General features: G+C 66.8%; 53 protein-coding genes, 4 tRNA genes and 1 other RNA gene (1 of these 58 only partly in view). 23 read left to right on the top strand and 35 right to left on the bottom strand.

Features of this window, described 5'->3' with window-relative positions; genetic code table 11:
- On the bottom strand, positions 1-967 hold the start of the coding sequence (locus R5O87_RS00575) for an Rne/Rng family ribonuclease (RefSeq protein WP_410556964.1). It extends 2375 nt beyond the left edge of the window; only the first 967 of its 3342 coding nucleotides appear in the window; it begins with the start codon at positions 965-967; the stop codon falls past the left edge of the window.
- A gap of 457 nt (positions 968-1424) precedes the next feature.
- On the opposite strand from R5O87_RS00575, the gene R5O87_RS00570 reads away from it, so the two are divergent.
- Entirely contained in the window at positions 1425-2108 is a 684-nt protein-coding gene (locus R5O87_RS00570) for a vitamin K epoxide reductase family protein (protein WP_410556963.1), read from the top strand.
- 91 nt (positions 2109-2199) lie between these two features.
- On the opposite strand, the gene ndk is transcribed toward R5O87_RS00570, so the two are convergent.
- The 4 genes from ndk to ileS are packed head-to-tail and all read right to left on the bottom strand — an operon-like array spanning position 2200 to position 7837.
- On the bottom strand, positions 2200-2619 hold the full coding sequence (ndk, locus tag R5O87_RS00565) for a nucleoside-diphosphate kinase (RefSeq protein WP_003803412.1): 420 nt from the start codon (positions 2617-2619) through the stop codon (positions 2200-2202).
- A 41-nt stretch (positions 2620-2660) separates the two neighbouring features.
- The gene (locus tag R5O87_RS00560) at positions 2661-3155 is read right to left on the bottom strand and encodes a DUF4233 domain-containing protein (RefSeq protein WP_410556961.1); all 495 of its coding nucleotides are present in this window, start codon (positions 3153-3155) and stop codon (positions 2661-2663) included.
- Entirely contained in the window at positions 3155-4516 is a 1362-nt protein-coding gene (locus R5O87_RS00555; protein WP_410556959.1) for a bifunctional folylpolyglutamate synthase/dihydrofolate synthase, read from the bottom strand. The genes R5O87_RS00560 and R5O87_RS00555 overlap by 1 nt, the downstream gene beginning before the upstream one ends.
- Before the next feature lie 3 nt (positions 4517-4519).
- Complete coding sequence (ileS, locus tag R5O87_RS00550; RefSeq protein ID WP_410556958.1) at positions 4520-7837, bottom strand: isoleucine--tRNA ligase; 3318 nt, start codon at positions 7835-7837, stop codon at positions 4520-4522.
- Between the two features lie 337 nt (positions 7838-8174).
- On the opposite strand from ileS, the gene R5O87_RS00545 reads away from it, so the two are divergent.
- Positions 8175-9275, top strand: coding sequence for an endonuclease/exonuclease/phosphatase family protein (locus R5O87_RS00545; RefSeq protein WP_410556957.1), 1101 nt, complete (start codon positions 8175-8177; stop codon positions 9273-9275).
- A gap of 31 nt (positions 9276-9306) precedes the next feature.
- Here the strand turns inward: R5O87_RS00545 and R5O87_RS00540 are convergent, their stop codons facing one another.
- Together R5O87_RS00540 and R5O87_RS00535 are read right to left on the bottom strand one after the other, a co-directional pair.
- Complete coding sequence (locus R5O87_RS00540; protein ID WP_410556956.1) at positions 9307-10086, bottom strand: SDR family oxidoreductase; 780 nt, start codon at positions 10084-10086, stop codon at positions 9307-9309.
- Positions 10087-10095: 9 nt separating this feature from the next.
- On the bottom strand, positions 10096-10458 hold the full coding sequence (locus R5O87_RS00535) for a DUF488 domain-containing protein (RefSeq protein WP_410556955.1): 363 nt from the start codon (positions 10456-10458) through the stop codon (positions 10096-10098).
- An 83-nt stretch (positions 10459-10541) separates the two neighbouring features.
- On the opposite strand from R5O87_RS00535, the gene valS reads away from it, so the two are divergent.
- Entirely contained in the window at positions 10542-13220 is a 2679-nt protein-coding gene (gene valS, locus R5O87_RS00530; RefSeq protein WP_410556954.1) for a valine--tRNA ligase, read from the top strand.
- 354 nt (positions 13221-13574) lie between these two features.
- Here valS and R5O87_RS00525 read toward each other — a convergent pair whose 3' ends face one another.
- The 6 genes from R5O87_RS00525 to R5O87_RS00500 all read right to left on the bottom strand — a co-directional run bounded on the left by R5O87_RS00525 (position 13575) and on the right by R5O87_RS00500 (position 18918).
- Entirely contained in the window at positions 13575-14189 is a 615-nt protein-coding gene (locus R5O87_RS00525; RefSeq protein WP_410556953.1) for a mycothiol-dependent nitroreductase Rv2466c family protein, read from the bottom strand.
- Between the two features lie 138 nt (positions 14190-14327).
- Complete coding sequence (gene clpX / locus R5O87_RS00520) at positions 14328-15614, bottom strand: ATP-dependent Clp protease ATP-binding subunit ClpX (protein WP_354259346.1); 1287 nt, start codon at positions 15612-15614, stop codon at positions 14328-14330.
- A 202-nt stretch (positions 15615-15816) separates the two neighbouring features.
- A complete protein-coding gene (locus tag R5O87_RS00515) occupies positions 15817-16476 on the bottom strand; it encodes an ATP-dependent Clp protease proteolytic subunit (protein ID WP_377952825.1) in 660 nt (219 codons plus the stop codon).
- 38 nt (positions 16477-16514) lie between these two features.
- Positions 16515-17129 (bottom strand): ATP-dependent Clp protease proteolytic subunit, encoded by a 615-nt coding sequence (locus R5O87_RS00510; protein WP_377996106.1) that lies wholly within the window; start codon positions 17127-17129, stop codon positions 16515-16517.
- A gap of 243 nt (positions 17130-17372) precedes the next feature.
- Positions 17373-18764 carry a trigger factor gene (gene tig, locus R5O87_RS00505; RefSeq protein ID WP_410556952.1) on the bottom strand — a complete coding sequence of 464 codons (1392 nt, stop codon included), beginning with the start codon at positions 18762-18764 and terminating at the stop codon, positions 17373-17375.
- Positions 18765-18843: 79 nt separating this feature from the next.
- A tRNA-Pro gene (locus tag R5O87_RS00500) sits at positions 18844-18918 on the bottom strand.
- Positions 18919-19057: 139 nt separating this feature from the next.
- Between R5O87_RS00500 and R5O87_RS00495 the strand changes: the two genes are divergently transcribed.
- Positions 19058-19131 (top strand) — tRNA-Gly (locus R5O87_RS00495).
- Positions 19132-19191: 60 nt separating this feature from the next.
- Here R5O87_RS00495 and R5O87_RS00490 read toward each other — a convergent pair.
- From R5O87_RS00490 to R5O87_RS00475, 4 genes are all read right to left on the bottom strand, one after another.
- Entirely contained in the window at positions 19192-20349 is a 1158-nt protein-coding gene (locus tag R5O87_RS00490) for a winged helix DNA-binding domain-containing protein (protein ID WP_410556951.1), read from the bottom strand.
- A 24-nt stretch (positions 20350-20373) separates the two neighbouring features.
- A complete protein-coding gene (locus tag R5O87_RS00485) occupies positions 20374-21303 on the bottom strand; it encodes an Fpg/Nei family DNA glycosylase (RefSeq protein WP_410556950.1) in 930 nt (309 codons plus the stop codon).
- Positions 21303-21797, bottom strand: coding sequence for a ribose-5-phosphate isomerase (locus R5O87_RS00480; RefSeq protein ID WP_003803384.1), 495 nt, complete (start codon positions 21795-21797; stop codon positions 21303-21305). The genes R5O87_RS00485 and R5O87_RS00480 overlap by 1 nt, the downstream gene beginning before the upstream one ends.
- A gap of 141 nt (positions 21798-21938) precedes the next feature.
- Positions 21939-22952, bottom strand: a complete 1014-nt coding sequence (locus R5O87_RS00475; RefSeq protein ID WP_410556949.1) for a hypothetical protein — start codon at positions 22950-22952, stop codon at positions 21939-21941.
- A 218-nt stretch (positions 22953-23170) separates the two neighbouring features.
- Between R5O87_RS00475 and pepN the strand changes: the two genes are divergently transcribed.
- From pepN to R5O87_RS00455, 4 genes are all read left to right on the top strand, one after another.
- Positions 23171-25723, top strand: coding sequence for an aminopeptidase N (gene pepN, locus R5O87_RS00470; RefSeq protein WP_410557004.1), 2553 nt, complete (start codon positions 23171-23173; stop codon positions 25721-25723).
- 3 nt (positions 25724-25726) lie between these two features.
- Entirely contained in the window at positions 25727-26206 is a 480-nt protein-coding gene (locus R5O87_RS00465; RefSeq protein ID WP_410556948.1) for an OsmC family protein, read from the top strand.
- A 107-nt stretch (positions 26207-26313) separates the two neighbouring features.
- Positions 26314-26976, top strand: coding sequence for a mechanosensitive ion channel family protein (locus tag R5O87_RS00460; RefSeq protein WP_410556947.1), 663 nt, complete (start codon positions 26314-26316; stop codon positions 26974-26976).
- Positions 26977-26978: 2 nt separating this feature from the next.
- Positions 26979-27452 (top strand): globin, encoded by a 474-nt coding sequence (locus R5O87_RS00455; protein ID WP_410556946.1) that lies wholly within the window; start codon positions 26979-26981, stop codon positions 27450-27452.
- Positions 27453-27470: 18 nt separating this feature from the next.
- Here R5O87_RS00455 and R5O87_RS00450 read toward each other — a convergent pair whose 3' ends face one another.
- Positions 27471-28148, bottom strand: a complete 678-nt coding sequence (locus tag R5O87_RS00450) for a hypothetical protein (protein WP_410556945.1) — start codon at positions 28146-28148, stop codon at positions 27471-27473.
- A 63-nt stretch (positions 28149-28211) separates the two neighbouring features.
- Here R5O87_RS00450 and R5O87_RS00445 point away from each other — a divergent pair, with 63 nt between their 5' ends.
- Positions 28212-29183 carry an acyl-CoA thioesterase gene (locus tag R5O87_RS00445; RefSeq protein WP_410556944.1) on the top strand — a complete coding sequence of 324 codons (972 nt, stop codon included), beginning with the start codon at positions 28212-28214 and terminating at the stop codon, positions 29181-29183.
- A 94-nt stretch (positions 29184-29277) separates the two neighbouring features.
- On the opposite strand, the gene ettA is transcribed toward R5O87_RS00445, so the two are convergent.
- The 3 genes from ettA to R5O87_RS00430 form a co-directional block, all read right to left on the bottom strand.
- Positions 29278-30960 (bottom strand): energy-dependent translational throttle protein EttA, encoded by a 1683-nt coding sequence (gene ettA, locus R5O87_RS00440; RefSeq protein ID WP_410556943.1) that lies wholly within the window; start codon positions 30958-30960, stop codon positions 29278-29280.
- Between the two features lie 61 nt (positions 30961-31021).
- The gene (locus R5O87_RS00435) at positions 31022-31609 is read right to left on the bottom strand and encodes a DUF6993 domain-containing protein (RefSeq protein WP_410556942.1); all 588 of its coding nucleotides are present in this window, start codon (positions 31607-31609) and stop codon (positions 31022-31024) included.
- A gap of 61 nt (positions 31610-31670) precedes the next feature.
- Entirely contained in the window at positions 31671-32249 is a 579-nt protein-coding gene (locus R5O87_RS00430) for a single-stranded DNA-binding protein (protein ID WP_410556941.1), read from the bottom strand.
- Between the two features lie 209 nt (positions 32250-32458).
- Here R5O87_RS00430 and R5O87_RS00425 point away from each other — a divergent pair.
- Both R5O87_RS00425 and R5O87_RS00420 read left to right on the top strand, forming a co-directional pair.
- Positions 32459-32531 (top strand) — tRNA-Arg (locus R5O87_RS00425).
- Between the two features lie 164 nt (positions 32532-32695).
- Complete coding sequence (locus R5O87_RS00420; RefSeq protein ID WP_410556940.1) at positions 32696-33178, top strand: LapA family protein; 483 nt, start codon at positions 32696-32698, stop codon at positions 33176-33178.
- An 18-nt stretch (positions 33179-33196) separates the two neighbouring features.
- On the opposite strand, the gene R5O87_RS00415 is transcribed toward R5O87_RS00420, so the two are convergent.
- The 4 genes from R5O87_RS00415 to R5O87_RS00400 form a co-directional block, all read right to left on the bottom strand.
- Positions 33197-33628 (bottom strand): SRPBCC family protein, encoded by a 432-nt coding sequence (locus tag R5O87_RS00415; RefSeq protein ID WP_410556939.1) that lies wholly within the window; start codon positions 33626-33628, stop codon positions 33197-33199.
- 129 nt (positions 33629-33757) lie between these two features.
- Complete coding sequence (locus tag R5O87_RS00410) at positions 33758-34615, bottom strand: sugar phosphate isomerase/epimerase family protein (protein ID WP_410556938.1); 858 nt, start codon at positions 34613-34615, stop codon at positions 33758-33760.
- On the bottom strand, positions 34612-35826 hold the full coding sequence (locus R5O87_RS00405) for a dihydrodipicolinate synthase family protein (RefSeq protein WP_410556937.1): 1215 nt from the start codon (positions 35824-35826) through the stop codon (positions 34612-34614). Before R5O87_RS00405 ends, R5O87_RS00410 begins: the two co-directional genes overlap by 4 nt.
- Positions 35826-36995, bottom strand: a complete 1170-nt coding sequence (locus R5O87_RS00400) for a Gfo/Idh/MocA family protein (RefSeq protein ID WP_410556936.1) — start codon at positions 36993-36995, stop codon at positions 35826-35828. Before R5O87_RS00400 ends, R5O87_RS00405 begins: the two co-directional genes overlap by 1 nt.
- A gap of 175 nt (positions 36996-37170) precedes the next feature.
- Between R5O87_RS00400 and R5O87_RS00395 the strand changes: the two genes are divergently transcribed.
- Genes R5O87_RS00395 through R5O87_RS00385 form a run of 3 tightly spaced genes read left to right on the top strand, consistent with a single transcriptional unit; the run spans position 37171 to position 39648 of the window.
- Positions 37171-38265 (top strand): LacI family DNA-binding transcriptional regulator, encoded by a 1095-nt coding sequence (locus R5O87_RS00395; RefSeq protein WP_410556934.1) that lies wholly within the window; start codon positions 37171-37173, stop codon positions 38263-38265.
- Positions 38266-38292: 27 nt separating this feature from the next.
- On the top strand, positions 38293-38904 hold the full coding sequence (locus R5O87_RS00390) for a GNAT family N-acetyltransferase (RefSeq protein ID WP_410556932.1): 612 nt from the start codon (positions 38293-38295) through the stop codon (positions 38902-38904).
- 42 nt (positions 38905-38946) lie between these two features.
- Complete coding sequence (locus tag R5O87_RS00385) at positions 38947-39648, top strand: DNA alkylation repair protein (RefSeq protein ID WP_410556931.1); 702 nt, start codon at positions 38947-38949, stop codon at positions 39646-39648.
- 9 nt (positions 39649-39657) lie between these two features.
- Here the strand turns inward: R5O87_RS00385 and mptB are convergent, their stop codons facing one another.
- The gene (gene mptB, locus R5O87_RS00380) at positions 39658-41214 is read right to left on the bottom strand and encodes a polyprenol phosphomannose-dependent alpha 1,6 mannosyltransferase MptB (RefSeq protein ID WP_410556930.1); all 1557 of its coding nucleotides are present in this window, start codon (positions 41212-41214) and stop codon (positions 39658-39660) included.
- Between the two features lie 286 nt (positions 41215-41500).
- Here mptB and orn point away from each other — a divergent pair, with 286 nt between their 5' ends.
- From orn to def, 3 genes are all read left to right on the top strand, one after another.
- Positions 41501-42148: an oligoribonuclease gene (orn, locus tag R5O87_RS00375; protein WP_462836426.1), complete on the top strand. Its 648-nt coding sequence runs from the start codon at positions 41501-41503 to the stop codon at positions 42146-42148.
- Between the two features lie 130 nt (positions 42149-42278).
- Positions 42279-42351 (top strand) — tRNA-His (locus tag R5O87_RS00370).
- A 125-nt stretch (positions 42352-42476) separates the two neighbouring features.
- Positions 42477-43049: a peptide deformylase gene (gene def, locus R5O87_RS00365; protein WP_410556928.1), complete on the top strand. Its 573-nt coding sequence runs from the start codon at positions 42477-42479 to the stop codon at positions 43047-43049.
- Between the two features lie 33 nt (positions 43050-43082).
- Here def and R5O87_RS00360 read toward each other — a convergent pair whose 3' ends face one another.
- The 5 genes from R5O87_RS00360 to rnpB all read right to left on the bottom strand — a co-directional run bounded on the left by R5O87_RS00360 (position 43083) and on the right by rnpB (position 46906).
- Complete coding sequence (locus R5O87_RS00360; RefSeq protein WP_410556926.1) at positions 43083-43880, bottom strand: HNH endonuclease family protein; 798 nt, start codon at positions 43878-43880, stop codon at positions 43083-43085.
- A gap of 130 nt (positions 43881-44010) precedes the next feature.
- Entirely contained in the window at positions 44011-44220 is a 210-nt protein-coding gene (locus tag R5O87_RS00355; RefSeq protein WP_410556924.1) for a hypothetical protein, read from the bottom strand.
- 117 nt (positions 44221-44337) lie between these two features.
- On the bottom strand, positions 44338-45795 hold the full coding sequence (locus R5O87_RS00350) for a glyceraldehyde-3-phosphate dehydrogenase (RefSeq protein ID WP_462836355.1): 1458 nt from the start codon (positions 45793-45795) through the stop codon (positions 44338-44340).
- Positions 45796-46104: 309 nt separating this feature from the next.
- The gene (locus tag R5O87_RS00345; protein ID WP_410556922.1) at positions 46105-46467 is read right to left on the bottom strand and encodes a hypothetical protein; all 363 of its coding nucleotides are present in this window, start codon (positions 46465-46467) and stop codon (positions 46105-46107) included.
- A 46-nt stretch (positions 46468-46513) separates the two neighbouring features.
- An RNA gene (gene rnpB, locus R5O87_RS00340) (RNase P RNA component class A) lies at positions 46514-46906 on the bottom strand.
- A gap of 70 nt (positions 46907-46976) precedes the next feature.
- Between rnpB and R5O87_RS00335 the strand changes: the two genes are divergently transcribed.
- Together R5O87_RS00335 and R5O87_RS00330 are read left to right on the top strand one after the other, a co-directional pair.
- Complete coding sequence (locus R5O87_RS00335; RefSeq protein ID WP_410556921.1) at positions 46977-47939, top strand: alpha/beta hydrolase; 963 nt, start codon at positions 46977-46979, stop codon at positions 47937-47939.
- A 61-nt stretch (positions 47940-48000) separates the two neighbouring features.
- Positions 48001-48765, top strand: coding sequence for a YaaA family protein (locus R5O87_RS00330; protein WP_410556920.1), 765 nt, complete (start codon positions 48001-48003; stop codon positions 48763-48765).
- A 39-nt stretch (positions 48766-48804) separates the two neighbouring features.
- On the opposite strand, the gene R5O87_RS00325 is transcribed toward R5O87_RS00330, so the two are convergent.
- The gene (locus R5O87_RS00325; RefSeq protein WP_410556919.1) at positions 48805-49542 is read right to left on the bottom strand and encodes a zinc ribbon domain-containing protein; all 738 of its coding nucleotides are present in this window, start codon (positions 49540-49542) and stop codon (positions 48805-48807) included.
- Positions 49543-49643: 101 nt separating this feature from the next.
- Positions 49644-50546: a Nif3-like dinuclear metal center hexameric protein gene (locus R5O87_RS00320; protein WP_410557003.1), complete on the bottom strand. Its 903-nt coding sequence runs from the start codon at positions 50544-50546 to the stop codon at positions 49644-49646.
- Positions 50547-50661: 115 nt separating this feature from the next.
- Here R5O87_RS00320 and msrA point away from each other — a divergent pair, with 115 nt between their 5' ends.
- The 3 genes from msrA (at position 50662) to epsC (ending at position 52815) form a co-directional block, all read left to right on the top strand.
- On the top strand, positions 50662-51186 hold the full coding sequence (gene msrA / locus R5O87_RS00315) for a peptide-methionine (S)-S-oxide reductase MsrA (protein WP_410556918.1): 525 nt from the start codon (positions 50662-50664) through the stop codon (positions 51184-51186).
- A 67-nt stretch (positions 51187-51253) separates the two neighbouring features.
- Complete coding sequence (gene cysK / locus R5O87_RS00310) at positions 51254-52189, top strand: cysteine synthase A (protein WP_410556917.1); 936 nt, start codon at positions 51254-51256, stop codon at positions 52187-52189.
- 41 nt (positions 52190-52230) lie between these two features.
- Complete coding sequence (epsC, locus tag R5O87_RS00305) at positions 52231-52815, top strand: serine O-acetyltransferase EpsC (protein ID WP_410556916.1); 585 nt, start codon at positions 52231-52233, stop codon at positions 52813-52815.
- Between the two features lie 6 nt (positions 52816-52821).
- On the opposite strand, the gene R5O87_RS00300 is transcribed toward epsC, so the two are convergent.
- Entirely contained in the window at positions 52822-53655 is an 834-nt protein-coding gene (locus R5O87_RS00300; RefSeq protein WP_410556915.1) for an oxidoreductase, read from the bottom strand.
- Positions 53656-53808: 153 nt separating this feature from the next.
- Positions 53809-55245, bottom strand: a complete 1437-nt coding sequence (gndA, locus tag R5O87_RS00295) for an NADP-dependent phosphogluconate dehydrogenase (protein ID WP_331573102.1) — start codon at positions 55243-55245, stop codon at positions 53809-53811.
- Positions 55246-55487: 242 nt separating this feature from the next.
- Here gndA and R5O87_RS00290 point away from each other — a divergent pair, with 242 nt between their 5' ends.
- The gene (locus R5O87_RS00290; protein WP_410556913.1) at positions 55488-56228 is read left to right on the top strand and encodes a FadR/GntR family transcriptional regulator; all 741 of its coding nucleotides are present in this window, start codon (positions 55488-55490) and stop codon (positions 56226-56228) included.
- Positions 56229-56234: the final 6 nt, after the last annotated feature.

Raw genomic sequence — 56234 nt, 5'->3', positions numbered from 1 at the left:
CTTCGTCGGAAACGTCCGTTCCCTCATCGCCCTCGGCGGTCTCACGGTCGGTCCGGCTGCGGCCGCGGCGGCCGCGGCTGCGCCGCCGGCGCCGGCCGCCCTCGTCCTCCAGCTCGTCCTCGCCCTCCTCGGCGGCTGCCTCCTCCTTGGCGGGAGCTGCAGGACGGATGACCGTGTTCAGGTCAGGGGCCTGGAAGATGATCGACGTTACTGATGCCGGCTCCAGGAAAAGCGAACCCACGGGCGACTGCCCGGCGGCCCCTTCTTCTTCGGCTTCTTCCTCGGCAACGGCTTCCTGTGCAACTGCCGGTTCGGCGGCTACCTCGGATACAGGTGCCGGGGCAGCTACAGGCACGGAGGCAGCGGCAGGTGCTGCAGCCGCCTCGGTGGCTACTTCGGCCTGACCCACGGACGGCACCGCGGAGGCCGTGACAGCGGCGGATACCTCTGCAGATTCCCCGGATTCGGCGGGGCTTTCGGCCGGCTCAGCGGCTTTGGCCTTTGTGGTCCGGCGGCGGCGCACGGGCTTGGACTCGGCGGCCGGTTCCTCTGTGGCCTGCACTGCAGCGGGCTGCTCCGTGATGGCCGTCTGCGCGCCGGCCTCCTGCACGTCGACTTCCGCTCCGGCACCTTCCGCAAAGGCGGGCAGCGGTTCCTCGGCGGCCTTCTTCCGGGCGCGGGTCCGGCGGACCGGGGCCTTGGCCGGTGCTTCTGCGGCCGCGTCAGCCGATTCCGGCGCTGAGATTTCAGATGCACCGGTTTCCGGCACGGCGGCCTCAGCTGCTGCGTCTCCGGTCGTCGTCACGGTTTCCGCGAGGGCCTCCGGCGCCACGGACTCCGCGTCTGCTGACTTGGCCTTGGGCGTGGCCTTGCGCCGGGTCCTGGTGGCTTTCTTGGGGGCCTCGGCGGCGGCTTCGCCGGCGGCAGCCGGTTCGACATTTTCGGCTATAACCTGGTCATTATCCATATGTGGCAACACTCCTGCCCCTGACATGCCGCCACATTCGGCACCCATTGGGGCACATATTGTCAAAACCCGCAGGCATTGACAGAAGTCAATTGGATACCAGCAGGCTCGCACCGGCAGTGGGGTGCGGCAGGCCTGACAGGCCGGCGGGCTTGTTACTGGAACCCGTTGTTTCTGACAACCACAACCAGGTGCCTTCCAATGGAAGGTGGGCGGCTGGATCTGCTTTCCGAAGCCTGCACCACTGCTCATTGGCGGTCTTGGGAACAAGCCACCGGACTGGAGTTCGAATGTGGTTCGCGCTCCAGCCACGACCATTCTCTCATATTGCCGTTCAAATACCCTGTAATTGTGTGACAAAGCCGGTCAATGGGGCCGTGGGCCGCGGGTACAGGCTGCCTCAAGCTGGCGGCGATACAATCTGGGCAGGAGCACCCCAGACAAAGGACGCCATCCCATGCCACGCACTTCGCCTTCCACGGGCACGGACTACGATCAGGATCACCAGGACGGTGCCGGGCCCGCCGCGGCTTCGGCCGGTGCCGCCGTACCGGCCATGACACGCGACCGCCCCTTCGGCTGGCTGCTGGTCATCACCGGCGTTGTGGGCTGGCTGGCATCCGGCATCCTGGTGCTGGAAAAGCTTGAGGTCCTCAAGGATCCCAACCACGCCACCGTCTGCGACGTAAACCCCTGGATTTCCTGCGGGCAGGTTATGCAGACGTGGCAGAGTTCAGTCTTCGGCTTCCCGAACATGTTCATCGGAATTGTCGCCTTCGCCATCACCACCACCGCGGGCATGGCGCTGCTTGCCGGCGCCCGGTTCGCCCGCTGGTACTGGCTTGGGCTACAGGCCGGCATCACCCTTGGATTCATCTTCGTGGTGTGGCTGTGGTCCCAGGCGCTGTATTCCATCCACATCCTGTGCCCGTTCTGCATGGTCGTCTGGGCAGCGATGATTCCGCTCTTCGTCTGGGTCACCGTGCGGAACGTCGTCCACGGCGTGATTCCGGCGCCGGCAGGCCTGGCCCGCATCCTGGGCGATTCCGGCTGGGTCATCTCGGCCCTGCTCTACGTGGCCGTGATCGCCACGATTTTCTTCGCGTTCATCCAGGTGTTCGCCGGCACCTCAGGCTTCTAAGCCAATAAAAAGCGCGAACTGGCAGCTAACGCCCTCAAAACCTACGTTTCGGGGCATTAGCTGCCAGTTCGCGCTTAACCTGCCGGGAGGTTTAGGCCTGGAACCAGATCTTGATTTCGCGCTCGGCCGAGTCCACCGAGTCCGAGCCGTGGACGAGGTTCTGCTGGACCTTCAGGCCCCAGTCGCGGCCGAAGTCGCCGCGGATGGTGCCGGGGGCCGCCGTCGTGGGATCGGTGGTGCCGGCCAGCGAGCGGAAGCCCTCGATGACTCGGTGGCCTTCGAAGATGGCGGCGACCACGGGGCCGCTGAGCATGAACTCGACGAGCGGCTCGTAGAACGGCTTGCCCACGTGCTCCTCGTAGTGCTGCTCGAGCAGTTCCCGGCTGGCGTTGGTCTTCTTGAGTTCGGCCAGGGTGTAGCCCTTGGCTTCGATCCGCTTGAGGATTTCGCCGGTCAGGTTGCGGGTGACGCCGTCCGGCTTGATCAGGACAAGGGTGCGCTCAATGCTCACGGTTGCTCCAATGAGGTTGGTTGTGGGTTTCGACGGTAAGTCTACGGGGTCTGGCCAGTGCCGTCAGAGCCGGCGCCTTCAGTGCCAGTGCCTTCAGTGCCGGCGGCCTCCGGGTGCGCGGCATCCCATTCGGCCTGCTCGCGTTCCCGCTGGGCCGACTCGCGGTCAATGCGGATTCCCGCCCGGATGCCGTACCACCACGCGAGGGCGAACAACGCGCCCACGAGGAACATCATGGGCTCGGCAAAGCCGGTCAGGATGAGCACCACCTGCAGGATCCAGCCCAGCGCCACACCCCACGGCCTGGACAGCACGGCGCAGGCCAGGATCAGCACCACGCTCAGGCCGATGCCCACGGAGAGAATCAATGCCGGTGAGATCTCGGCGCGGCGAAGGCCGAACACCGCCAGCGTTGCGAAGAAGACCACGAAGGCCTCCAGCAGCAGGACCGTCGAGGCGAACATGACCTTGGTGGACCGCCGCTTCCTGGGCATGCCCGGGCGCCATTCGCGCTGCGCCTTGGTGAGCCGCGCCATCAGGTTGCCGCCTTTCCAAGCAGGATGCGGGCGTCCGCCACCAGCGTGATGGAGCCGGTCACGAGCACGCCGCCGGCGAGGTCGTCATTCGCTTCGGCACGTTCCACGGCCCACTCCAGCGCGTCGTCCAGCTTCTCGGCGATGTGCACGTTTTCCTCGCCAAAGCCGAGGTCGACGGCGAGCTCCGCCAGTTCCGCTGCCGGCACCGCCCGCGGGGAATTCGACTGGGTGAAGCAGAATTCCTCCGCGAGGTCGCCCAGCGACTCCTTGAGCTGGCGCAGGATCTCCTCGGCGTCCTTCTCCTTGAGCACGCCCACCACGGTCACCAGCTTGCTGAAGCTGAAGGCCTCCTGGATGGCCTCGGCGGAGGCCCGGATGCCGTCCGGGTTGTGGGCGGCGTCCACGATGATGGTGGGGGCTGTCCGCACCACTTCCAGGCGTCCCGGGGATGAGACGGTGGCGAAGGCCTCCTGCAGGACCTCCAGGGACAGCTCTTTTTCGCCGCCGCCGAGGAATGCCTCCAGCGCGGCCACGGCCACGGCCGCGTTCTCGGCCTGGTGGGCACCGTGCAGCGGAACCATGAGGTCCGGGTAGCGGCCGGCGATCCCCTGGACGGTCACCACCTGGCCGCCGACGGCGACCTGCCGGGACTCGACGCCGAATTCCACCCCTTCGAAGCGGAACGGCACCTGCACCTCCTTGGCTTTCTCCAGCAGGACCTGGGCGGCGTCCAGTGGCTGGGCAGCGCTGACGAGGAACCCGCCGGGCTTGATAATGCCGGCCTTCTCGTAGGCGATGTCCTCGGTGGTGTCGCCCAGCAGGTCGGTGTGGTCCAGGGAGATGGGGGTTACCACGGACACCTGGCCGTCGCCCACGTTGGTGGCGTCGGTGATGCCGCCGAGCCCCACCTCCATGATGGCCACGTTGACCGGCTGGTCGGCAAACACGGCGAAGGCCAGGATGGTGAGGCACTCGAAGTACGTCAGCCGGGGCTGGCCCTCGGCGGTGAGTTCGTCGTCGACGATCTGCAGGTACGGCCGGATCTCGTCCCAGATGCGCACGAACGTCTCGTCGGACACGGGCGCGCCGTCCAGGCTGATCCGCTCCGTCACCTTGGACAGGTGCGGGCTGGTGTAGCGGCCGGTGCTGAGGCCGTGGGCGCGCAGGCCCGCCTCGATCATCCGGGCCGTGGACGTTTTGCCGTTGGTGCCGGTGATGTGGATGATCGGGTAGGCCTTGTTCGGCTCCCCCAGCACATCCATAGCACGGAACAGCGGCGCCAGCCGGGGTTCCATCTTGTTTTCCGGTGCCCGGCCCAGCAGCTCGGCGTAGACGCTCTCCACGGAGAATTCGTCGGTCATGTTTCAGGCCCCCACTTTTTCGACGGTGATGCGCGGCTCCGCGGCGTCGGCCGGCACGGCCTCCAGCTCGAGCGTCAGTGTTTCGGTCTTCACCAGCTCGGCGTTCGCCAGCAGGGCGTCGATGACGTTCTGCGCGGCGTTCACGGTGGTGCGGATCCGGTCGCTCACGTTCAGCGCGGCGTCCTTGCGGGCCTGCTGGATGGCACGGACCATGTCGCGGGCCAGGCCTTCGGCCTCGAGCTCGGGGGTGACCTCGGTGTTCAGTACCACGAAACCGCCGCCGGGCAGTACTGCGACCGAGGCCGAACCGCCCTCGGACTCTGCCACCACCGTCTCCAGCGTGTATTCCTGCGGTTCCAGCTCGAGGCCGCCCGCGGTGACCACACCGGCGTCGGAGACTGACCAGTCGCCGGACTTGGAACCCTTGATGGCCAGCTGCACGTTCTTGCCGAGGCGCGGACCGGCGGCCCGGGCGTTGACCACGAGCTTCTGCTCGATGCCGAACTCCTCCGGGGAGGCGCTGGCGGCATCCAGCAGGCGGACCGAGCGCAGATTCAGCTCGTCCGCGACGACGGCGGCAAAGCCTTCCAGCGCATCTGCACCGGGTGCCACCACAGTGAGTTCCTGCAGCGGCAGGCGGACGCGCAGGTTCGCGGCCTTACGCAGCGAGGAGCCGGTGGAGCAGATCTGCTGCACGCGGTCCATCGCCTCGACCAGGGCTGCGTTGGAGGGGAACAGCGCGGGCTCCGGCCAGTCGGCGAGGTGCACGGAGCGCCCGCCGGTGAGGCCGCGCCAGATCTCCTCGGAGACCAGCGGAAGCAGCGGCGCGGCCACGCGGCACACGGCTTCCAGCGCGGTGTACAGGGCGTCGAAGGCGTCGGCGTTCTCGTCGAAGAAGCGCTGGCGGCTGCGGCGGACATACCAGTTGGTGAGCATGTCCAGGTAGCTGCGGAGCTCGTCGCAGGCACCGGAGATGTCGTAGGTGTCCAGCTGGGCGGTCATGTTCCGGACCAGGTCGCCGGTGTTGGCCAGCAGGTACTGGTCCAGCGTGTCGGTGTAGCCGTCGTACCGCAGCTGCGCGTCGTAGCCCGCACCGCCCTTGGCGGCATTCGTGTACAGCGTGAAGAAGCTGTACACGTTCCACAGCGGCAGGATGACCTGGCGGACGCCGTCGCGGATGCCCTGTTCGGTGACCACGAGGTTGCCGCCGCGCAGGATGGGGCTGGACATGAGGAACCAGCGCATGGCGTCGGAGCCGTCGCGGTCCAGCACCTCGGAGACGTCCGGGTAGTTGCGCAGGCTCTTGGACATCTTCTGGCCGTCCGAGCCCAGCACGATGCCGTGGCTGATGACATTCCGGAAGGCCGGCCGGTCAAACAGCGCGGTGGACAGGATGTGCAGCATGTAGAACCAGCCGCGGGTCTGTCCGATGTACTCCACGATGAAGTCGGCCGGGTTGTGGGTGTCGAACCAGGCCTCGTTTTCGAACGGGTAGTGCACCTGGCCGTAGGGCATGGAGCCGGAGTCGAACCAGACGTCCAGCACGTCCTCCACGCGGCGCATGACCGACTGGCCCTCTTCGGGGGTGCGCGGGTCATCCGGGTTGGGCCGGGTCAGCTCGTCGATGAACGGCCGGTGCAGATCCACCTGGCCGTCCTTGTTCAGCGGCAGCCGGCCGAAGTCGGCCTCGATCTCCGCGAGGGACCCGTACACGTCGGTGCGCGGGTACTCGGGGTCGCTGGACTGCCACACCGGGATGGGGCTGCCCCAGTAGCGGTTGCGGCTGATGGACCAGTCGCGGGCGTTGGCGAGCCATTTGCCGAACTGGCCGTCCTTGACGTTGCCGGGGATCCAGTTGATCTCCTGGTTCAGCTCGGACATCCGGTCGCGGAACTTGGTGACCTCCACGTACCAGGAGGACACGGCGCGGTAGATCAGGGGGTTGCGGCAGCGCCAGCAGTGCGGGTAGCTGTGCTCGTAGCTGGCCTGGCGGACCAGGCGGCCCTGGGCGCGGAGCACCTGGGTGATGGGCTTGTTTGCGTCGAAGACCTGGAGGCCGACGATGTCGTGCAGGTCGCCGTGGGCGAACAGGTGGAGGAACTTGGCGCCCTCGTCGACGGAGAGGACTACGGGTATGCCGGCTTCCTCACAGACCTTCTGGTCGTCCTCACCGTAGGCGGGTGCCTGGTGGACGATGCCGGTGCCGTCGGTGGTGGTGACGTAGTCCGCCACGAGGAACTGCCACGCGTTCTGGGTGCCGTACTTTTCCGTGTCGGCGAAGTCGTGCCACAGCGGCTCGTAGCTGAGTCCCTCAAGTTCGGCGCCCGAGTGGGTGGAGGTGACAGCGGCGGCCGCGGCAGCGGCGTCACCGTACCCCAGATCCTTGGCATAGGTGCCCAGCAGATCTTCGGCGAGCAGGAAGCTTCCGGTGACCGGCGCTTCCGCCGAGGCGGCTTTGACGCCGTTCGGCCCGGCGGGCAGCACGGCGTAGCTGATGGCAGGCCCGACGGCGAGCGCCAGGTTGGTGGGCAGCGTCCAGGGCGTGGTGGTCCAGGCGAGCGCCTGCACGCCGGCCAGCTGCCTGGAGAGTTCCGACTCCCCTGCCTTGACGGGGAAGGTCACCGTGACGGTCTGGTCCTGGCGGTTCTTGTAGACGTCGTCGTCCATGCGCAGCTCATGGTTGGACAGCGGCGTCTCGTCCTTCCAGCAGTAGGGCAGCACGCGGTAGCCGTTATAGGTCAGGCCCTTCTCGTGCAGCTGCTTGAAGGCCCAGAGCACCGACTCCATGTACTCGACGTTGAGCGTCTTGTAGTCGTTGTCGAAGTCCACCCAGCGGGCCTGGCGGGTGACGTACGCCTGCCACTCGTTGGCGTACTTCATCACGGAAGCGCGGCAGGCGTCGTTGAACTTGTCGATGCCCATGGCTTCGATCTGGGTCTTGTCCGTCATGCCCAGCTGCTTCATGGCTTCCAGCTCGGCGGGCAGGCCGTGGGTGTCCCAGCCGAAGCGGCGTTCCACGCGCTTGCCGCGCTGGGTCTGGTAGCGGCCCACCAGGTCCTTGGCGTAGCCGGTCAGCAGGTGTCCGTAGTGCGGCAGGCCGTTGGCGAACGGCGGGCCGTCGTAGAAGACGAATTCGTTGCTGCCGGGGGCGCCGCCGGGAAGGTCGGCACTGCGCTGGTCGATGCTGGCCTGGAAGGTGCCGTCCTGGTCCCAGTACTTGAGGATCCGCTCCTCGATCTCCGGGAACTTCACGGAGGCGGACACTCCTGCGGAGGAGCCCTCGCCGGACGGGGCTGCTGAGGCCTTGGGGTAATACGTCATCTCGAACATCCTGGGTTGAGCTGGTGAACAAGTGGATCATTCAGGATGCGAGGACGGCGCGTGGGCAGTTCTACAACTGCACCGGCACCGCGGTACCACCTCACTTACCGCTGCCCAACCCCAAGGGAGTCCGACGGCGGCCGCTCATTGCTGCTGTGACGGGCTTACCCGTCCGGTTCTACTGGCCTGGTCCCCCGCGATCGGTTGTCCGCACCGCGGGCCGGGTGTTCTTCCGGAAGCTCACCGGTGATGGCCGGGTCGAAGCTGTTGGCTCCAGTCTAACTGCTGCGGCCGCGGCGGCCATAACCATGCGGCAGCCCCGGCCTAGACTCGGTCCATGACTGCTTCGGCCCACCGCGCGCAAACCGTCTGGCGGCTGCTGGCGCTCTGCATCCAGCTGCCGGTGGCGGCGATGTCGGTGTTCCGTGCCATCCCCGCCGAGTGGCCCGTACAGGTGGTGCAGCTGCTGTCCTTCACCCCGTGGCTGGTGTTTCCGGCCGCGGTGGCCCTGGTCCTGGCACTGCTGGGCAGGCGGCTCGGGGTCACGGCGGCCGCAGCACTGCTGCTCGGTGCGCAGCTTTTCTGGCTCTGGGCGCCGGATGCGGGGCAGGCCGACGCCGGACAAGCAGACGCCGGACAATCGCAGGCTGGGGCGGGGGCCGGAGAGGCGAAAGCCAGACCGTCCGGCACCGGCAGCACCGTTCCGCTGCCGGTGATGACCATCAATTCCCGCTTCGGCAGGGCGGACGCTGCCGAGATCGTCCGGCTGGTCCGGGACAACGGTGTGGAACTGCTCGCCATCCAGGAGTACACCCAGGCGCTGGAGGACCGGCTGGCCGCCGAGGGGCTGGGGAGCCTCCTGCCGCACAGGATCAGCAGCCCCGCCAGGAACGGCTCGGGCAGCGGAACCTACTCAAGACTCCCGCTGGAAGCCGTCGGGCTGATTCCCGACACCCCGTTCCAGATGCCGACCTTCCGGCTGCGAGTGCCCGTTACCGGTGCCGGCAGTGCAGCAGCCACCCTCGAGGTCACCAACGTGCACACCCTCCCGCCGGTGGATGTCCGCGTGGGACAGTGGCGCAGCGACCTGGAATCCCTGGGCCGGCTGGTAGCGCGCAACGTAGCGGGCCAAGGCAACAACCAGCACCTGAGCAACCTGCTGCTGCTGGGTGACTTCAACGCCACCTACGACCACTCGGAGTTCCGCAGGCTGCTCGACGGCGGCCCGGGCGGCCGGAAGCTGGTGGACGTCGGCACGGCGTCAGGGGTGCGGTTCACCCCCACCTGGCCGATGGACGGCCAGGCACTGCCCGGCATCACCATCGACCACGTGGTCACCGGTCCGCGCGTTCCGGCGTCGGGCTATGCCGTGCACCGCATTCCCGGGACGGACCACGCGGCGGTGGTTGCCACGCTGGCCGTCCCGGTGGACGGGTAGTACAGCAAGAACGGGCGACGGGTTAGCCGGCTCAGCCCTGCTTGCGGATCAGCTTGAAGGTCGAGGCCTGTGCCACCGGGCGGATGACGATCTGGTCGAGGTTCACATGGTGCGGGGCGCTCACGGCATAGCGCACCACATCGGCCACGTCCTCGGCGGTGAGCGGCTTCTCCACGCCCTGGTACACCTTGCCGGCCGCCTGCGCGTCACCAAACCGGTTGAGTGCGAATTCCTCGGTCTGAACCAGGCCGGGTGCGATCTCGATGACCCGGATGTTGTGGTCGGCCTCTTCCAGCCGCAGAGCCCCGGTCAGGGCATGCTGGGCGAACTTCGCGGCGTTGTAGCCGCCGCCGCCTTCATAGGCATCCAGCCCGGCGGTGGAGGTCAGGTTCAGGACGGTGCCCTCGCCGTGTTCGCGCAGCATCGGCAGGAAGGCGCGGGTGAGCTTCATGGTGCCGAGGACGTTCACGCGGTACATCCACTCCCAGTCCTCGGTCACGGCCTGGCCCACGCGGTCCGCGCCGCGGGCGCCGCCGGCGATGTTGACCAGCGTGTCGATCCCGCCGGCTGAGGTCACCTCGGCCAGGAGGCGTGCAACGTCCGCGTCCTCGGAAATATCGGCGGCCAGGGCGGCGGCGCCGGTCTCGGCTGCCAGCGCGGCCAGCCGTTCCTGGCGGCGGGCGACGGCATACACGGTCCAGCCGTCGGCTCGGAGCGCGCGCACGGTAGCCTCGCCAATGCCGGAGCTGGCGCCCGTCACGACGGCTGATTTGCTGGTGGACACGTTGGAGCTTGCGGAAACCTCAGTCATGGCACCACCCTAACGGTCCGCCAGGAATTCCAGCAGGACCCTGGCATGGTTCACGTCCGGATCCCTGGCCGCGTACAGGAGCGTCACCTTCCCGTGCTGCGCCGCCAACTCCCGAAGCCGGTCCACCGCCGGATTGCCGGCCAGCTCGTCCTCATACTGGGCACGGAAGTCCTCGAAGCGCTCCTGCATGTGGGCGAACTCCTGCCGCAGCGGCGGCGAGGGCGCGATCTCCTTGAGCCATAGCTCCAGCCGGGCCCGTTCCTTGCTGACCCCGCGCGGCCAGAGCCTGTCCACCAAAACCCGGCAGCCGTCGTCGTCCGCCGGTTCCTCGTAGATGCGTTTGATCGCAAAGGAAGCGCCTGCTTTCGCCATAGGCCGCATGCTACTCCCCCTGTCGCGCTGCGGCGCCCACCGCCGGGAAGGAAACAACTGCCCGGCATGAAACAATTGGGACCATGGCTGAATCAACGCAGGGTACAGACACGCCCGCCACCGCCCCCATCAACGTTCCCGATAAGCCGGCCCTGGAAGGCCTGGAGGCTGCCCTCACGCAGCGCTGGCTCGCGGAAGGAACCTACCGGTTCGACCCGGACACCACCCGGGAGCAGGTCTACTCGATCGACACTCCCCCGCCCACCGCTTCCGGTTCCCTCCACGTGGGCCACATGTTCTCCTTCACGCAGACCGACGTGCAGGCCCGCTACATGCGCATGACCGGCAAGAACGTCTTCTACCCCATGGGCTGGGACGACAACGGCCTGCCCACCGAACGCCGCGTCCAGAACTACTATGGCGTCCGCTGCGATCCCGCCATTCCGTACAACCCGGATTACCAGCCGCCGGCACAGCCGGCAAAGAACCAGCGGGACTTCGACGTCGTGTCCCGGCAGAACTTCATCGAACTGTGTGAAGAGCTGGCCGTCGAGGACGAAAAGGTCTTTGAGAACCTGTTCCAGACCCTCGGCCTGTCCGTCGACTGGAACCTGACCTACCGCACCATCGACGACACCTCCCGGGCCGTCTCCCAGCGCGCGTTCCTCGCGAACCTCGCCGCCGGCGACGCCTACATGGCCGAGGCCCCCACCCTCTGGGACGTCACGTTCCGCACCGCCGTGGCGCAGGCCGAGCTTGAGGACCGCGAGGTGCCGGGCGCGTACTACCGCTACCCGTTCTTCACCGCCGACGGCGAGAAGATCTTCATCGAGACCACCCGTCCCGAACTGCTCGCGGCCTGCGCCGCCCTGGTGGCTAACCCCGACGACGAGCGGTACCAGCCGCTGTTCGGCAAGACCGTCACGTCCCCCCTGTTCGACGTCGAACTGGAGGTCAAGGCGCACCCGCTGGCCAAGGCCGACAAGGGCTCGGGCATCGCGATGGTCTGCACTTTCGGCGACCTGACCGACGTCACCTGGTGGCGTGAACTCCAGCTCCCCACCCGCGCGATCGTGGGCCGCGACGGCCGCATCCTCGCCGAGACCCCGGAATGGATCACCACGGACGCCGGCCGCGAAGCCTACGCCGCCATCGCCGGCAAAACGGTCTTCTCCGCCAAGGAAGCCGTAGTGGAGCTGCTCACGGCAGCAGACCTGCTCGACGGCGAACCCAAGAAGATCACGCACCCCGTGAACTTCTTCGAAAAGGGTGACAAGCCCCTCGAGGTGGTCACGTCCCGGCAGTGGTACATCCGCAACGGCGGCCGCGACGAGGACCGCCGCGAACGCCTGATCGGCCGCGGGCAGGAGATCGACTTCCACCCGTCCTTCATGCGCTCCCGCTACGAGAACTGGATTGCCGGCCTCAACGGCGACTGGCTCGTCTCCCGCCAGCGCTTCTTCGGTGTGCCGATTCCGGTCTGGTACCCGCTGGACGCCCAGGGCAACCCGGACTACGACAACCCTGTCCTGCCGTCCGACGACCTGCTGCCGGTGGACCCGGCGGCCGACGCCGCACCGGGCTACGACGAATCCCAGCGCGACCAGCCCAACGGCTTCACCGGTGACGCTGACGTGCTGGACACCTGGGCCACGTCCTCCCTGACCCCGCAGATCGTGGGCGGCTGGAGCCGGGACGAGGACCTGTTCGCCAAGGTGTTCCCGTTCGACCTGCGCCCGCAGGGACACGACATCATCCGGACGTGGCTGTTCTCCTCCGCCGTCCGCGCCGACGCCCTGCAGGACGTGGCACCCTGGAAGCACGCTGCCATCTCCGGCTGGATCCTGGACCCGGACCGCAAGAAGATGTCCAAGTCCAAGGGCAACGTGGTGGTGCCGACGGATGTGCTGAACGAGTACGGCTCCGACGCCGTCCGCTACTGGGCCGCCTCCGCACGCCTGGGCGCCGACACGGCCTACGAGATCGCGCAGATGAAGATCGGCCGCCGCCTGGCCATCAAGCTGCTGAACGCCTCGAAGTTCGTCCTGAACCTTGGCGCCACGGAGAACTCGGTGGTCTCCACGGACCTTTCAGTGCTCACGAATCCCGGGGTTGGTCAGCCCCACGCGGAAAAAACGCCCGCATGGGGACCCCTGACCAACCCCTTAGACCGTGCATTATTGGCCCAGCTCTCGGACGTCGTGGCCCAGGCCACCAAGGCCTTCGACAACTACGACTACGCCCGGGCGCTGCAGATCAGCGAATCGTTCTTCTGGCAGTTCACCGACGACTACGTCGAGCTGATCAAGGACCGCGCCTACGGTGCCGCCGGGGAGACCGAGCAGGCCTCCGTGCTGGCCGCCCTGGCCACCACGCTGGATTCGCTGCTCCGTCTCTTCGCGCCGTTCCTGCCCTTCGCCACTGAAGAGGTCTGGGGCTGGTGGCGGACCGGTTCCGTGCACCGCGCCGCCTGGCCGGCACCGCTGGAAATCACCGACGGCGACACCGGCATGCTGGGCACCGTGGGCATTGCTCTCAGCGGGATCCGGAAGGCCAAGTCCGAGGCCAAGGTCAAGCAGCGCACAGAGGTGCTGTCGGCAACGATCACTGCCCCGGAGGCGCTCGTGGCCCAGCTTCAGGCAGGGCTCGGAGACCTCAAGGCCGCAGCCAACGCGCAGGACATCTCGCTCAACACGGGCGAGGGCGAGCTCACGGTCAGTGACGTGCAGCTTGCCCCGGCCGAGGAACCGGCGCAGGCCTAATCCGAGGCAGGCCCTTATTCAGGGCAAAGGGGAAGCCCCATCAGCGTTTTGCCGTTGGTGGGGCTTCGACTTTTCGGCTGTCTGGTGACATCTTTGACAGTCTGGCAAGATCCTTAGAAATTTCAGGTCTTCCTACCTTGTCACTGGTAGCCTGCTTCTAACTTTGCCGAAGGCTGCGTTGGAAGCATGTCACTGAATCTTTGGTTCTTGCGTCCCGCTTCTTTCGAAGTGGGTAAGTTCTATCTTTGTCCTCCGGTTCCGGATGCGCAAGGGCCCCGGCAGAACTACTCTGATGTAGTTCTGCCGGGGCCCCGACAGACCAGTCGAGAGGCGCAGATCAGTCAAACACGCAGATCAGTCGAAGGCGGGGCTTTCGGTCCGGCTGCGCTTGATCTCAAAGAAGTGCGGGTAGGACGCGAGGGTCACCGAGGCATCCCAGATCTTGCCGGCTTCCTCCCCCCGGGGAATGCGGGTGAGGACGGGTCCGAAGAACGCGGTGCCGTTAAAGGCCACCACCGGGGTTCCGACGTCCTGGCCCACCAGGGAGATGCCCTTCTCGTGGCTGGCCCGAAGCTGGGCGTCGAATTCGTCCGAGCCGGCGACAGCCGCCAGCTCGGCGGGGAGGCCGCAGTCGGCCAGTGCCTTGCTGATGACGATCGAGAAGTCCTTCTGGCCGCCGTCGTGGATCTGCGACCCCATGGCGTCATACAGCGGCTTGACCACGTGGTCGCCGTGCTGTTCCTGCGCGGCGATGATGACCCTGACCGGGCCCCAGGCCTTGTCCATGGCTTCGCGGTACTTGGGGTCGAGGTCGCGTCCTTCGTTCAGCACAGACAGGCTCATGACGTGCCACTCCGTCCTGATGTTGCGGACGCCTTCCACCTCACCGATCCAGCGGGAGGTGATCCAGGCGAACGGGCAAAGCGGGTCGAACCAGAAGTCGGCCTTGTTGGCGGCGTTCTCAGACACAGCAAATCTCCTCAGGGAAGTCTTCGGGGTGTGGCGCGCCGCAAACCAATTCGCAGGGCGCGCTTAAGCGACAGCGACGGACCGGGCGGATTTATTCCGATTGGGCAGATTTATTCCGGTCAGGCAGGCCTGGTGCGGCTAGGCGGACTTGTTCCGGCGCTTGGCCACGACGTCGTGCGTGATCATGGTGGGCTGGGCCTTCTTGGCCACCACGTCGGCGGTGATGACCACGCTGGCGATGTCGTCCCTGCTGGGCAGGTCGAACATGACCGGCAGGAGGACTTCCTCCATGATGGCGCGCAGTCCGCGGGCTCCGGTTCCCCGTTCCAGGGCCTGGTCGGCAATGAGGTCCAGGGCGGCGTCGTCGAACACCAGCTCCACGCCGTCCAGCTGGAACATCTTCTGGTACTGCTTCACCAGCGCGTTCTTGGGCGTGGACAGGATCTGGATCAGGGCGGGGCGGTCAAGGTTGGACACTGTGGTGATAACCGGCAGGCGGCCGATGAACTCCGGAATGAGACCGAACTTCAGCAGGTCTTCCGGCATGACCTCACCGTAGGAGTCGGTGTTCTTGACCTCGTTCAGCGGCGCACCGAAGCCGATGCCCTTGCGGCCGGAACGGGAACCGATGATGTCCTCCAGGCCGGCGAAGGCGCCGGCAACGATGAAGAGAACGTTGGTGGTGTCGATCTGGATGAATTCCTGATGCGGGTGCTTGCGCCCGCCCTGCGGCGGAACCGAGGCAACGGTTCCTTCCAGGATCTTCAGCAGGGCCTGCTGCACGCCCTCGCCCGAGACATCGCGGGTGATGGAGGGGTTTTCACTCTTGCGCGAGATCTTGTCGATCTCGTCGATGTAGATGATGCCCTGCTCGGCCTTCTTGACGTCGTAGTCGGCGGCCTGGATGAGCTTGAGGAGGATGTTCTCGACGTCCTCGCCGACATACCCGGCTTCGGTCAGGGCGGTGGCGTCGGCGACGGCGAAGGGGACGTTCAGCCGCCGTGCCAGGGTCTGGGCAAGGTAGGTCTTGCCGCAGCCTGTGGGGCCGATCAGGAGAATGTTGGATTTCGCGATTTCAACGTCGTCGTGGTGGACGCCGTCGGCCAGTGTGCCGCTCTTGGGCGCATGGCCGGCCTGGATCCGCTTGTAGTGGTTGTAGACCGCCACGGCAAGGGAACGCTTCGCCGGCTCCTGGCCGATGACGTATTCCTGCAGGAAGTCAAAGATCTCGCGGGGCTTGGGCAGTTCGAAACTGCCCAGATCGGCGACCTCTGCGAGTTCTTCCTCGATGATCTCGTTACAGAGCTCGATGCACTCGTCGCAGATGTAGACGCCAGGCCCGGCAATGAGCTTGCGCACCTGCTTCTGGCTCTTGCCACAGAAAGAGCACTTGAGCAGATCCGCGCTCTCGCCAATCCGAGCCATATGTGAACCCCTTAGTATCTTGCCGCAAGGGCAGCTTTGCACCGGTTGCTGGAATCACAGCCTCACCTCGCGGATCCGGCAATGATTACATCCACTCTAGGTCACATTCGGCCCGAGGGGTGGAAACCGGACGCGGGTGCGGTTCAAAAATCTAAACCGCACCGGCGTCCGTTACTGCTGTTTACCCGGCAAGTACCCGTAATTAGCGGGCGAGTGCCTGCGGCTTGATCTTGCGGGAATCGAGGACCTGGTCGATCAGGCCATAATCCTGGGCCTCGGCGGCCGTGAGGATCTTGTCCCGCTCGATGTCGTTGTTGACCTGTTCCGGCGTGCGGCCGGAGTGCTTGGCGAGGGTTTCCTCCAGCCAGGTCCGCATGCGCATGACTTCGGCGGCCTGGATCTCCAGGTCGGATGCCTGTCCACCCTGGCCGCCGGACAACGCCGGCTGGTGGATCAGGACGCGGGCGTTGGGCAGTGCGAGCCGCTTGCCCGGCGTTCCCGCGGCCAGCAGCACGGCTGCCGCACTTGCCGCCTGGCCCAGGCACACGGTCTGGATCTCGGGGCGGATGTACTGCATGGTGTCGTAGATCGCGGTCATGGCGGTGAAGGAGCCGCCCGGCGAGTTGATGTAGATGGTGATGTCGCGGTCCGGGTCCGTGGACTCCAGGACCAGCAGCTGCGCCATGATGTCGTCGGCGGAAGCGTCGTCCACCTGGACACCGAGGAAGATGATGCGGTCCTCGAAGAGCTTGGTGTACGGGTCCTGGCGCTTGAAGCCGTAGGGCGTGCGCTCCTCAAACTGCGGCAGCACGTAGCGGCTTGTCGGCAGGTTACCGGCAGACGATCCGAAATTGTAGTTCATGTTCATTGCTCCTGGATTCAGTTCTGTCTTGCTGCCGGTTAGCTCTGGCCGTTGGATGACGAGTTCTGGGTTCCGCCGCCGCCGGCGACGGATCCTGCGTGGGCCGAGATCTTGTCGAAGAAGCCGTATTCGAGCGCTTCGGTGGCGGTGAACCACTTGTCGCGGTCGTTGTCCTTGAGGATGGTTTCCACGGTCTGGCCGGTCTGGTCTGCCGTGAGCTCGGCCATGACCTTCTTCATGTGAAGGATCAGCTCGGCCTGGATCTTGATGTCCGACGCCGTGCCGCCGATGCCGCCCGAGGGCTGGTGCATCAGGATGCGGGCGTTCGGGGTGGCGTAGCGCTTGCCCTTGGTGCCGGAGGACAGCAGGAACTGTCCCATGGAGGCAGCCAGGCCGGTGGCGACGGTTACGACGTCATTGGGGATGAACTGCATGGTGTCGTAGATGGCCATGCCGGCCGTCACCGAACCGCCGGGCGAGTTGATGTAGAGGTAGATGTCTTTGTTGGGATCCTCGGCGGAAAGCAGCAGCAGCTGTGAGCAGATCGCGTTCGCGTTCTCGTCGCGGACCTCGGAGCCAAGCCAGATGATGCGCTCTTTCAGCAGGCGGTTGTAGATGTAGTTGTCCTGGGCTGCAGGATCGACGGTTGCCATGCGGGGGGCCGCTGCTTGCTGTGACATTTGTACTTACCTCTCGCTGGTGACGGTGACGTTACTGTTCGACATCACTGAACTTCACTACTTGGACACTAACCGCTTTCGGAGCGGATTTGTTCGTCGGAATCGCGCTGTTCGCTGACGGCGCACGATTGCCCGCGGGAGCTGTACACGGGCCGTTAACGCGCCAGCCCCCGGATCCGAGGACCCGGGGGCTGGCGTCACTGATGCGTGCAGCTGCTAGAACTTCACGGCCGCGGGATCGTCGTTAGCGACGGTCTCGCCGGCTGCCTCTTCAGCTTCGGTTTCTGCTTCGGCTTCGACGGCCGGAGCCTCTTCGCCTCCGGGGCGGACGAAGTCGCTCAGGTCGACCTTGTTGCCCTCGGAGTCGGTTACCTCGGCCTGGCCCAGGACGACTGCCAGGGCCTTGCGGCGGCGGACCTCGGAAACCATCATGGGAACCTGGCCGCTCTGATCGATGATCTGGGCGAACTGGTTCGGGTCCATGCCGTACTGGCTGGCGGTGGTGACGATGTAGTCGATCAGCTCGTTCTGGCTGACGCCCACTTCTTCCTTCTCGGCGATGGCGTCGAGGATGATCTCGTTCTGGAAGGCCCGCTCGGTGTTGGCCTTGACCTCGGCGCGGTGCTCTTCGGTGTCGTGCTCGCCTTCACCGTGGGAGTTCTCGGCCTTGAAGTGCTGCTCGAGCTGCTCTTCGACGACGGAGTCCGGAACCGGAACCTCAACCAGCTCAACGAGCTTGTCCAGGACCTTGTCGCGGGCTTCCACGCCCTGCTCGACGACCTTGGAGTCGGCGGCCTGCTTGGCGAGGTCCTCGCGCAGTTCGGCCAGGGTGTCGAACTCGGAGGCCAGCTGGGCGAAGTCGTCGTTCGCCTCGGGCAGCTCGCGCTCCTTGACGGACTTGACGACAACCTTGACCTGGGCCGACTCGCCGGCGTGCTCGCCGCCCACGAGGGTGGTGTCGAAGATGGCGTCCTCGTCAGCGCTCAGGCCGGTGACGGCCTCGTCCATGCCCTCGAGCATGGTGCCGGCGCCAACCTGGTAGGACAGGCCGGAGGCGGAGTCCACCTCGGCGCCGTCGATGCTGGCAGTGATGTCGATGCTCAGGAAGTCACCGTCGGCGGCCGGGCGCTCCACGGTCTTGAGCGTGCCGAAGCGGCCGCGCAGCTCGTCCAGGGCCTTGTCGACGTCGGCGTCGGAGGACTCGGCTGCGGCAACCTCGACCTTGATGCCGGCGTAGTCGGGCAGCTCGATCTCGGGGCGGACGTCAACCTCGGCCTGGAACTTCAGCTCGCCGTCGGTGGCGGAGGGGTCCGGAACCTCGGTGATCTCAACCTCGGGACGGCTCAGCGGGCGGATGCCGGATTCCTGGACAGCAGCCTGGTACCAGCCGTTGAGGCCCTCGTTGATGGCGGTCTCCAGGACGTAGCCGCGGCCGACGCGCTGGTCGATCAGCTTGGCGGGAACCTTGCCCTTACGGAAGCCAGGGACCTGGATCTGCGAAGCAACAGTCTTGTATGCCTCGTCGATGCTGGGCTTCAATTCCTCAAAGGGGACCTCAACATTGAGCTTGACCCGCGTGGGGGTGAGGTTCTCGACAGCGCTCTTCACGGTCTAAGTACTCCTGGTTTTGTTGGATGGTTTCTGCAAACGCGTTGTTGTGACCAGGCCTGGGGCCCGGGCCGCAGAGTCGGGGTGACAGGATTTGAACCTGCGACTTCCTGCTCCCAAAGCAGGTGCTCTAGCCAAGCTGAGCTACACCCCGTAATGCACAGGACAGTCTACGTTCATCCCTGCCGCGATTGCACATTTGACACTTGGGGCATGAATTAGGTTTAGTTATATCCGGCTTGAACAGCCGCCGAAGAAAAGCCCAATGGCCAGTGCGCCGCAACGCTTTCCTCGGGGACGTAGCTTAATGGTAAAGCCTCAGTCTTCCAAACTGATTACGCGGGTTCGATTCCCGTCGTCCCCTCCAACTGAAAGAGGCCCCTCGACGAGGGGCCTCTTTTGCATTAACGCGTTATCCGGTTGCTGCTTAGGCGTGGCCCCCGATATCCACCCTTCCGAGGGTGAGGCGGACCTCGGATTCCAGAAACCGGCCCACCCGCTCCGCCTGCTGCGCCAGCTCCTCCAGCTGCGGCGGGCTGGCCGGACCGAACAGTTCGGCGGTGATCTCCGTTTTCTTTCCGGAACGCCGGTGGTGCCACAGTCCGCGGACGACGCCGTCGATAAGTATGACGGGATAGTTACCTGCCTGCCCTCTGGCCAGGGCGCGGATGCTTGCCTCGCCCGGGAACAGCAGCTCCCGGGGCTGGCCGGCCACCACATAGGAATCGAAATAGGGAAGTAGCCTGACGCCCGTTGGTTCCGTGGTAATGGCCGCAGCGTCGTCCCGCGGCACCCAGGCCGGCGAGCCTTCCACGATGACCGGGGCCAGCTCCCCTCGATGGCCGTCAAAAAGGCCTGCGGCCCACCCGTGCGGAACGCCCAGCCAGCGGGCAAAGTGGGCAGGGGTCGCGGGCCCGTACGCCTGAAGATAGGTCCGGAGCAGCCAGCCGAGCGCCGTCCCGGCGTCGGCGGGCCGGAAGCCGGGAATCAGCTGCCGGGGGTTGCGGTAAGTGGCTGTCCTTCCCCTGCCGGCGCCGAAACACAGCGCTCCGCGGAAGCCCGCGGTTCCCATCGCGGCGCGCCAGCGCGGCCACATCGTCTGGAACGCGGGCATCACCGGCTCCGCCGCCCAGGCCCCCGTTCTGGCGGCTATGGCGGAAGTGAGCTCGTCCACGGTCAGTTCGGCGTCCAGCAGCACATCGGCAATGACTGCCACGACCTCGTCCGTCTGGCCGGGCGTCAGGAACTGACCCAGCGCCGGGTTGGGCGGAAGGGCAGCCAGGGCCCCGGTCCACAGGGACAGGTCGGCGGCGGGCAGCAGATGCACGGTGCCCCGCGGCCCGAAAGTCCTGGCCAGGCTTCCGCCCTCCAGGAGGGAGTTGCGCACGTCCGGGCGGGACAGCACGGTGCTCCGCATTCCCACCGACAGCTCGGCCGCCGTCATCACCTGGGCGTGCGCGCCGCACATGGCCCGCACAATGTCGGACGGGGCGCCGGCTTGCGACGGGCCGGCAAGCCACTGGCGCTCCAGGCGCCGGGCAGAGACCTGTGCCCAGGAGTACTCGCGTACAGGCCCGTCAGTCATTTCAGCTCACGCAGGATAGCCGGCTCAGGCGGGCTGCTGGCAGGACGGGCACCAGTACAGTTTGCGGGCCGCGTGTTCGGCCAGGGCAACCGCGGTGCCGCAGACCCGGCAGGGCTGGCCGTGGCGGCGGTAGACAAAATGGGCCTCCTCCCCTGGCGGAAGCTGATCGCTCCGGGTCCAGAAACCGGCGGTGGTGGTGATGATCCGCCCGTCGCGGACGCCGTCGGCCATCACCGCTGCGGTGTCGTCCCAGAGGAGGCCGGCGGCGTCCTCGCCGAGCGCACGGCCGGGAAGCAGGGGGTCGATCCTGCCGCGGAACAGCACTTCGGCCCGGTAGACGTTCCCGACGCCGGCAATCACCTTCTGGTCCATCAGCAGCGTGGCCAGCGGCGTCCGTTTCGCCAGGATGCGCCGGATGAAGTCGTCCCGGCTGCCGCCGGCGCTGTGGAGCGGATCGGGGCCCAGCCTGTCCAGCACGGCCGCCGCCTCGGCGTCGGTGATGGCTGCGCACGTGGTGGCGCCGCGGAGGTCAGCCCAGCCGTGGCCGCTCACCAGCCGCACCCGCACGGCGCCCACCGGCGCCGGCGGTCCGGTGTACCCGACGGGAGCGGCGTCGCCGGCGTGCCCAGGGACATTGGTGGGCCCGGCCTCGTCGGCCACTTCCCGCTCCCCCACCCTGCGGGGCGCACCGATGCTGGAGGCCCCGCGGAACTGGCTGTCGCCGCCGAAATCCCAGGCCCCGTACAGGCCGAGGTGGACGTGCAGCACCAGGCCGTGTTCGAAGTGCAGGAACAGGTGCTTGCCGTGCGCGGACGCATGCACCATGGCGTGCCCGTCCAGCAGGGCGGCACCGGCGGAAAAGCGGCCCTGGGGGCTGCTGACAGCCAGCCTCTCGCCGGCAAACACGTCACCGAACTGGCGGGCCAGCCGGTGTATGGAGTGGCCCTCCGGCACTATTCGACGATCTCGCCGGTGGTTTCGTAGGTGGCGATCTTGCCGATGCGGCGGACGTGCCGCTCGTCGTTGCTGAAGGGCTCCTGCAAGAAGGCCTCGATTAGCGAGGTGGCCTCCTCGACGCTGTGCTGGCGGCCGCCGACGGCCACGACGTTGGCATCGTTGTGCTCCCGGGCCAGCGTTGCGGTGGCGTGGTTCCAGGCCAGGGCGGCGCGGACGCCCTTGACCTTGTTGGCCGCGATCTGCTCGCCGTTTCCGGATCCGCCCAGCACGATGCCCAGGGCGTGGACGCCGGCTTCCTGGTCAGCCACCACTGCGAGCGCCGCGTTGATGCAGAACGACGGGTAGTCGTCCAGGGCGTCGTATTCCTTGGGGCCGTGATCCACCACGTCGTAGCCGTTCGCCGTCAGGTGCTTGACCAGATGGGCACTCAGTTCCATGCCGGCGTGGTCGGTGGCGATGTGGACCCGCGGAAAGGCAGGGTTTGTTGTCACGGTAGCTTCCGTTCAGTCATGAGCACCGGGGCGCGGCCGGGCTGGTACAGGTCAAATCAACAGATCCAAGAGTACTCGGTGCGCCGGCGCCGGCGGGGTGCCGCCCGGGCCGTTACGCGGCAGCCACGCTTCCGCGTTGCCCTACGCCGGCGGGCGGGTGTCCGGCGGGCGGGTGTCGCGGCGCGCCCTTGCCGCAACGCGGGTCAGGACCTCGGCGAGCAGGGCGGCGGAGTCAGGGTTTCCGCCGCTGACCGCGAGCCGGTGGCCGTCGGTCTTGCGGACCACGACGGCGGGGCCGCTGCTGACGAGCACGGCTGCGGTTCCGTCGTGGTTGCGGTAGCCCCACCCGCCGTAGTCGGCGGCGCGGACGTCAGCCGGCTGGGCGGCAGAGATAGCGGTGGCCGGGACGTCGATGACGCGGAGGATGCCGGCGAGGAAAACGCGGAGCCCGCTGCGGTCCGCGGTGACCCTGGCGAACAGGAACGCGGCCCCGACCAGGGCGGCCGCCACCAGCAGGGCTCCGAGCCACGGCACGACGATGGCAATCAGCGAAGCGGGAAACAGGCTGGCGATGGCGATCATGACAAAGACGGAGCTGCGGGCATGCACCCAGAACCGCACGGAATCCCCGGCGAGGTCGGGGTCGAGCTCCTGCTCGAGCGCCCGCTGCAGGGCACGGTCGTCCTCCGGCGTCCACTGGTGGTCCGCCTTGAAGACGAACCCGATGATGACCCCCAGGGACAGCGCGGCCCCGCTGCCGGAGGCAAGGACAATCACGTCCACACTGGACTCCCTGGCGTCTGCCACCCCGGCCTGGCCCACGAGGGCGGCCGCCAGCACGGTGGTGACGAACAGGCTCACCGTCAGCCCGGCGCCCATCATGATCCGGCGCATCACGGTCGGCCGCGATAGCGGCACGGACTGCAGCAGCACCAGCCAGCCGACGAGGACGATCAGGGCAGCCCCGCCGCCCACAAAGGCGGGGAACGGCGCGAAGGCGGTACCGCCGTCGTTATTCCACATGACGGCCAGCGGTTCCGGCAGATCCGGCCGCAACACCACGGCGCAGACGGCGAATCCCGCGGCGAGCAACACTGGGAAGCCGATCGCGAACCGCAGTGCCTTGGTGTCCACAGCATCGAGGATCTTTCCCATGCCTTAACGCTACCCCCGCGCCGGGCGGCTGGTGAGGGCTCCCACAGCGGACCGGGAGCTGGACCTCCGGAAAGTGAGCCACGCAACTTGCCAAGCGGCGCAGGAATGAAACAATGGCTTCACAGTGATGCAACCGCGCGCGTGAACACCGCGCGCCGCAGCCGGCGGGCCGGTCCGGTCCGGCCACCACAACCTCTGGAGGCACAACCTTGCCAGGCATGAACCTGATCCGCGACGAAGCACGCGAGCGCGCCGCCCTGATCACCGTCGACTCCTACGATGTCAGCCTGGACCTGACCCGGGGTGAGACCGTCTTCGGTTCCACCACCACTGTCAGGTTCACGGCGGAGCCGGGATCGTCGTCGTTCATCGACGCCGTAACGGACGCTGTCCACAGCGTGACGCTGAACGGCCGCGAACTGGACCCGGCCGAGGTGTCCGACGGCGTGCGGATCCAGCTGCCGGACCTGGCTGCGGACAACGAGCTGACAGTGGTGGCGGACGCCCCCTACATGAACACCGGCGAAGGCCTGCACCGCTTCGTGGACCCGGTGGACGGCGAGGTGTACCTGTACACACAGTTCGAGGTGCCGGACTCGCGCCGGATGTTCGCCGTGTTTGAGCAGCCCGACCTCAAGGCCACCTTCCGGTTCCGCGTCACGGCGCCTTCACACTGGGACGTCATCTCCAATTCCCCGACGCCGGAGCCGGCGGCGGCTGAACCGGGGAACGACGGCGGTGCCCGCTCGGTCTGGGACTTCGCACCCACGCCGCGCCTGTCCTCCTACGTCACTGCACTGATTGCCGGACCGTACCAGTCGGTGCGCAGCGACGTCACCAGTTCGGATGGCCGGGTGGTGCCGCTGGGCGTCTTCGCCCGCAAGTCCCTCATGCAGTATCTGGACGCGGACAACATCTTTGAGCTCACGCGGCAGGGATTCGAGTTCTTCGAGGCTGAATTCGGCTGCCCCTACCCGTTTGAGAAGTACGACCAGCTGTTTGTGCCGGAGTTCAACGCCGGCGCCATGGAGAACGCCGGTGCGGTCACCATCCTCGAGGGCTACGTCTTCCGCGGCAAGGTCCCGGAGGCGCAGGTGGAGCGCCGCGCCATCACCGTGCTGCACGAACTGGCCCACATGTGGTTCGGCGACCTCGTGACCATGCGCTGGTGGAACGACCTCTGGCTCAACGAGTCCTTCGCCGAATACATGTCGCATCTGGCCGCGGTGGAGAACACCAAGTTCCAGAGCGCCTGGACCACGTTCGCGTCGGTGGAAAAGTCGTGGGCCTACCGCCAGGACCAGCTCCCCACGACCCATCCCATCTTCGCCGAAATCAACAACCTGCACGACGTCGAGGTGAACTTCGACGGCATCACCTACGCCAAGGGCGCCTCGGTGCTCCGGCAGCTCGTGGCCTGGGTGGGGCCGGACAAGTTCATGGCCGGCGTGCGCGAATACTTTGCCAAGCATTCCTGGCGGAACACCGAGCTCGGTGACCTGATGGTCGAGCTGGAGAAGGCAAGCGGACGCAACCTGGACCAGTGGGGCCGCCTGTGGCTGGAAACGGCCGGCGTGAACTCGCTCAAGCCGGACCTGGCGGTGGACGCGGACGGCACCATCACGTCCTTCGCCATCCTGCAGTCCGCGGTTGCCGAGCAGCCCACCATCCGCCCGCACCGCCTGGCCGTGGGGTTCTACGACCTCACCGACGAGGGCACACTGGAGCGCGTGCACCGTGAGGAGCTGGATGTCGACGGCGAACGCACCGAGGTGCCAGAACTCGCCGGACTGAAGCGGCCGGACCTGATCCTGCTCAACGATGATGACCTCGCCTACGCCAAGGTGCGCCTGGACGAGCAGTCCCTCGCCACCGCCACGGCCCACCTGAAGGATTTCCGCGAGAGCCTGCCGCGGACCCTGGTGTGGGGCTCGGCATGGGACGCCGCACGGGACGGGGAAAGCCCCGCCCGCGGTTACGTCGAGCTGATCCTGGCCAACATCGCCTCCGAGTCCGACTCCTCGGTGATCCTCGTGCAGCTCCGGCAGCTCGCCACCACGCTCACGTTCTACGTGGCCGAGGAGCACCGCGAAGCCACCACCGTCGCCGCCGTCGACCGGCTGTGGGAACTGGCCTCGGACGTGCCGGGCGGTTCCGACGCCCAGCTGCAGTTCATCAAGTCCTTCGCCCTCCTCGCCCGCAGCGCGCAGCAGCTGGACCGGATCGCCGGGCTGCTGGACGGTTCCGTCACGCTGGCCGGGCTGGCGGTGGACCAGGACCTCCGCTGGGAGCTCGTTGCCGCCCTCGTGGCCGGCGGCAGGCTGGGCCAGGCGGACATCGACGCCGAACTGGAACGGGACAACACGTCCAGCGGCCAGAACGCGGCCGCCCTGGCCAAGGCTGCCATCCCCACCCCGGAGGCCAAGGCGGAGGCCTGGGAGTCAATCGTCGTCAAGGGCGAGCTTTCCAATGCCATCCAGGCCTCTGCCGTCGCCGGCTTCACCCGCGTGCTGGACACCGCGCTCCTGGAGCCGTACGCGGAGAAGTACTTCGAAGCCGTGCCCGGGATCGTCGCCGACCGCACATTTGCCCTGGCCCAGCAGATTGTCCTCGGACTTTACCCGGCGCAGCTGACCAGCCAGGCCACCGTGGACCGGACCGACGAATTCCTGGCCTCGCTGCCGGAGGAAAGCGCTGCGCTCCGCCGGATGATGCTGGAAAACCGCGACGGCGTGGCCCGGGCGCTGCGGGCCCGCGCGGCGGATGTCTAGGCCGTGGCGCTCGACGAACACCACTATGCCCTGACGGTCCGCTGGACCGGCAACCTTGGAAGCGGCACGTCGTCGTACCGGGGCTACTCCCGGGACCACGACATCGAGATTCCGGGGCTGCCGGTCCTGCAGGGCTCTGCCGACCCCACCTTCCACGGTGACCGCTCCAGGTACAACCCCGAGCAGCTGCTGCTGACGGCGCTGGCGCAGTGCCACATGCTCTCCTTCCTGCACGTGGCGGTGAAGCATGGCGTGGTGGTCCTGTCCTATGAGGACAACGCCACCGGCATGATGCGGCTCAACCGGGACGGCAGCGGCCAGTTCGAAACCGTCACGCTCCGCCCGCAGGTGACTGTTGCGGATCCGGAACACCTGGCGCTGGCGGAACAGATGCACCATGAGGCCAACCAGGTGTGTTTCATTGCCCGTAGCGTAAATTTCCCCGTCCTGCACGCTCCAGTTACCACAGCCGGAAGTCCATAGCCAGCGGCAGACCCCGCTAGGCTTAAAGGCGACCAAAGAGCGGCCGGTCTCCCCGGTAAGCGCGGAGACCGGCCGCCGCCGGACAGCAGCAAGGAGCCTTCCTGCAGATGTACAGCATGTTCACAACGCCCTCGGCCTCACTGGAGCCCACCGGACTTGACCTGGCCGGCGTGGCCATCAGCCTCGGCGCAGGCATCGTCCTGTGGCTGATCGCCAGTTTCCTGATCGCCAGGATCACCCGGCGCGTGGCGAACGGCACGTCACTGTTCAAGAAACCGCACTTCCGCTGGGTGGCCCCGGCATTGCGCGCCCTGGACCACGAGCGCCGCGTGCAGCGTGCCAACACGATCGGCTCGCTGCTGAAGAGCGGCATCGGCGTGGTCATCGCCGTCATCACCTGCATCTACATGCTGAAGAACCTCGACGTGGACGTGGCGCCGCTGCTCACCAGCGTGGGAATCCTCGGTATCGCCATCGGCTTTGGCGCCCAGCAGCTGATCCGGGACTTCCTTGCCGGCATCTTCATCACCATCGAGGACCAGTACGGCATCGGCGACATCATCGAAACCAGCGAAGTGGTGGGCGTTGTGGAGTCGATCGGGCTGAGGATCACGCGCGTCCGCGACGAGAACGGCGCCATCTGGTACCTTCGCAACGGCGAGATCCTCCGCGTGGGCAACCGCTCGCAGGGAAACTACGTCGCGCCCGCGGAGCCTGAAGAGACGGCCGCCGAAGCCGAGCACGCACCCCAGCAGAAGGCCGGAGAATAGCCATGACCATCCCCTCCCTCCCCACCCCGCCGGAGCCCGGCGTCCGCAAGCCGCTGATGCGCAACGATCCGTTCAGCCAGCCCGGCTACACGGACAACTTCTATGACGCCGTGGGCGGCCACGAGACGTTCGTGAAGCTCATTGACGTCTTTTACGACGGCGTTGCCACCGATCCGCTGCTGCGCCCCATGTATCCGGAAGAGGATCTGGGGCCGGCCAAGCGGCGGTTCCTGATGTTCCTGGAGCAGTACTGGGGCGGCCCCACCACCTACGGCGAGGAGCGCGGCCACCCCCGGCTGCGGATGCGCCACATGCCGTTCCGGGTGACGCCCGAGGCGAAGGACCGCTGGCTGCACCACATGCGGACTGCCGTCGATTCCCTGGACCTGGCGCCGCTGCATGAGGGGACGCTGTGGGATTACATGGAACGGGCTGCGCTCTCGATGGTAAATAGCCCGTCCGACGCCCTGGGCTAGGGCGGTTGCGTCCGCGGCCTACAGCAGGCCCGCGGCTGTGCGCGCCAGCACGTGTCCGCGGCTGCCGCTGAGGCGGAACCAGCGCCCGGAACGGTAAAGCTTCTGTTCGGCGCCGCCCAGTTCGTCCCCGCCCAGGAATCCCAGGGCGAGGGCGGCGAACGCCGCCCCGGCCGGCATTCCGTGCCGTTCCTCCAGCCCGCGTCCCCAGACGGCGGCCCGGGCATTGCTGACGATCAGGGCCCCGGGCTTGTCCGGAACGATCCCGGCCACCTCGGCGATGCCGGCTTCGGCAACCTGCCGCAGTTCGGCGTCGGGCACTGAGTCCACCAGTTCCCAGCCGCTGCGCGGCGCACCCACGCCGGCCCATGATTCGGTGACGGTCGACGGCGGGACCGGAAGATCGGCGTCGTTCTCCCCTGCCCGGGCCAGCCGGTCCAGAACGGCCGAGAGCGGAACGGTCACGTCGACTGCGGACGGCTCTGCCAGCCCCATGGTGCGCAGGCCGAGGATCGTGGGTGTGGACTCCCCCAGGATCCGGGGCCGGAGCACGCAGACGTAGGCGGCCAGTACCGTGCCGGCCGCCTGCAGGCGGATGGCACCGTCATCGATGGCCTTGGCGCGGGTGACAAAGGTCTTCAGGTCGGCGAGGTCGCGGGGGTCAGCGAAGCGGAAAGACTGGGTAAGAAGATCAGACACGTTAAGAACACTACCGGCTGGGGCTCGGTTGAGCGGTGCCGGGGCGCCGTCTAGAGTCAAACCATGACTGAAGCGGACGCCGGATTGCAGGCCTTGCCCACGAATGACCCCACGACTTCCCTCCTCGACCTGCTGGACCTCGGTGAGCTGGAAGGCGCCCGCACCGACGAGGACATTTTCATGGGTCCGTCGCAGCGCCAGCCGCACCAGCGCGTCTTCGGCGGCCAGGTCCTGGCCCAGTCACTGATTGCGGGCATGCGCACCGTGGACGAGGAGCGCACCGTCCATTCCATGCACGGCTACTTCCTCCGGCCCGGAGACGCGAACAAGCCCATCACCTTCGGGGTCCAGCGCCTGCGGGACGGCCGCTCGTTCTCCGCGCGGCGCGTGCACGCCTACCAGGACGGCACACCGATCCTGTCCATGATCGCCTCGTTCCAGGCTGGCGACGAGGGCATTGAGCACCAGTCCGAAATGCCTGCCGGCATCCCGGATCCGGAGACCCTGCCCAGCACCGCCGACCTGCTGGGCAAGTTCGACCACCCCGTCGCCAGGCACTGGGCGTACGAGCGGCCCTTCGACATCCGCCATGTGGATCCGGCCCTGTACGTGGCGGCCACCGGGAAGAAGGAAGCGCGCAACGCCGTGTGGATGAAGACCTTCAGCCCCATGCCGGACAACGCCAACACCCACCGCGCCGCCCTGGCCTACGCCAGCGACTACACGCTGCTCGAGTCGATCCTCCGCAAGCACGGGCTGAGTTGGATCACGCCGGGCATGAGCGTGGCCAGCCTGGACCACGCCATGTGGTGGCACCGTCCCGTCCGTGTGGACGAGTGGCTCCTGTACGTGCAGGAATCACCCAGCGCCCAGGGGGCGCGCGGCCTCGCGACCGGCAAGATCTTCAACCGGGAGGGCCTGCACGTGGCGTCCGTGGCGCAGGAGGGCATGGTGCGGGTGCCGACCGACATCAAGAGCAAGGTGGCCGGCGCCGTCCAGACCAAGATTCTGCAGCACCAGATACGCAAGGCCTGACTTCGCAGAAAAAAGGCCGGCCCCGGCTTGATCTGGTCAGATCAAGCCGGGGCCGGCCTTTTTCGTGCTCAGCGCATGCTTGGTCGCGGCTCGCTTAGTCGCGGGTCAGGCGGCGGTGCGTGACGCGGTGCGGCTTGGCGGCGTCGGGGCCGAGGCGCTGCACCTTGTTCTCCTCGTAGGATTCGAAGTTGCCCTCAAACCAGTACCACTTCGACGGGTTCTCCTCGTCACCCTCGTAGGCGAGGATGTGGGTGGCCACCCGGTCCAGGAACCAGCGGTCGTGGGAAACCACAACGGCACAGCCGGGGAACTCCAGCAGCGCGTTTTCCAGGCTGCTGAGGGTTTCGACGTCCAGGTCGTTGGTCGGTTCGTCAAGCAGGAGCAGGTTTCCGCCCTGCTTGAGGGTCAGCGCCAGGTTCAGGCGGTTGCGCTCACCACCGGAGAGCACACCTGCCTTCTTCTGCTGGTCCGGTCCCTTGAACCCGAACGCCGCGACGTAGGCGCGGGACGGCATTTCAACGTTGCCCACCTGGATGAAGTCCAGCCCGTCGGACACGACCTCCCACAGGGTCTTGTTGGGGTCGATGCCGCCGCGGCTCTGGTCGGCGTAGGAGATCTTGACCGAGTCGCCGATCTTCAGCTCGCCGCCGTCGAGGGGCTCGAGGCCCACGATGGTCTTGAACAGCGTGGACTTGCCCACACCGTTCGGGCCGATGACGCCGACGATGCCGTTGCGCGGCAGGGAGAAGGACAGGCCGTCGATCAGGGTGCGGTCGTCGAAGCCCTTCTGCAGGTTCTTGGCCTCCAGGACCAGTCCGCCCAGGCGCGGTCCCGGCGGGATCTGGATCTCTTCGAAGTCCAGCTTCCGGGTGCGGTCTGCCTCGGCTGCCATTTCCTCGTAGCGCGCAAGACGTGCCTTGGACTTGGTCTGCCGGCCCTTGGCGTTGGAGCGGACCCACTCGAGTTCCTCGGCGAGGCGCTTGGCCTGCTTGGCGTCCTTCTTGCCCTGGATTTCCAGGCGGGCGCGCTTCTTCTCCAGGTAGGTGGAGTAGTTGCCCTCGTAGGGGTACAGGTGGCCGCGGTCGACCTCGGCGATCCATTCCGCGACATGATCCAGGAAGTACCGGTCGTGGGTGACGGCGAGAACTGCGCCCTCGTACTTGGAGAGGTGCTGTTCCAGCCAGAGCACGCTCTCGGCGTCGAGGTGGTTGGTGGGTTCGTCGAGCAGCAGCAGGTCCGGCTTCTGCAGGAGCAGCTTGCAGAGGGCCACGCGGCGGCGCTCACCGCCGGAGAGCAGGGTGACATCCGCATCGGCCGGCGGGCAGCGGAGGGCGTCCATGGCCTGCTCGAGCTGGGAATCAAGGTCCCAGGCGTCTGCGGAGTCGATGGCCTCCTGCAGGTGGCCCATCTCCTCGAGGAGGGCGTCGTAGTCCGCGTCCGGGCTGGCCATCTCCTCGGAGATTTCGTTGAAGCGCTGGATCTTGCCGTAGATCTCGCCCACGCCTTCCTGGACGTTGCCCAGGACGGTCTTCTCCTCGTTCAGCGGCGGTTCCTGCAGCAGGATGCCAACGCTGTAGCCGGGGCTCAGCCGGGCCTCGCCGTTTGAGGGCGTGTCCAGGCCGGCCATGATTTTCAGGATGGTGGACTTACCGGCCCCGTTGGGGCCAACAACACCGATCTTGGCGCCCGGGAAGAAGGACATGCTTACGTCGTCGAGAATAAGTTTTTCGCCAACAGCCTTTCGGGCCTTGGTCATTGTGTAGATAAATTCCGCCATGGTTCCAAATCTAGTGGGTTGGCGGGCATATCTCACATTCGCGTCAGGTCTGACATTCCCTTTAGGCGGGCGCAGCGCCTACGAAGCACTTCCCGCTCGACAGCGCCGGCAGCACGGCTACCGTCACCTTCCCGTCGCGGATCTGGCCGATCACGCATTCCTTAGCCTGGACCGCCGCCGCTTCCATGGAATCCACCTCGAGTCCGGTGGGCGTGCGGCCCGCCGAGACCTCCAGGCTCCGCGCCGGAACCCCTGCCGCCGTGAGCGCCGCGGTGATGTCCGCCGTGGCGGGCTTGGGGTTGGCTGCCACAACGCGCCCCAGGACGTCGGTCATGGTCCGCTGCAGGGCGGCCGTGGCCCCGGCGGGCGCTTTGGGGGCTGCCGCAGATGGTGAAGGCTTGGCCGATTCTGAGGCTGATGCCGCACCGGCTGGCGCTGCGGTGGCCGGCTGCGTGGCCGCCTGCGCTCCGGCGGTCTGTCCCGCCGCCGGCTGGTTCACTGTGGCCTGGTCTCCTGATGCCGTGCAGGCGGCGAGCGACGACAGCAACACAACCGCCAATGCGAGCCGTCCGGCGACGCTCCTGGCATCCCGGGCACCCGTCGCATGGCCGCGGAATGCCTTGTTCCGCCGGTGTATCGTCGCTCGCATCACGCTGCCATTCTGCCATGCGGCACCGCCAGGGGGTTGCGGTGCCGCACGCCACCGGCGTTCAGGCAGCCGCTCCGGTCAGTTCTCCCGTTTCCGGATCGAGCTCCAGCTCGTCGCCGGCGTCATCGACGAAGATTCCTGCCGTGGCGGCATCCACATCGACGTCGTCATCATCCAGCCGGTCATCATCGCCCCCGTCATCCCCTGCATCGCCGGCGCCTGCGGGACCGGACGCGCTGCGGCCGCCGTTCGCGGGACCGAATCCGTCTGCGGCCTGCGGGTTGCCGGAATTGCGGAGGAAGTTGGCGGTGCCCCACTTGAGGTCGTGGCCCACAGCATCCGCGTCGATTTCGGCGTCGTGGTAGACGCGGCCCTCTTTCTCCCAGGTGCGCATCTTCAGCTTGCCCACGATGATGACGCGCTGGCCCTTCTTAATGCTGCAGCCCATGTTTCCGGCCAGCTGCCGGTATCCCTGCACGGTGAACCAGTTGATGTTGCCGTCCACCCACGCGTTGGCGGCCTTGTCGAACCGCCGTTCGGCGGAACCGAGACGGAATGAGGCGGTGGGAACCCCTCCCGGAGTGGTGGAACTGCGGATTTCCGTGGCAACGAAGCCACGGACGGTAATGATGTCGGTCATCTTGCTGTCCTGTCTCGAAGTGTCATGCCCTAGCAGGCATCTCCAGCATCAACCGGCAGGCGTGGGACAGCGAGAGCCGAAGTTCCGTATGTGGAAAACCGAAGGGACGGGGCTTCGAACGCGCGGGTGAAACAGCCGGGCGCCTGACGCTGGTGGCGCGCAAGTCAATGTAGACTTTTTAGGCGCCAGCAATGTGGCGGCCAGCCATTGCCCCAGTAGCTCAGGGGATAGAGCAGCGGCCTTCTAATCCGCCGGTCGGGGGTTCGATTCCCTCCTGGGGCGCACATTGACACCCCGGTCTTCGGACCGGGGTGTTTTTCTTTGCCCGCCGGCAATTGCAAAGCATGCTTACTATTTCGGGCGGACTGTGCCTATGATCGGACTGGGCGCCGGCCATCCACGCAGACCGGCCAACCCGGACCGACAGTCGAGGAAGGAACACCCGCATGCAGCACAGCCAGTCGGGCGAGAACCCCGCTACTCCGGAGACGCCCAGGTCCTCAAGCCCGGCGGCGGGCGGGCCGGGCCCGGCAGCGCCTCCTGACCGGGCACCGGCAGAAGCGGCTTCGGGTACCGGCGCGGCTGGCCGCCACCCCGGCACCGCCGCCATCCCGGGCTACGACGGAACCACGTCAACTCAGCCTGGCCGGGCAGAGCCCGAACGGCGCGTGACGCGCGCCGGGATGATCTGGGTCGCCGTGGCCTCGGCGCTGGTGGTACTGGTGCTGCTGATCATCTTCATCCTGCAGAACCAGGAACTCGTCCAGGTGAAGTTCTTCGGCCTGGAGGGGGCAGTCTCGCTCGGAATGTCCCTTTTCATCGCCGCGGTAGGCGGAGGTGTCCTGGTCGCGATGGCCGGCGCCGCCCGGATCATCCAACTGCGCGCTGCCGCCCACCGGCGCAGGGTGCAAACCGGCCGAAAACGGTAACGCCACCAGGCGACGCGGTCAGTCCGCCAGGTACTCCTTAAGGTTGCCAAGCACCATGCCCCAAAGTTTTTCCGACTCCGCGGCCTCGCCGTCACTCTTGTTGTTGCCCTGCGTGATGCTGACCCGGGTGCCCTCCGCCACAGGCTCCAGCCCGTATTCCACGGTGTGGTAGTTGCCCGGCTCGTCGGGCAGCCCCGACAGGGGGCTGTAATGGGTGATGCGCAGGAGTTCGTTGGGGCGGGCCTCCAGCACGGTCCCTTTGTCCTGGTAGGACTTGCCCTGCCACTCCCCCTCGAACGTCACAGGATCACCCTCCCGCCAGGTGGATGTGACGTGCGTGCCGAGAAAATATTCCTTGACGTCAGCCGGATCGGTCAGCGCCTTCCACACCCGCTCGGGCTGTGCGGCGACAACAATGGTCGCTTCGGCGTCCCTGAATTGCTTGTCCATGGCTTCCCCTCCTGGCGCCACCCTACCCGCCGGAAGGCGCCGAAGTAAGGGCACGGTTGCGGACGGGGCGGGACCCGGCCCCGCGCCGGGGGCCGGGCCTCTGCTTCGGCCGAGGTTCCTGCTGCGGGCTCAGGCGAAGGGCTGCACCAGTTCCGCGTAGCGGTCCTTCATGGTGGCCAGAACCGCGTCGCCGTCGGCGTCCCAGATCTCCTGGTTGAAAATTTCCACCTCAATGTCGCCGGTATACCCGGCATCCCGGACCCAGGTGCCGATCGTGGCGAAGTCGATCACGCCGTCGCCCATCATGCCGCGGGAAAGCAGCGCATCCGCCGCGATCGGCAGGTTGAAATCGCAGACCTGGTAGGAGGCGATCCGGTTCTCCCGGCCGGCGCGCTCAATCTGGGCTTTCAGCTCCGGGTCCCACCAGACATGGAAGGTGTCGACGGCGACGCCCACCGCACGGGCGTCGTACGGCGCCGCCAGGTCCAGGGCCTGCCCCAGCGTGGAGATGAGGGCGCGGTCGGCGGCATACATCGGGTGCAGGGGCTCCAGCACCAGCCGGACGCCATGCTCGACGGCGAACGGGACGAGGTCGTCCAGCCGGTCGGCCACGCGCTGGCGCGCAGCCACGACGTCCTTCTCCCCCGGCGCCAGGCCCCCGACCACGAGGAACAGTTCCTGGGTATCCAGCGCAACCGCCTCCAGGACCGCGGCCCGGTTGTCCGCCAGCGCCGCCGCCTGACCGTCGGCGTCCGGAGCCGTGAGGAATCCGCCGCGGCACAGCGACGAGACCCGGAGCCCGGCGTCCTTGATCAGCTTCGCGGACTTGTCGAGCCCCGCCTCGGCAATGATGTCCCGCCAGGGTCCGATGGCGGGAATGCCGGCGCGGACACAGCCGTCAACAGCCTCGGTGAGCGTCCACTTCTTGGTGGTGGCGCTATTGAGGGAAAGCCGGGAAAAAACGGACGGTTCTGAATTGAAGCTCATACTCCCACTCCGTTGATGCGAAGGAAATCGGACATCCGGAACGCAGCGAGGGCGGGGTCCTTCAGCAGCCCGGCCTCGTCGGCCAGTTCGAAGGTCTTGGCCAGGTGCACCACGGAACGGCCCGAGTGCAGCCCGCCCACCATCTGGAAGCCCGGCTGCTTGCCGTTGAGCCAGGACAGGAAGGCGATCCCGGTCTTGTAGTAGAACGTCGGGGCGCTGAAGATGTGCTTGCCCAGTTCCCGGGTGGAATCCAAGATGGCACGCGCTTTGGCGGCGTCTCCGGCGTCGTAGCTCTGCAGTGCAGCGGACGCGGCCGGATAGATGGCCGCAAAGATCCCCAGCAGGGCATCCGAGTGGAGGGTGCCGTCGCCGTCGATCAGTTCCGGGTAGTTGAAGTCGTCGCCGGTGTAGAGGCGGACGCCCTCGGGAAGCGCCGCGCGCAGCGCGATTTCATGCGAAGCGTCCAGCAGGGAGACCTTGACGCCGTCCACCTTGTCCGCGTGCTCGCGGATGAGCGAGAGGAACGTCTCGGTAGCGGCGGAGACGCTGTCGGAGCCCCAGTAGCCGGCCAGTGCGGGATCGAACATGGTGCCGAGCCAGTGCAGAATGACCGGTTCGTCGGCCTCCTGGAGCAGCGTCGAGTAGACCTTCAGGTAGTCCTCGGGACCGGATGCCACCCGGGCCAGCGCCCTGGAGGCCATGAGGATCGCCTTGGGTCCGGCCTCACTGACGACGGCGACCTGCTCACGGTAGGCGGCCAGGACAGCCTGCAGGCCGGCTTCGCCGGAGGGCAGCGAGTCGAGGTCCAGCTGGTCGGTGCCCGCACCGCAGGACACGAGGTCCCGGACCGTCATTCCGGCCGTGGCCGTCCCGCCGGCGGAGACCACGGAGGCCGCCTCCGCGCCGGTACGCTTGATCAGCTGCTGGGTTGCGGCCCAGTCCAGGCCCATGCCCCGCTGGGCGGTGTCCATCGCGTCGGCGACGCCCAGCCCGTAGGACCACAGCTCGTGCCGGTAGCCCAGAGTGGCCTCCCAGTCCAGGCGCGCCGGGGCGCCCGGGGTGTTGTCGGCAGTGACCTCGGGGATGACGTGGGCCGCCGCGTAGGCCCGGCGCGATGTCAGCGGCAACGCCGGCTTGGCCCAGGCGGTTGCGGAACGGAGCCGGTACTCCCGGGTGCCGCCGTCCGTTGTGGGAAGGATCAGGGACGTCATCAGAGCGTGATCTCCGGGATGTCGATGGTGCGGCGTTCGTCGCTGGACTGCAGGCCGAGTTCGGCGAGCTGCACGCCGCGGGCGGCAGAGAGCAGGCCGAAACGGTGTTCGCGGCCGGCGACGACGTCGCGCAGGAACTCCTCCCACTGCAGCTTGAAGCCGTTGTCCAGTTCGGCGTTGGCCGGAACGTCCTGCCACTGGCTGCGGAAGGACTCGGTGACTGGAAGGTCGGGGTTCCAGACCGGCTTGGGGGTGTGGGCCCGCTGCTGCGCGACGCACTTGTTCAGGCCGGCGACGGCGGAACCGTGCGTGCCGTCCACCTGGAACTCGACCAGCTCGTCACGGTAGACCCGGACAGCCCACGAGGAGTTGATCTGGCCGATGACGTCATCCCCGCCGGGGGTCTCCAGCTCGAAGATGCCGTAGGAGGCGTCGTCAGCAGTTGCCTTGTACTCGTTGCCGGCTTCGTCCCACCGGGCGGGGATGTGGGTGGCGGTCTTGGCGTTGACGCTCTTGACCTTCCCGATGATGCCTTCCAGGACGTAGTTCCAGTGGCAGAACATGTCCGTGGTCATTCCGCCGCCGTCTTCCTTGCGGTAATTCCAGGACGGGCGCTGGGCCGCCTGGACGTCGCCCTCGAAAACCCAGTAGCCAAATTCCCCGCGGATGGACAGGACCCGGCCGAAGAACCCTTCGTCCACGAGGCGGCGCAGCTTGACCAGGCCCGGCAGGTACAGCTTGTCGTGCACGACGCCGGCGGTGACTCCGGCTTCCTTGCCGATGCGGGCCAGCTCGATGGCCTCCTCCAGGGTTTCCGCCGTCGGCTTCTCGGTGAAGATGTGTTTGCCGGCGCGCATGGCCTTCTTCAGGGTCGCCGCCCGCAGGCTGGTCATGGAGGCGTCGAAGACGACGTCGACGGTGGGGTCGTTGATCACGCCGTCGAGGTCGGTGGTCCATTCCGAAATCTTGTGCAGCTCGGCCAGTTCGCGGATTTTCGCCTCGTTGCGGCCGACAAGGATCGGCTCGACCTGGACCTTGGTGCCGTCCTCCAAGGTGAAGCCGCCGGCGTCGCGGATCGGAAGGATGGAGCGCAGCAGGTGCTGGCGGTAGCCCATCCGGCCGGTTATGCCGTTCATGGCGATACGGATCGTCTTTGTTTCGAAGCCCATGAGTCCTCATTCAGTCGTGGTGGCTGGCACATCGGGAAAGCGCATTCCCGCTGCTTCCATAGTGCAGAACCGAAGTCGATCTGGCAAGCGCTTTCCTGACTTTTTTTGAACTGCGATAATGTGAGCATCAGCCGAGTTTCCCGAGGCTGGGGCCTGTTGAAGAGGAGTTGCGCCTGTGGCTGCAAGCACGCTGACCGAAGTAGCCCGTCTGGCCGGAGTCTCCCCTGCCACCGCCAGCCGCGTCCTGAACGGTTCGGCCAGGACCCCCGGACCGGACATCGCGGAGCGCGTCCGGAAGGCGGCGGACTCCCTCGGCTACATCCCCAACGCCCAGGCCCAGGGCCTCGCCAAGTCCAGCTCAGGCCTCATCGGCCTCATCGTGCACGACATTGCCGACCCCTATTTCTCGGCCATCGCCCGCGGCGTCCAGGCCGCTGCACGGCACCAGAACAAGATGGTTTTGCTCGCCACCACCGCGGGCAGCCCCGCCGACGAGCGGGCGGCGGTGGCGGCCTTTGCGGCGCGCCGCGCGGACTCGATAGTGATCGCGGGATCGCGGTCTGCGCGGACCGCCGACAGGCAGGGCAACGCGGAACTGGCCGCCGAACTTGACCGCTACTGCCGCAACGGCGGCCAGGTCGGAGTCGTGGGCCACGCCGTGGTGGGCGCCGAATCCGACGAGGGCTATCACGTGGTTGAGGTACCCAACGAGGAGCTCGCAGCCGCACTCGCCCGGGAACTGGCCGCCTCACATGCCGGGGAGTTCGTCATCATCGCCGGTCCGGAGGGCCTCCTCACCTCCGATGACCGGGTGCGCGGCTTCCAGCGCGGCCTGGCGGACGCCGGGCTGCCGCCAGCGGACGTTCTGCACACCGGGTTCGACCGCTCAGGCGGCTATGAGGCGGGCCTCGGACTCGCGGCACGCATCGGCGCGCGAGGCGAAAGCGGGGACGGGGGCGAGGCGGGCCCTGAAACCGCCGGACGGCCCCGGCTCTGCATCTTCGCCGTAAATGACGTCATGGCCATCGGGGCCACTGCCGCGCTGCGTTCCAAAGGACTTCGGATCCCCCGGGACGCTGCCATCGCAGGCTTTGACGATATCGAAACCCTCCGCGACTTCCGGCCGGCACTCTCCACCGTCCGCCTGCCGCTGGAGGAAATCGGCAGGCTGGCAGTTCCCGGAGCCGGTTCCGGCCAGGCGGCCGCCGGCACTGTGGGGGTCACTGGCGAAGTGACGCTCCGCCGGAGCACCGAGCCGGCCGGGGACTGAAAGTCCCGGCGGCAAGGGAAGGCGGCCATGACAGACCACCTACAGGAAGCAGACGGCGGCATCACCACGGCGGCCGCCGAGTGGCCCGCCGTCGAGCAGCTGCTCGGCGTCCGCGGTGAGCCCTCACGCTGCTGGTGCCGGTTCTTTGCCCTGCCGGGTGCCAGCTTCGCTGCCACGCCGGCGGCCGACCGCAAGGCACAGCTAAAGGACAAGTTCGACGGCGGCGGGCCTGCACCGGGGGTCCTGGCGTACCGCGGCGGTTCCGCCGTCGGCTGGTGCGCGGTGGAGCCGCGGCAGTGCTATCCGCGGATCCTCCGTTCCCAGGTGTTCAAGGCGGCCGCCGCCGTGGACGACGACGTCAGCGGCATTGGAAGCGTATGGTCGGTGAGCTGCTTCGTCGTCGCGCCGGGCCACCGGCGCAGCGGCGTGGCAGCAGCGCTGCTGGCTGCCGCCGTCGGCCACGCACGCGCCAACGGTGCCGCCGTCGTGGAGGCGTATCCGGTGGATCCCGCCCAGCGGCCGAAGGCCGGGCCGGCGGACCTCTACCAGGGCACACTCGGCCTGTTCCTGGCGGCCGACTTTAGGGCGGTCAGTGACGCCATTCCCGGGCGCGCCGTGGTGCGGCTGCGGTTGGGATGACGCGCGCAGCCCCGGGCTCCGTTAAGCGGCTATCTTGGCAGCATGGCAAATGAAGCGGTGCTGGCGCTGATTCGCTCCCAACTGCGGGAGGCGGCAGACCCCGTCCGCGGCGCCGCGGCGCAGGCCTACATGAAGTCCGCGACACCGTCGCTCGGCGTCCGCGTGCCGGAGGTGCGCAGGACAGCCAAGGCCGTGGCTGCAGCCCATCCCTTTGAAACCGCCGACGACCTGCGGTCAACGGTGCTTGTCCTCTGGCGTGAAGCCCGCTACCGCGAGGAACGCTATGCGGCCATTGACCTGACGGGGCTGCGGAGCGTAGCCGGCGACCTGCACATGCTTCCGGTGTATGAGGAAATCATCAGGACGGGCTCGTCCTGGGACTACGTGGACGGGGTGGCCCACCGGATCGGCGCGCTGCTCAAGGCCCACCGGGACGAACTTACCCGCGTACTGCTCCAGTGGAGTGCCGACCGGGACTTCTGGATCCGGCGGGCATCGATTACGGCCCAGCTGGGGGCCAAAGTCCAGACGGACACCGGTCTGCTCACTGCCGTCATCGAGGCAAACATGGCCGACAAGGAATTCTTTATCCGCAAGGCCATCGGCTGGGCGCTGCGTGAGTATTCAAAAACCGCCCCGGAATGGGTCCTGGAGTTCGTGACACGGAACGGCCCGTCCCTCAGCCCGCTCTCGCGGAGGGAAGCTCTCAAAAACCTTGGACCGCTGAACCTTCAGGTCAACTGAACCCTGAGGTCAGATGACCGGGCGGGTGGTGACGGGCTGGTCCGCCTTGCTGAACAGCCGCTTGGTGCTGCGGTCGAGAAAGATCAGGTACAGCGCGAACAGCAGGGCGATGATGGCGGCCGCATTGCGGGCAAGTGCCAAAGCCAGGCCCAGGTCGTCGGTCTGCAGGTACGGGAAGACTTCCAGCTGGTCGGAGATGGCATAGACCATGAAGAAGGAGACGATGAAGTAGAGGGCCTTGACTTGCCAGTCGTCACGGATGCCCGTGACGGCGAACAGCGGGATCAGCCACACCACGTACCAGGACTGGATCATGGGTGACAGCACCACAACGGCGGCGAAGGCAAGGGTCAGGCGCCGCATGAGGCGGTCGTGTTCGCCGCGGAGGATCTGCCAGGCCACGATGCCCACGGCGAGGAGCTTGCCGGCGTCGTAAACCCATTTGGCCAGACCCCAGCCGTCCAGGCTGAACGCGTTGGCGATGGATGCCACCACCAGGCCAAGCAGCCCGACGGGGGCGTACCAGATCCACACGCTGCCGGGCGCAGAGAGGCCGTTGATCCAGCCGAACCCGAAGCCGTTCACCAGGCTCATGGCGTAGAGCAGGGCAAGGCTGAGGCCGGCGGTCAGTCCCCAGAACACGAACTTCCGCGGCCAGCTGGCCCCCTTGCCCGCCCAGAGCAGGCCGATGAACGGAAGGAACACCACGGTGATCGGCTTCACCGCGATGGACGCCGTCACGAGGACGATGCCGAGGATGACGCGCCGCGTGGCACAGTAATACAGGCCGGCGAGGGCCAGCCCGATCATGAGCGAATCGTTGTGGACGCTGGCGATGAAGTTGGTCAGGAAGAGCGGATTCGCCGCCGTCAGCCACAGGGCACGGTGCGGATTGACCCCGTGTAGCTCGGCGAGTTTGGGGACATAGATGATGCACAGCACCACGCCCGCCAGCGCGGCCACGCGGAACAGCATGATGCTGGCTTCCGGTTGGACGTTGGTGGACCAGACCACGAACTGCTCGATCCACAAAAACACCTGGCCGTAGGGAACCGGGGCCTCGGTCCACATCTTGTCGGCACCCAGCTGGAAGTAGTTGGACAGCGCCGAAATGCCGTTCTCGTACGGGTTGAAGCCTTCGACCATCAGGCGGCCCTGGCCGATGTACGCATAGACGTCCCGGCTGAACAGCGGGACGGTAAACATCATGGGCAGACCCCACGCCACGATGGCCTGGAGCGTGGCCTTGCGGGCCTGCCTTCCCCAGACGTGGACGTGCTGGCCAAGCCTGAGCCAGGCCCGGACAAGCAGCATGCCGCCCACCGCGAGCAGCACGATGGACAGCCCGACGCCGAACGCCTCGGTGCGCATCCAGATGAACAGAGGCATCCGCCTAAGCTCCGAGACCGGCGCCAGCCAGCCGACTCCGAGCGAGCCGACGAGCAGGAACATGGAACCGATGAAACCGGACAGAATCGGTGAGCGCGGATTGTCCACTTCCGGCCCGGCCGGGTCCGTGGAAGTGCCGGTGGCCGTTTCCCCTATCGCAGGCACAGGCGCCGTCATCTCAGGATCGTCCAATCTCTTCTGCGCCTATCTCGTTAGGCAAATCTCTTTTGGGCGTGCTGCCCCCGTCTGCAGCCAAGCTGAGCGGCCGGCCCGAACTGGGCAACCAGCCGAATTGGGCGGCACCCCAATTTGGGCGACGCCGAGGACGCGGCCGCCGCAATGAGCGTTGCCACGTACCCGAAATATTAGCACCGGAGCGCCTCTCCAAGGCTTGCACGCGGCTAAACGGTAGGCTGAACAGGTGCCTATTACTAACGAACGCATCGTCTGGATCGACTGCGAAATGACCGGCCTCGACAGCGTCAACGACGCCCTGATCGAGGTTGCGGCCCTGGTGACCGACTCCGAACTCAACATCCTTGGCGACGGGGTGGACGTCGTGATCAAGCCGGACGACGCCGCCCTCGCGCAGATGAACGACTTCGTCCGGGACATGCACACCCGGTCGGGCCTGCTGAACGAGCTTCCGGCCGGCAAAACGATGGCCGAAGCCGAGGCCCTGGTGCTGGACTACATCCGCAAGTGGGTTCCGGACCCCCGCAAGGCGCCCCTCGCCGGCAACTCCGTCGGAACGGACCGGGTCTTCCTCGCCAGGGACATGCCCTCGGTGGTGGAGCACCTGCACTACCGCATCATCGACGTCAGCACCATCAAGGAACTGGCCCGTCGCTGGTATGCGCGCGCCTACTTCCAGGCTCCGGCCAAGCACGGCGGCCACCGCGCCCTTGGGGACATCAAGGATTCCATCGACGAACTCCGGTACTACCGGGAAGCCGTCTTCGTGCCCGCCCCCGGACCGGACAGCACTTCGGCCCAAAAGATCTCCCAGCGCATCTCGGCCTCACCCTCTGCTGTCGACCAGCCCTCCGCCGTCGACCAGCAGGCTCCGGAAAGCGTCCCGCCGCCCGCAGCACAGCAGTCCGGAAAGTAATCTGCGCCACGTTTGAGGAAAATTTTGCCGAAACAGCCAAAAGTGGCAAAAGCATCCCCAAACAGCAGGTAAACTATTTGTCGTTGCCTTTTCGGAAGGCCGGGAAACCGGTCAGCCCGCAGGGCACATGGTGGGCGTAGCTCAGTTGGCAGAGCGCCTGGTTGTGGTCCAGGAGGTCGCGGGTTCAACCCCCGTCGCTCACCCGCACCGAGGTCGGCATCACATTGCCGGCCAGCAACAAAGGCCGTACCGGTTACCCGGTGCGGCCTTTGTTGGTTTCCACCCCCGCCGGCTCCCGGCCGGCAAGGCGCCGAAGGAATCCCCTGACATGACCGTTCTGCCCATCACCATCTGGGGTGAGCCGGTGCTGCACCGCCGGGCTGCTGAAGTGGAGGAGTTCGACGACGGACTCCGCCAGCTGATTGCCGACATGTTCGAAACCAACGACAAGGCAAACGGCGTCGGACTGGCCGCACCGCAGATCGGCGTGGGCAAGCGGATCTTCGTCTACAAGTACGCGAACGAGGACGGCGCTCCCCCGGCCGGCGCCGTGGTCAACCCCGTGCTGACCCTCTCCAAGGTGTCCGGGGCACTGCCGGATCCGGACGAGGAGGTGGAGGGCTGCCTCTCCTTCCCCGGGGAGCAGTATCCGCTCAAGCGCGCCGAATGGGTACGGGTGCAGGGCTTTGACGGGCACGGAAAACCGGTGGATTTCGAGGCGACCGGCTGGTTCGCCCGCATCATCCAGCACGAGTACGACCACCTGGACGGCAAGCTGTACGTCAACCGCCTGATCGACAGGTATTCCCGCAAGGCGATGAAGCAGGCCAAGAAGAGCGGCTGGGGCGTCCCGGGCCTGACCTGGATGCCGGGCGTGGACCCGGACCCGTTCGGACACTGACACCCGCGCGGTTTCTCCCGCTGCCAGCTGCCGCTACCGGGACACCACCGTCTGCTGCTGCGGACACGAATCCAGCACGCGGGCCATGGCGTCCTTCTCCGGCTGGGTGACCCAAAGGCCGTAGGCTGCCTTCACCGAAATCTGCCGCGCCACGTAGTGGCACCGGAGCGCTTTGTTCTTCGGCAGCCACGTGGCGGCGTCCGATGCGCTTTTCTCCTGGTTGGCGTCACCGTCCGCGGCAATGAGGTTGAGCGGATCGTTGGCAAGGTTCTGCCGTTGCTGCAGCGTCAGCTGCTGGGCCCCCTTCTGCCAGGCATCGCCCAGCGCGACGACGTGGTCGATCTGCACGGCCTTGCTCGAATCTGCGCCACGGACGAACGTGACCACGAGGCCCACGTATGGTTCCTGCATGGTGCCGGCGGCCACCTTGCACTTTGATCCCTTGGTGAACGCAACGTCGTGAAGGTCCCGGCGGAGGATGTCGTTGCGCGTGTCGCAGCCGTTGTGGTCGGCGTCCTGCCAGGCCTGGCCGAACGCGGACCGGTCATAGTCGGCGCCGGATGCCCGGCCCTTCACGGCCAGTGTTTCCAGCACGGCGGCCACGCCGCCCCGCGGCACCGGGTAGGGAGGCGTGACCGGCTTCATCCAGGCGGCATCGAACACGGGCGCCTCGCTGGGTCCGGAAACGGCGGGCTCGGCAGCGATGAACTGGCCTGCCGTAAAAAACCACACGGCGGCGGCGGCCAGCGATACCGCGGCCGCACCGAGCACCGCCCAGGCCTGCCGGGAACGCCGGCGGGCGCGCCGGTAGCCGGCCCAGCTGACGCTCATCGGAGCGGTCCGGTGCGCCCGGCATCCCGGGCATGACGTGGGTACACATCCAGGAGCCTAGGCGAAACCACCGGCCGCCGTGCGGGTATCCACAGTGTGGAGGACAGGTGCCCTGTGGAGGGCCGGTCACCTACTGCTCGCGCATGACCCGATGTAGATCGGTGTTGGCGAGATCAAGCAGCCGCTCCAGCTGGGCCACCCTCTCATCGCCGATTTCCCCTGCCGCATGTGAAGTGCGTGCCTGGTCCAAAAGCCGCTGGGCTTCTTTCTGGTTGGCTTTTGCAATATCGAGTGCATGTTCCAGGGTTGTCTCATGCTGGAGTGTCGGGTTCTGTTCCATGACACAAGTTTGTGCCCGTTTTCCGGCTGATTCCAGAGAATTACCCGGGAAGTTCCCGGGAACGGGTCAGCCCCGCCGGCACGATTGCGCGGGCGGGGCTGACGAAAAGGGTTCCGGTTAGACCGAAGCCGGCACGGCCAGGACCGGGGCGGCATCCTTTTCGGAGTCCTTGGCCGGGAAGGTCGGCGGGTTGACCCCGGCCATTTCCTCCATTACGCGGACCACCTGGCAGCTGTAGCCGAACTCGTTGTCGTACCAAACGTAAACCACCAGGTTCTTGTCGTTGGCGATGGTGGCGAGGCCGTCGACGATGCCTGCGCGGCGGGAGCCGACGAAGTCGGTGGAGACCACCTCGGGGGAGTCGATGTAGTCGATCTGCTTGCGCAGGTCCGAGTGCAGCGACATCTCGCGCAGGTAGTTGTTGACCTCGTCCTTGGTGGTGCCGCGTTCCAGGTTGAGGTTCAGCACAGCCAGGGACACGTCCGGGGTGGGGACCCGGATGGAGCTGCCCGTGAGCTTGCCCTGCAGTTCCGGCAGTGCCTTGGCCACGGCCTTGGCAGCACCGGTCTCGGTGATCACCATGTTCAGCGCGGCGGAACGGCCGCGGCGGTCGCCCTTGTGGAAGTTGTCGATCAGGTTCTGGTCGTTGGTGAACGAGTGCACGGTTTCAACGTGCCCGTGGATGACGCCGTACTTGTCGTTGAGCGCCTTCAGGACCGGGGTGATGGCGTTGGTGGTGCAGGAGGCCGCCGTCACGATCTGGTCGGATTCGGCGATGTCGCCATGGTTGATGCCGTGGACGATGTTCTTCAGGTCGCCCTTGCCCGGTGCGGTCAGCAGGACCTTGGCCACGCCCTTGCTCAGCAGGTGCTGGCCGAGGCCCTCGGCGTCGCGCCAGCGGCCGGTGTTGTCCACCACGAGGGCGTTGTTGATCCCGTAGGCGGTGTAGTCGATGGTGGCGGGGTTGTCCGAGTAGATGACCTGGATCCGGACGCCGTTGGCCGTGATGGTGTTGGCCTCGGTGTCGACCCGGATGGTTCCCTCGAAGGAGCCGTGCACGGAGTCGCGGCGCAGCAGGCTGGCGCGCTTGGTGAGGTCGTTGTCGGAGCCGCGCCGGACCACGATGGCACGCAGCCGCAGGCCGTGGCCGCCGCCGGCCTTTTCGATGAGGAGGCGCGCCAGGAGGCGGCCGATGCGGCCGAAGCCGTAGAGCACGACGTCGGTGCTGGTGCGCTCGTCGGCGCCCCGCTTGCCCACGATCTCGGCCAGCTCGGCACGGAGGAATTCCTCCAGCGTCAGGTCGCCGCCGTCGGACTTGAACTTCTGGTTCAGGCGGGCGATGTCGATGGCAGCGGCACCCAGGTCCAGCTGTGCCAGCGTGTTCAGCAGCGGCGCCGTCTCCTCCAGGAGCAGCTCGTCCTTGCTCATCCGGCGCGCAAAGCGGTGCGCCTTGAGGATGTTCATGGTGGACTTGTTGATCAGGCTGCGGCCGTGGATGGAGGTAACCACGTTGTTTTCACGGTACAGCCGGCCGATAACCGGGATCATGGCCTCGGCAAGCGCCTCCCGGCCCATCCACGTATCAAGACAAGAATCTGACGTCTGGCTCACAGAACTACCTTCCTTGGTTCAACCGGCTACGTCCTCGTAAACCGGATGGCGGCCACTGGAAGTTATCCAGGGCAAGCTGGCACCGGCAGGGTTTCGGTCCACCCCGGATGCCGTTGACCGTGCAAAGAAAAACCACCGGCTGCGAACGCAGATCCGGCGGCAGAACTTCTACGTTCACCATCCATTCTAGGGCGGTCCGGGAACCGGAACCGGCCGGTAGCCCGTGAAATCACTCACACAGGGTGTGATGCCTGTCGCCCGGCCTGGGGCGCACTACTGTTCGCCGTAGTTGAGGCGGCCAATGCTCCAGGCGGATACGTGGCGGAGGTCCACCCTCGTGGCGTTCAGGCGGATGGGGTTTCCGCCCGAGACCACCACGGGTTCAAGGAAGTGGATGAACCGGACCTGGTCCTCCTCCGTAACGTGCGGCAATTCTGCCGGGAACCCGTCTGAGGTGCTGATCTGGGCTTTCTGGCGCCTGGACCACGCTTCTTCACTCACTGCCGAGCCGGAGACTATTGTCCCGTCGACAATGAGGGTGAGCTCCATCGTCCCGTCCGGATCCTGCCGGCCGGGGCCAAAGATGGTCGCGAGCAGCCCGTCAAGTCGTGGGTCGATGTCAAAGGAGGACTGCACGTGCATCTGCCTTCCGGCGCGGGCTGGGGCGGGTGGCTTACTTGAGTGGATGGGTTGACCGATACGCCGGGTTCTGTGCTCCAGTGCCGTTGCCGGCACGGGAGTAGCGGCCATCCATCTACGAGCGCCGTTGCCGACGCCCTCCAGCGGCCTACCCGGACACTCGGGCGGGCAGCCCTCAAACGTGTCCTGTCTGGCCTTGCTCCGGGTGGGGTTTACCTAGCCTTCCCGGTCACCCGGGAAGCTGGTGGTCTCTTACACCGCCGTTTCACCCTTACCTGCTTCGTGCCGCTTTCAAATTCGGCGCGACGCAGGCGGTCTGTTTTCTGTGGCACTGGCCTGCGGGTTACCCCGAGTGGGCGTTACCCACCACCCTGCCCTGTGGAGCCCGGACGTTCCTCGAGCCACTTGCGTGGCGCGCGGCCGCCTGGTCAACCCATCCGCAGTCCAGTTTACGGGCTTTCCCGCGGGCCCGGACACGCGCCCGTTCGGGGGGCTAGGATCGGGGAATGGACCAGTCGTCCCTTCCGCGGCCGTCCGTTCCACGGCGGCGCGTGCTGCAGTTGGCAGCCGCTGCCGGGCTGACCGCCGCGACGTCGGCCTGCACAGCCCCGCCCCGACCGGTTCCCGGCCCGACGACGGCGACCACCACGGCAGGGACAATGACGGCGGCCCTCCCGCCGGCTCCCCCACCGTCCGTGCAGCCCTCCACAGTGCCTTCGTCGGTGCCGGCTTCCGCAGCGCCGGTTTCTGCTGTATCGACCCGGACGGGCGGATTTGTTTCCCGCTTCCGCCCGGCGGTCATCACGAACTGGTCCCTGGCCGTGCCGCTTCCGGAGCAGGCCAACCAACTGCTGCCGGTGGCGGTCTTCCTGCACGGGCGCGGCGCCAGCAGTGAAGTCCTGCTGCGCGACCTCGCCGCGGACCGGGCCCTGCAGCGCTACCTTGACGACGGCGGGGCGCCCTTCGCGGTGGCCGCCGTGGACGGCGGAGACTCCTGGTGGCATGCCCGCTCCGACGGCACTGACACGCAGTCGATGCTGGTGCAGGAATTCCTGCCGTTCCTGGGTGAGCAGGGGCTGGACCTCGGAAGGGTCGGCATCTTCGGCACGTCGATGGGCGGCTTCGGCGCCCTGCTCCTGGCGTCGCGGGGCCGGGTGTCCGGGCTCCGCGCGGTGGCGGCCATGAGCCCTGCGGTCTGGTCCAGCTATAAGGAGGGGATGCAGGGCGCCTTCGACGGCCCGGCTGATTTCGCGGCGAATGACGTTTTTGCGCTCCGGCCGAGGCTTGCAGCGATACCGAAGCGGATCGACTGCGGCAGCGAGGATGACCTGGCCGCCACGGTGCGCCGGTACCGTTCCGGGCTTCCCGGCCGCGTGGAGGGCGGCTTCCAGCCCGGCGGCCACGACGCCGTGTACTGGCGGTCCGTCCTGCCGGACGTGCTCGACTTCCTGGGCCGTTCCCTGGGCTGACGTTACCCGCCGGACAGATCCGCGCCCCGGCTGGTCCCGCACCGGCCGGTAAGATCGTACGGTGCTGATTCTGCTCCCCCCATCCGAAGGCAAGACACCGGCCGTCCGCGGCGACGCCATGGACTGGGCTTCGTTGAGTTTCCCCGTCCTGAATACCTACCGGGCCAAGGTGCTCGACGCGCTGGGGACAGTCAGTGCGCACGAGGACGCCCTCGCCCTGCTGGGCGTCGGAGCCTCCCTCAAGGACGACGTCGAACGCAACACCCGGCTCCACGCCGAACCTGCCGCTCCGGCACACCAGGTGTATTCCGGCGTGCTGTACGACGCCCTCGGCTACAAGTCGATGACGCCGGCGCAGCGGCGCCGGGCGGATGAATCGGTGCTGGTCATCTCCGCCCTGTGGGGCGCCATCCGGTTCGCCGACTCCGTGCCCGCCTACCGGCTGTCCATGTCAACGGCACTGCCCGACGTCGGACGCCTTGCCTCATTCTGGAAACCGCAGCTGACCGACGCCCTCGGCGAAATCGCCGCCGGCCGGCTCCTGGTCGATTGCCGGTCCAGCACCTACGCAGCCGCCTGGACTCCCCCGCCCGCGGACACCGTGGCGGTCAACGTGTTCACGGAGGTGAACGGCACGCGCAAGGTGGTCAGCCATTTTGCCAAGCACACCCGGGGCGAACTGGCACGCCACCTGCTGACGCGGCGGGGCAAGGCCCCGGCCACGCCGGAGCAGCTGTTGAGGGCCGCGGCCGAGAAGTGGCAGGCCGAACTCGTTCCGGGCACGGCACGCAAGGCCCACGCCCTCAACATCATTCTGCCGGGGTAGGCCTGCCGGGCCGGGTCATCCTGCCGGAGCAGGCCCGCCTCACACCCACTCTGCGGAGCGCACCAGGATGCAGCCGGAGTCCGGGCAGAACACGATGTCGTCCTCGGCGGCGGCTTTGATCTCGGCCAGGTCTCCGGGGCTTAGCTGCATGCCAGAGCCTTCCGAGGTGCCGTGGAAAAGCCGCGCTGCACCCACTCCGCGGCGGGCCAGGGTCTTCTCGTAGACCGCGAGCATTCCGGTGTCCAGCCCTGCGGCGAAGCGCGTCCGCCTGCCGGCCACCTCGTTCTCCTCGGCGGCCACCTCGGCCAGCGCCGCGTCGAGCTCGGCCCTGATCCCGCCGAATGAGCCCTGGATGTCGTCCACGATGCTCTGCTGCGCCGCCTGCCGTTCGCGCAGGCCGTCCAGCCGCTCCAGGACCTCCAGTTCGACGTCCTCCAGGTCGGAACGGCGCTTGTTGAGCGAGGCAATATCCTTCTGCAGGGCCACGAGGTCCTTGGAGAGGCCGGTGCCGCTGTTGAGCCTGGCCTCGTCCCGTTCAATCCGGGTAGCCACCTGCTCCACGTCCGCTTCGGCCCGCTTCAGTTCCGCTTCGGCGTCGTGGACGGCGAGTTTCGCGGCGCCCAGTTCCCCGTTGGCAACGCTGAGGGCGGCCTCAAGATCGGTGATCCGGGGATCGTTTTCCAGGCTGCGGCGGCGGTTGGACAGTGACTTCAGTCGGGCGTCCAGGCCCTGGAGCTCGAGCAACTTCAATTGTTCCGCCGGTGCTGCCTTGGCCACGTTTTACCTCCGCTTGATCCCATCCGGCCCCGGGGCCGGCACCCCTGTGGGGTTTTCTAGACTCTAGCGCCTAACGCGCTCCCCAGCCTCGCGCGCCAGGCTTAGCCGGGAGTGAGTATGAAGTCCCACGGGTCGCTGTTGGTGGTGCTGACCCGGATTTCGACGTCGAGGCCCTGGTCCGTGAGCACGTTGCCCAGCGCCTCGGCGGCGGCCGGCAGCCACAGCCACTCGCTCGCGAAGTGCGAGACATCGATGAGGTACGGCCGGCCGTTCACGGCGGCCTCCCTGGCTTCCGAGGCCGGATGGTGGCGCAGGTCCGCGGTGACGTACAGGTCCGCGTTGCTGGCCCGGACCTCATCGAAGAGGGAATCCCCGGCACCGCCGCACACGGCAACCCGCTGCACCAGCCCGTCCTTGTCCCCGGACACCCGCACTCCGCCGGCCACCGAGGGGAGGATGCCGAAGACCCGCGCGGCGAATTCCCCCAGGGTGATCGACTCGCTGAGGTCCCCGACGCGCCCGATGCCTTCCTCGGGAAGGCCGTCGGCCGCCGGCGTCAGCGGCGAAACATTCTCCAGCCCCAGGGCGTCGGCCAGGACGTCGGACACGCCGCCCACCGCAGAGTCGCCGTTGGTGTGGACCGTCAGCAGTGCGGTGCCGGATTCGATCAGGCGGTGGACGGCCCGGCCCTTGGGCGTGTTGGCGGCAACCGAGGTGACGCCCTTGAGAAGCAGCGGGTGATGCGTGATGAGCAGTTCCGCGCCCCATTCGATGGCCTCGTCAATGACCTCGAGCGTGGGGTCCACGGCGAACATGACGCGCGTGACTTCGGCGGAGGGGTGGCCGGCCACGAGCCCCACCTCGTCCCATGCCTCAGCAAGCGACTCCGGCCAGAGCTCCTCAACGGCCAGCATGAGCTGCCCCAGCGTTGCGGCGGCGGGTGACTCCGCGGCGTCGGGAACGTCTTCCGGTTCCGCTGCAACGTCACTGTTCACAGGTTCCATACTCATACTTTTACCCTACCGTCGGCTCTGGCCCCTGACCGGTATGTGACCCTAGGGTTGGCTGGGGGAATCATTGGCGCCCGCGAACCATTAAAGAGGCATGGGTAAAGAGGACATGAAAACTTTTGTGCTTGGTGGGGGCTGTTTCTGGTGCCTGGACGCCGTCTACCAGAAAACGAAGGGCGTCACGTCGGTGGTTTCGGGATACACCGGCGGCCATGAACGCGACCCGGACTACTATTCCGTCTGTTCCGGCACCACGGGGCACGCGGAGGTGGTTGCCGTGACCTTTGATGTGGAGGTCATCCCGGCCGAAGTCATCCTGGACATGTTCTTCGCGCTGCACGACCCCACCACGCGCAACCGCCAAGGCTACGACGTCGGCACGCAGTACCGCTCGTCGATGTTCTATGAGACGACTGAGGAGAAGATTCTCTTCGAGGAGGCGATCGAACGGAACCAGGCGCTGTGGTCCCGGCCGATCGTGACCGAGGTCAGCCGGCTCCCCGTGTTCTATCCGGCGGAGAACATTCACCAGAACTACTACGCCAAGTTCCCGGAGCAGGGCTATTGCCAGGTCATTATTAACCCGAAGCTGGCCAAGGCACGGAAATATTACTCTGCATGGCTTAATGCTTAGCAGGGGCGCTGACCCCATCGTTAGGCTGACCAAAGTATTCCCTCCTCAGAGATAGGCGCAAGTACACATGGCACGGATCTACGACGATGTAACGCAGCTGGTGGGCGGCACCCCGCTGGTCAAGCTCAACCGCCTGACGGAAGGCCTGGACGCCACCGTTGCGGTCAAGCTTGAGTTCTACAACCCGGCCAACAGCGTCAAGGACCGTATCGGCGTCGCCATCATCGACGCAGCGGAGAAGTCCGGCGCGCTGAAGCCCGGCGGAACCATCGTCGAAGGTACCTCCGGCAACACCGGCATCGCCCTGGCCATGGTGGGCGCAGCCCGCGGCTACAAGGTCATCCTGACCATGCCGGAAACCATGTCCACCGAGCGCCGCGTCATGCTCCGCGCCTTCGGTGCCGAGATCGTGCTGACCCCGGGCTCCGAGGGCATGCGCGGCGCCGTGGAGAAGGCCCAGGAAATTGTGGCCAACACCGAGAACTCCATCTGGGCACAGCAGTTCGCCAATGAGGCCAACCCGGAGATCCACCGCAAGACCACCGCCGAGGAGGTCTGGGCCGACACCGACGGCAAGGTGGACATCTTTGTCTCCGGCATTGGCACCGGCGGCACCATCACGGGTGTCGGCCAGGTCCTGAAGGAGCGCAACCCCGACATCCAGATCGTTGCCGTGGAACCCAAGGACTCCCCCATCCTCAACGGTGGGGCCCCGGGCCCGCACAAGATCCAGGGCCTCGGCGCCAACTTCATCCCGGAACTCCTGGACACCAACGTCTACGACGAGGTCCTGGACGCCACCCTGGAGGACTCCGTGGCCGTGGCCCGCGAGCTCGGCGTCAAGGAAGGCATCCTGGGCGGCATCTCCTCCGGCGCCATCGTCTGGGGCGCCCTCGAGCTGGCCAAGCGCCCGGAGAACGCCGGCAAGCTGATCGTGGCCGTCGTCTGCGATTTCGGTGAGCGTTACATCTCCACCGTGCTCTATGACGACATCCGCGGCTAGACCTTAGCCAGCTGCTTTCCGTTTCCTGTAGAAAGATCTTTGTGGGTTTCTTCGCAAGACTTATGGAAGACCTCGACGCCGCCCGGTCCCATGACCCGGCGGCTCGAGGTTCTTTTGAGAACTTTTTCGCGTACTCAGGGCTGCACGCCATCTGGGCGCACCGCCTGACGCACAAGCTGTGGCAGAATCCGTCCACGCGGTTCCCTGCGCGGCTCATCTCGCAGCTCACGCGGTTCCTGACCGGCATCGAGATCCATCCCGGTGCCACCATCGGACGCCGCTTCTTCATTGACCATGGCATGGGTGTGGTCATCGGCGAAACGGCCGAGATCGGCGAGGACGTCATGATCTACCACGGCGTCACGCTCGGCGGCCGCTCCCTGGCGAAGGTCAAGCGCCACCCGACCATCGGGGACCGGGTCACGATCGGTGCGGGCGCCAAAATCCTGGGACCGATCGTCATCGGCAACGACAGTGCCGTGGGGGCGAACGCCGTCGTGGTCAAGGACGCACCGCCCGAGTCCATCGTCACGGGCATCCCGGCAAGCTGGCGGCACCGCGACGCACAGCGGGAGACCAAGCCCGCCGTTGACCCGGCAGAGTATTACATCGAATACCGGATCTGACGCTAATCAGACGGCGATGCGTTTCAGCACCGCCGTCACCGCCAGGTCGTACACCCGGTCGGGCAGGAGCCGCCGCAGCGCGGTGATGGCGCGGGCGCCCCTGCCCACCGGGTAACGCGTCCGGGGACGGGCCGCAGTGGCGGCCGTCAGTACCGCACCGGCGACGACGTCGGGCCGGGTGGACGTTGCGGGCCGCTCCGTGGATGCCAGCACGGCTGCCATTTCCCTCGCCTGGGCCGCATACGGTCCGTTGCCTGAGCTCGCCAGCAGCCCGTCCGCCGCAATCCCGCCCCACTCCGTCACGGTGCTGGCGGGTTCGATGATGGACACGCTGATCCCGTGCGGCTTCAGTTCCAGCCGCAGCGCGTCACTGAGGCCCTCCACCGCGAACTTGGTGGCGTGGTACCAGGTTCCCAGAGGCTCATAGAACTTGCCTCCGATGGAGGAGATGTTGATGATCCTGCCCCGCCCGGCAGCACGCATTGACGGTAGAACCAGCTGCGTCATCCGCGCCAGGCCAAAGACATTCACGTCGAACTGCCGGCGGCCCTCCGCCAGCTCCATCTCCTCCAGCGCACCGAAGGACCCGAAGCCCGCGTTGTTCACCAGGACATCGATCCGACCCTGTTCCTGAAGCACCGCTGCCACCATGCCCTGCATTGACGCGTCGTCCGTGACATCCAGTGCCAGGACCCTGATTCCCTGCGCCTTGAGCGGCTCCATCCTGTCCACCCGTCTGGCTCCGGCGTAGACGGTGAAGCCGTCGGCGCTTAAGAGCTTGGCCGACTCGAATCCGATGCCGGTGGAGGCGCCGGTGACAATCGCTACGGGCTGGGACACTCGGAACTCCTCGGGGAAACGGCGGATGTGGATCAGCTGCGCGCGGATCGGCGTCGTCGTCGTAAATAACAGCTGGAGCCGGACGCACGAACGGCCGGCACCTCCCAGACTATCCGGGAGGGCCGGCCGTTCCTGCGTTACACCGCGGTGTGGCTAGTGGGTGTCCACTGCCTCGACCTCGGACTTGTCTTCGCCCCACAGCGTGTGGAACGTGCCCTCGGCGTCGACGCGGCCGTAGGTGTGGGCTCCGAAGAGGTCGCGCTGGCCCTGGATGACGGCGGCAGCAAGGCGCTTGCGGCGGAGGCCGTCGTAGTAGGCCAGCGAGGAGGAGAACACGGGAACCGGGATGCCCAGCTGGACAGCCGTTGCGACCACGCGGCGCCATGCCGGCAGGGCACCGGCGATCGCCTTGGTGAAGGCCGGGGCGAACAGCAGGTTTGCCGGCTTCTCCTCGGCCGCGTAGGCGTTGGTGATTTCCTTCAGCAGTTCGGCACGGATGATGCAGCCGCCGCGCCACAGCGAGGCGATCTCGTCGAGCTTGAGGTCCCAGCCGTATTCCGTCGCGGCGGAGGTCAGCATGTCCAGGCCCTGCGCGTAGGACACGAGCTTGGAGGCGTAGAGCGCCTGGCGGACGTCCTCGACGAAGTTCTCGGGAACGTCGACGGCGATTTCCTCACCGGCGAGCAGCTCCTGGCCCAGCTTGCGCTGTTCGGCCTGGGAGGACAGGGCACGGGCGAAGACGGACTCTGCGATGCCCGACACCGGGGAGCCGAGTTCGAGGGCGGAGATGACCGTCCAGCGGCCGGTGCCCTTCTGGCCTGCGGCATCCACGACGACGTCGACGAACGGCTTGCCCGTCTTGGCGTCCACGTGGCCAAGGACCTCGGCGGAGATTTCGATCAGGAAGGATGCGAGCTCGCCCTTGTTCCATTCAGCGAAGATCTTGGACTGTTCGGCGGGCTCGATGCCGGCGCCGGAGCGGAGGAGGTCGAAAGCCTCGCCGATGACCTGCATGTCGGCGTATTCGATGCCGTTGTGGACCATCTTGACGAAGTGGCCGGCGCCGTCAGTGCCGATCCAGGCGCAGCAGGGCTGGCCGTCGACCTTGGCGGAGATCTTCTCCAGCAGCGGGCCCAGGGCGTCGTAGGACTCCTTGGAACCGCCGGGCATGATGGAAGGGCCGTTGAGGGCGCCCTCTTCGCCGCCCGAGACGCCGACGCCCACGAAGTGGAGGTCCTTCTTGGCCAGCGCGGCTTCGCGGCGACGGGTGTCCTCGTAGTGCGAGTTGCCGGCGTCGATGATGATGTCACCGGCCTCCAGCAGCGGTTCGAGCTGTTCGATGACGGAGTCCACCGGCTTGCCGGCCTTCACCATGATCAGGACGCGGCGCGGCTTTTCGAGGGAGTTGACCAGTTCCTCGAGGGACTCGGTCCGGACGAAGTCACCCTCGTGGCCGTGCTTTTCGAGCAGGGCGTCGGTCTTGCCGACCGAGCGGTTGTGCAGGGCAACCGTGTAGCCGTTGCGGGCCAGGTTGCGGGCCAGGTTGGCGCCCATCACCGCGAGGCCGGTGACACCGATCTGTGCTGACATCAAAAACTCCAATTCAGTGTGTGCGACGTAAGTGCATGGGGTCCCGCGTGTCCTGCGGAACACCCTTCAGAAAAGCAGGCTGCTGAATAAAGCATATATATTCGCGGTCGGGGGCGAAAGCGGGTGACCACTCCTTGGACGCAACTCGCGCCATAAAGAGTCTATGACGCGCCCCCGAGGCCGCGTCCAGACTCCCCTGGCCGGGGGCAACAAAGCCTCCGGCCCCCACTATGCTTACCTCTATGTCAACCAGCCTCCACCACCGTGCCGTCGAGCACCTTGGTACCAGAATCGTCGACGGCAGCCTCCCGCCAGGGCACGTGATGCTGGCAGAGCAGCTGGAGGATGAACTCCAGGTGTCCCGGTCCGTGATCCGCGAAGCTGTCCGGGTCCTGCAGTCGCTGGGGCTGGTGGAGACAACCAAACGGGTCGGCATCAAGGTCCTGCCGGCGCACCGCTGGAACCCGTTCGATCCGCTCGTGATCCGATGGCGGCTTGCCGGGGAAGGCCGTGGCGCCCAGCTGCGTTCCCTTGCGGAACTCCGCTCCGCCGTCGAACCAGTGGCCGCGGAGCTCGCAGCTGTCAATGCGCCGCAGGAACTGCGGCAGGAACTGCTCGACGTGGCCCTGGCCATGCGCGAGGCCGGCCAGGCCGGCGACGTGCCGCGCTTCCTGGAGCTGGACATCCAGTTCCACTCGCTGCTGCTCAGCGGGTCCGGCAATGAGATGTTCGCCAACCTCGTGGGCCAGGTGGCCGAAACCCTGACCGGCCGCACTGTGCACGGACTCATGCCCGACCGCCCGCGGGACCTCACCCTGCAGTGGCACCTGGATGTGGCCGAAGCCATCTTTGGCGGCCACGCGTCGGAGGCCCGCGAGGCGTCGAGCAGGATCATGCGCCGCACCATCTCCGAAATGGAGCCCGTGTGGGTGGAGCAGCCGAGGGTCTTCGTTCCGCTGCAGCGTGGGACGCAGTCCGCCTAGATCCTT

This window comes from Arthrobacter globiformis (genome assembly GCF_046536215.2).
GTDB classification, from domain to species: domain Bacteria; phylum Actinomycetota; class Actinomycetes; order Actinomycetales; family Micrococcaceae; genus Arthrobacter; species Arthrobacter globiformis_E.
Note: the sequence above shows the minus strand (reverse complement) of the source record. Positions and strands in the feature narration are given on the sequence as shown.

Bases quoted from the DNA above. Each gene is read 5' to 3' on its own strand.
- R5O87_RS00570 (WP_410556963.1), top strand. From the start codon at position 1,425: ATGCCACGCACTTCGCCTTCCACGGGCACGGACTACGATCAGGATCAC.
- R5O87_RS00560 (WP_410556961.1), bottom strand. From the start codon at position 3,155: ATGGCGCGGCTCACCAAGGCGCAGCGCGAATGGCGCCCGGGCATGCCC.
- R5O87_RS00555 (WP_410556959.1), bottom strand. From the start codon at position 4,516: ATGACCGACGAATTCTCCGTGGAGAGCGTCTACGCCGAGCTGCTGGGC.
- ileS (WP_410556958.1), bottom strand. From the start codon at position 7,837: ATGACGTATTACCCCAAGGCCTCAGCAGCCCCGTCCGGCGAGGGCTCC.
- R5O87_RS00545 (WP_410556957.1), top strand. From the start codon at position 8,175: ATGACTGCTTCGGCCCACCGCGCGCAAACCGTCTGGCGGCTGCTGGCG.
- R5O87_RS00540 (WP_410556956.1), bottom strand. From the start codon at position 10,086: ATGACTGAGGTTTCCGCAAGCTCCAACGTGTCCACCAGCAAATCAGCC.
- R5O87_RS00535 (WP_410556955.1), bottom strand. From the start codon at position 10,458: ATGGCGAAAGCAGGCGCTTCCTTTGCGATCAAACGCATCTACGAGGAA.
- valS (WP_410556954.1), top strand. From the start codon at position 10,542: ATGGCTGAATCAACGCAGGGTACAGACACGCCCGCCACCGCCCCCATC.
- clpX (WP_354259346.1), bottom strand. From the start codon at position 15,614: ATGGCTCGGATTGGCGAGAGCGCGGATCTGCTCAAGTGCTCTTTCTGT.
- R5O87_RS00515 (WP_377952825.1), bottom strand. From the start codon at position 16,476: ATGAACTACAATTTCGGATCGTCTGCCGGTAACCTGCCGACAAGCCGC.
- R5O87_RS00510 (WP_377996106.1), bottom strand. From the start codon at position 17,129: ATGGCAACCGTCGATCCTGCAGCCCAGGACAACTACATCTACAACCGC.
- R5O87_RS00490 (WP_410556951.1), bottom strand. From the start codon at position 20,349: ATGACTGACGGGCCTGTACGCGAGTACTCCTGGGCACAGGTCTCTGCC.
- R5O87_RS00475 (WP_410556949.1), bottom strand. From the start codon at position 22,952: ATGGGAAAGATCCTCGATGCTGTGGACACCAAGGCACTGCGGTTCGCG.
- pepN (WP_410557004.1), top strand. From the start codon at position 23,171: ATGAACCTGATCCGCGACGAAGCACGCGAGCGCGCCGCCCTGATCACC.
- R5O87_RS00460 (WP_410556947.1), top strand. From the start codon at position 26,314: ATGTACAGCATGTTCACAACGCCCTCGGCCTCACTGGAGCCCACCGGA.
- R5O87_RS00455 (WP_410556946.1), top strand. From the start codon at position 26,979: ATGACCATCCCCTCCCTCCCCACCCCGCCGGAGCCCGGCGTCCGCAAG.
- R5O87_RS00445 (WP_410556944.1), top strand. From the start codon at position 28,212: ATGACTGAAGCGGACGCCGGATTGCAGGCCTTGCCCACGAATGACCCC.
- ettA (WP_410556943.1), bottom strand. From the start codon at position 30,960: ATGGCGGAATTTATCTACACAATGACCAAGGCCCGAAAGGCTGTTGGC.
- R5O87_RS00435 (WP_410556942.1), bottom strand. From the start codon at position 31,609: ATGCGAGCGACGATACACCGGCGGAACAAGGCATTCCGCGGCCATGCG.
- R5O87_RS00430 (WP_410556941.1), bottom strand. From the start codon at position 32,249: ATGACCGACATCATTACCGTCCGTGGCTTCGTTGCCACGGAAATCCGC.
- R5O87_RS00420 (WP_410556940.1), top strand. From the start codon at position 32,696: ATGCAGCACAGCCAGTCGGGCGAGAACCCCGCTACTCCGGAGACGCCC.
- R5O87_RS00415 (WP_410556939.1), bottom strand. From the start codon at position 33,628: ATGGACAAGCAATTCAGGGACGCCGAAGCGACCATTGTTGTCGCCGCA.
- R5O87_RS00410 (WP_410556938.1), bottom strand. From the start codon at position 34,615: ATGAGCTTCAATTCAGAACCGTCCGTTTTTTCCCGGCTTTCCCTCAAT.
- R5O87_RS00405 (WP_410556937.1), bottom strand. From the start codon at position 35,826: ATGACGTCCCTGATCCTTCCCACAACGGACGGCGGCACCCGGGAGTAC.
- R5O87_RS00400 (WP_410556936.1), bottom strand. From the start codon at position 36,995: ATGGGCTTCGAAACAAAGACGATCCGTATCGCCATGAACGGCATAACC.
- R5O87_RS00390 (WP_410556932.1), top strand. From the start codon at position 38,293: ATGACAGACCACCTACAGGAAGCAGACGGCGGCATCACCACGGCGGCC.
- R5O87_RS00385 (WP_410556931.1), top strand. From the start codon at position 38,947: ATGGCAAATGAAGCGGTGCTGGCGCTGATTCGCTCCCAACTGCGGGAG.
- mptB (WP_410556930.1), bottom strand. From the start codon at position 41,214: ATGACGGCGCCTGTGCCTGCGATAGGGGAAACGGCCACCGGCACTTCC.
- orn (WP_462836426.1), top strand. From the start codon at position 41,501: ATGACCGGCCTCGACAGCGTCAACGACGCCCTGATCGAGGTTGCGGCC.
- def (WP_410556928.1), top strand. From the start codon at position 42,477: ATGACCGTTCTGCCCATCACCATCTGGGGTGAGCCGGTGCTGCACCGC.
- R5O87_RS00360 (WP_410556926.1), bottom strand. From the start codon at position 43,880: ATGAGCGTCAGCTGGGCCGGCTACCGGCGCGCCCGCCGGCGTTCCCGG.
- R5O87_RS00355 (WP_410556924.1), bottom strand. From the start codon at position 44,220: ATGGAACAGAACCCGACACTCCAGCATGAGACAACCCTGGAACATGCA.
- R5O87_RS00350 (WP_462836355.1), bottom strand. From the start codon at position 45,795: ATGGGCCGGGAGGCGCTTGCCGAGGCCATGATCCCGGTTATCGGCCGG.
- R5O87_RS00335 (WP_410556921.1), top strand. From the start codon at position 46,977: ATGGACCAGTCGTCCCTTCCGCGGCCGTCCGTTCCACGGCGGCGCGTG.
- R5O87_RS00320 (WP_410557003.1), bottom strand. From the start codon at position 50,546: ATGGAACCTGTGAACAGTGACGTTGCAGCGGAACCGGAAGACGTTCCC.
- msrA (WP_410556918.1), top strand. From the start codon at position 50,662: ATGAAAACTTTTGTGCTTGGTGGGGGCTGTTTCTGGTGCCTGGACGCC.
- cysK (WP_410556917.1), top strand. From the start codon at position 51,254: ATGGCACGGATCTACGACGATGTAACGCAGCTGGTGGGCGGCACCCCG.
- gndA (WP_331573102.1), bottom strand. From the start codon at position 55,245: ATGTCAGCACAGATCGGTGTCACCGGCCTCGCGGTGATGGGCGCCAAC.
- R5O87_RS00290 (WP_410556913.1), top strand. From the start codon at position 55,488: ATGTCAACCAGCCTCCACCACCGTGCCGTCGAGCACCTTGGTACCAGA.